General features: G+C 66.5%; 47 protein-coding genes and 1 pseudogene (2 of these 48 cut by a window edge). 32 read left to right on the forward strand and 16 right to left on the reverse strand.

Annotated features, from left to right (window positions below):
* From CVV68_RS12935 to CVV68_RS12945, 3 genes and pseudogenes are all read left to right on the forward strand, one after another.
* A protein-coding gene (locus CVV68_RS12935; protein ID WP_110501427.1) for a maleylpyruvate isomerase N-terminal domain-containing protein crosses the window boundary here: on the forward strand, window positions 1–539 show its 3' portion. Its footprint begins 85 nt before the window's first position; only the last 539 of its 624 coding nucleotides appear in the window; its start codon lies beyond the left edge, outside the window; its stop codon occupies window positions 537–539.
* Window positions 540–718: 179 nt separating this feature from the next.
* Window positions 719–1,620, forward strand: a pseudogene (locus CVV68_RS12940) (NADP-dependent oxidoreductase).
* A 127-nt stretch (window positions 1,621–1,747) separates the two neighbouring features.
* Entirely contained in the window at window positions 1,748–2,638 is an 891-nt protein-coding gene (locus CVV68_RS12945) for a hypothetical protein (RefSeq protein ID WP_110501428.1), read from the forward strand.
* 170 nt (window positions 2,639–2,808) lie between these two features.
* On the opposite strand, the gene CVV68_RS12950 is transcribed toward CVV68_RS12945, so the two are convergent.
* The 3 genes from CVV68_RS12950 to CVV68_RS12960 all read right to left on the reverse strand — a co-directional run bounded on the left by CVV68_RS12950 (window position 2,809) and on the right by CVV68_RS12960 (window position 4,197).
* Window positions 2,809–3,084, reverse strand: coding sequence for a type II toxin-antitoxin system RelE family toxin (locus CVV68_RS12950; RefSeq protein ID WP_110501429.1), 276 nt, complete (start codon window positions 3,082–3,084; stop codon window positions 2,809–2,811).
* Window positions 3,081–3,356: a type II toxin-antitoxin system prevent-host-death family antitoxin gene (locus CVV68_RS12955; RefSeq protein ID WP_110501430.1), complete on the reverse strand. Its 276-nt coding sequence runs from the start codon at window positions 3,354–3,356 to the stop codon at window positions 3,081–3,083. Before CVV68_RS12955 ends, CVV68_RS12950 begins: the two co-directional genes overlap by 4 nt.
* Before the next feature lie 79 nt (window positions 3,357–3,435).
* The gene (locus CVV68_RS12960) at window positions 3,436–4,197 is read right to left on the reverse strand and encodes a class I SAM-dependent methyltransferase (protein WP_211320831.1); all 762 of its coding nucleotides are present in this window, start codon (window positions 4,195–4,197) and stop codon (window positions 3,436–3,438) included.
* A 110-nt stretch (window positions 4,198–4,307) separates the two neighbouring features.
* Between CVV68_RS12960 and CVV68_RS12965 the strand changes: the two genes are divergently transcribed.
* Window positions 4,308–4,898, forward strand: a complete 591-nt coding sequence (locus tag CVV68_RS12965) for a TetR/AcrR family transcriptional regulator (protein WP_110501432.1) — start codon at window positions 4,308–4,310, stop codon at window positions 4,896–4,898.
* 168 nt (window positions 4,899–5,066) lie between these two features.
* Here CVV68_RS12965 and CVV68_RS12970 read toward each other — a convergent pair whose 3' ends face one another.
* Window positions 5,067–5,954 (reverse strand): phosphotransferase family protein, encoded by an 888-nt coding sequence (locus CVV68_RS12970; RefSeq protein ID WP_245933518.1) that lies wholly within the window; start codon window positions 5,952–5,954, stop codon window positions 5,067–5,069.
* Window positions 5,955–6,302: 348 nt separating this feature from the next.
* Between CVV68_RS12970 and ligA the strand changes: the two genes are divergently transcribed.
* From ligA to CVV68_RS12990, 4 genes are all read left to right on the forward strand, one after another.
* On the forward strand, window positions 6,303–8,645 hold the full coding sequence (gene ligA / locus CVV68_RS12975; protein ID WP_438502638.1) for an NAD-dependent DNA ligase LigA: 2,343 nt from the start codon (window positions 6,303–6,305) through the stop codon (window positions 8,643–8,645).
* Window positions 8,642–9,481, forward strand: a complete 840-nt coding sequence (locus tag CVV68_RS12980) for an inositol monophosphatase family protein (protein WP_110501434.1) — start codon at window positions 8,642–8,644, stop codon at window positions 9,479–9,481. Before ligA ends, CVV68_RS12980 begins: the two co-directional genes overlap by 4 nt.
* A 288-nt stretch (window positions 9,482–9,769) precedes the next feature.
* Window positions 9,770–10,198, forward strand: coding sequence for a VOC family protein (locus tag CVV68_RS12985; RefSeq protein ID WP_110501435.1), 429 nt, complete (start codon window positions 9,770–9,772; stop codon window positions 10,196–10,198).
* Complete coding sequence (locus tag CVV68_RS12990) at window positions 10,195–10,662, forward strand: DUF2087 domain-containing protein (RefSeq protein WP_110501436.1); 468 nt, start codon at window positions 10,195–10,197, stop codon at window positions 10,660–10,662. Before CVV68_RS12985 ends, CVV68_RS12990 begins: the two co-directional genes overlap by 4 nt.
* Window positions 10,663–10,665: 3 nt before the next feature.
* On the opposite strand, the gene CVV68_RS12995 is transcribed toward CVV68_RS12990, so the two are convergent.
* Both CVV68_RS12995 and CVV68_RS13000 read right to left on the reverse strand, forming a co-directional pair.
* Window positions 10,666–11,610 (reverse strand): putative endonuclease domain-containing protein, encoded by a 945-nt coding sequence (locus CVV68_RS12995; protein ID WP_211320832.1) that lies wholly within the window; start codon window positions 11,608–11,610, stop codon window positions 10,666–10,668.
* A gap of 257 nt (window positions 11,611–11,867) precedes the next feature.
* The gene (locus CVV68_RS13000; protein ID WP_110501438.1) at window positions 11,868–13,499 is read right to left on the reverse strand and encodes a carboxylesterase/lipase family protein; all 1,632 of its coding nucleotides are present in this window, start codon (window positions 13,497–13,499) and stop codon (window positions 11,868–11,870) included.
* 169 nt (window positions 13,500–13,668) lie between these two features.
* Between CVV68_RS13000 and CVV68_RS13005 the strand changes: the two genes are divergently transcribed.
* From CVV68_RS13005 to CVV68_RS13045, 9 genes are all read left to right on the forward strand, one after another.
* Window positions 13,669–15,132 carry a CoA transferase gene (locus CVV68_RS13005; RefSeq protein WP_110501439.1) on the forward strand — a complete coding sequence of 488 codons (1,464 nt, stop codon included), beginning with the start codon at window positions 13,669–13,671 and terminating at the stop codon, window positions 15,130–15,132.
* 197 nt (window positions 15,133–15,329) lie between these two features.
* On the forward strand, window positions 15,330–15,851 hold the full coding sequence (locus tag CVV68_RS13010; protein ID WP_110501440.1) for a GNAT family N-acetyltransferase: 522 nt from the start codon (window positions 15,330–15,332) through the stop codon (window positions 15,849–15,851).
* Window positions 15,848–17,254 (forward strand): LssY C-terminal domain-containing protein, encoded by a 1,407-nt coding sequence (locus CVV68_RS13015; protein ID WP_110501441.1) that lies wholly within the window; start codon window positions 15,848–15,850, stop codon window positions 17,252–17,254. Before CVV68_RS13010 ends, CVV68_RS13015 begins: the two co-directional genes overlap by 4 nt.
* Window positions 17,235–17,531 carry an Asp-tRNA(Asn)/Glu-tRNA(Gln) amidotransferase subunit GatC gene (gatC, locus tag CVV68_RS13020; protein ID WP_110501442.1) on the forward strand — a complete coding sequence of 99 codons (297 nt, stop codon included), beginning with the start codon at window positions 17,235–17,237 and terminating at the stop codon, window positions 17,529–17,531. Before CVV68_RS13015 ends, gatC begins: the two co-directional genes overlap by 20 nt.
* A gap of 3 nt (window positions 17,532–17,534) precedes the next feature.
* Window positions 17,535–19,085, forward strand: a complete 1,551-nt coding sequence (gatA, locus tag CVV68_RS13025) for an Asp-tRNA(Asn)/Glu-tRNA(Gln) amidotransferase subunit GatA (protein WP_110501443.1) — start codon at window positions 17,535–17,537, stop codon at window positions 19,083–19,085.
* Window positions 19,085–20,593: an Asp-tRNA(Asn)/Glu-tRNA(Gln) amidotransferase subunit GatB gene (gatB, locus tag CVV68_RS13030; RefSeq protein ID WP_110501444.1), complete on the forward strand. Its 1,509-nt coding sequence runs from the start codon at window positions 19,085–19,087 to the stop codon at window positions 20,591–20,593. The genes gatA and gatB overlap by 1 nt, the downstream gene beginning before the upstream one ends.
* A 335-nt stretch (window positions 20,594–20,928) precedes the next feature.
* Window positions 20,929–21,753, forward strand: coding sequence for a hypothetical protein (locus tag CVV68_RS13035; protein ID WP_110501445.1), 825 nt, complete (start codon window positions 20,929–20,931; stop codon window positions 21,751–21,753).
* Window positions 21,750–22,679: a phosphotransferase family protein gene (locus tag CVV68_RS13040; protein WP_110501446.1), complete on the forward strand. Its 930-nt coding sequence runs from the start codon at window positions 21,750–21,752 to the stop codon at window positions 22,677–22,679. Before CVV68_RS13035 ends, CVV68_RS13040 begins: the two co-directional genes overlap by 4 nt.
* A 156-nt stretch (window positions 22,680–22,835) precedes the next feature.
* A complete protein-coding gene (locus CVV68_RS13045; RefSeq protein ID WP_110501447.1) occupies window positions 22,836–25,919 on the forward strand; it encodes a glycoside hydrolase domain-containing protein in 3,084 nt (1,027 codons plus the stop codon).
* A 15-nt stretch (window positions 25,920–25,934) separates the two neighbouring features.
* Here the strand turns inward: CVV68_RS13045 and CVV68_RS13050 are convergent, their stop codons facing one another.
* Entirely contained in the window at window positions 25,935–26,939 is a 1,005-nt protein-coding gene (locus CVV68_RS13050; RefSeq protein ID WP_245933519.1) for a formylglycine-generating enzyme family protein, read from the reverse strand.
* A 321-nt stretch (window positions 26,940–27,260) separates the two neighbouring features.
* Here CVV68_RS13050 and CVV68_RS13055 point away from each other — a divergent pair, with 321 nt between their 5' ends.
* The 5 genes from CVV68_RS13055 to CVV68_RS13075 all read left to right on the forward strand — a co-directional run bounded on the left by CVV68_RS13055 (window position 27,261) and on the right by CVV68_RS13075 (window position 33,435).
* Window positions 27,261–28,316, forward strand: coding sequence for an ABC transporter permease (locus tag CVV68_RS13055; protein ID WP_245933520.1), 1,056 nt, complete (start codon window positions 27,261–27,263; stop codon window positions 28,314–28,316).
* A 40-nt stretch (window positions 28,317–28,356) separates the two neighbouring features.
* Window positions 28,357–29,295 carry a carbohydrate ABC transporter permease gene (locus CVV68_RS13060; RefSeq protein ID WP_110501449.1) on the forward strand — a complete coding sequence of 313 codons (939 nt, stop codon included), beginning with the start codon at window positions 28,357–28,359 and terminating at the stop codon, window positions 29,293–29,295.
* Between the two features lie 70 nt (window positions 29,296–29,365).
* Complete coding sequence (locus CVV68_RS13065) at window positions 29,366–31,045, forward strand: twin-arginine translocation signal domain-containing protein (protein ID WP_110501450.1); 1,680 nt, start codon at window positions 29,366–29,368, stop codon at window positions 31,043–31,045.
* A 138-nt stretch (window positions 31,046–31,183) separates the two neighbouring features.
* On the forward strand, window positions 31,184–32,182 hold the full coding sequence (locus CVV68_RS13070; protein WP_110501451.1) for a LacI family DNA-binding transcriptional regulator: 999 nt from the start codon (window positions 31,184–31,186) through the stop codon (window positions 32,180–32,182).
* Window positions 32,183–32,217: 35 nt separating this feature from the next.
* On the forward strand, window positions 32,218–33,435 hold the full coding sequence (locus CVV68_RS13075) for a Gfo/Idh/MocA family protein (RefSeq protein ID WP_245933521.1): 1,218 nt from the start codon (window positions 32,218–32,220) through the stop codon (window positions 33,433–33,435).
* A gap of 287 nt (window positions 33,436–33,722) precedes the next feature.
* Here CVV68_RS13075 and CVV68_RS13080 read toward each other — a convergent pair whose 3' ends face one another.
* Together CVV68_RS13080 and CVV68_RS13085 are read right to left on the reverse strand one after the other, a co-directional pair.
* Window positions 33,723–35,072 carry a C1 family peptidase gene (locus tag CVV68_RS13080; RefSeq protein ID WP_110501453.1) on the reverse strand — a complete coding sequence of 450 codons (1,350 nt, stop codon included), beginning with the start codon at window positions 35,070–35,072 and terminating at the stop codon, window positions 33,723–33,725.
* 168 nt (window positions 35,073–35,240) lie between these two features.
* Complete coding sequence (locus tag CVV68_RS13085; protein WP_110501454.1) at window positions 35,241–36,230, reverse strand: LysR family transcriptional regulator; 990 nt, start codon at window positions 36,228–36,230, stop codon at window positions 35,241–35,243.
* Window positions 36,231–36,346: 116 nt separating this feature from the next.
* Between CVV68_RS13085 and tdh the strand changes: the two genes are divergently transcribed.
* The 3 genes from tdh to CVV68_RS13100 all read left to right on the forward strand — a co-directional run bounded on the left by tdh (window position 36,347) and on the right by CVV68_RS13100 (window position 40,022).
* Window positions 36,347–37,396 carry an L-threonine 3-dehydrogenase gene (gene tdh / locus CVV68_RS13090; protein ID WP_110501455.1) on the forward strand — a complete coding sequence of 350 codons (1,050 nt, stop codon included), beginning with the start codon at window positions 36,347–36,349 and terminating at the stop codon, window positions 37,394–37,396.
* A gap of 62 nt (window positions 37,397–37,458) precedes the next feature.
* Window positions 37,459–38,661, forward strand: a complete 1,203-nt coding sequence (locus CVV68_RS13095; protein ID WP_110501456.1) for a glycine C-acetyltransferase — start codon at window positions 37,459–37,461, stop codon at window positions 38,659–38,661.
* Between the two features lie 221 nt (window positions 38,662–38,882).
* Window positions 38,883–40,022, forward strand: a complete 1,140-nt coding sequence (locus CVV68_RS13100) for an NAD(P)/FAD-dependent oxidoreductase (RefSeq protein ID WP_110501457.1) — start codon at window positions 38,883–38,885, stop codon at window positions 40,020–40,022.
* 87 nt (window positions 40,023–40,109) lie between these two features.
* On the opposite strand, the gene CVV68_RS13105 is transcribed toward CVV68_RS13100, so the two are convergent.
* Window positions 40,110–40,748 carry a LysE family translocator gene (locus CVV68_RS13105; protein ID WP_110501458.1) on the reverse strand — a complete coding sequence of 213 codons (639 nt, stop codon included), beginning with the start codon at window positions 40,746–40,748 and terminating at the stop codon, window positions 40,110–40,112.
* Window positions 40,749–40,965: 217 nt separating this feature from the next.
* Between CVV68_RS13105 and CVV68_RS23895 the strand changes: the two genes are divergently transcribed.
* Window positions 40,966–41,160, forward strand: coding sequence for a hypothetical protein (locus CVV68_RS23895; protein ID WP_146238887.1), 195 nt, complete (start codon window positions 40,966–40,968; stop codon window positions 41,158–41,160).
* On the opposite strand, the gene CVV68_RS13110 is transcribed toward CVV68_RS23895, so the two are convergent.
* Window positions 41,135–41,782: a LysE family translocator gene (locus CVV68_RS13110; RefSeq protein ID WP_110501459.1), complete on the reverse strand. Its 648-nt coding sequence runs from the start codon at window positions 41,780–41,782 to the stop codon at window positions 41,135–41,137. The two genes, CVV68_RS23895 and CVV68_RS13110, sit on opposite strands and share 26 nt — an antisense overlap.
* Before the next feature lie 135 nt (window positions 41,783–41,917).
* Between CVV68_RS13110 and hutI the strand changes: the two genes are divergently transcribed.
* On the forward strand, window positions 41,918–43,129 hold the full coding sequence (gene hutI, locus CVV68_RS13115; protein WP_110501460.1) for an imidazolonepropionase: 1,212 nt from the start codon (window positions 41,918–41,920) through the stop codon (window positions 43,127–43,129).
* A gap of 61 nt (window positions 43,130–43,190) precedes the next feature.
* Here the strand turns inward: hutI and CVV68_RS13120 are convergent, their stop codons facing one another.
* Window positions 43,191–47,801 carry an endo-alpha-N-acetylgalactosaminidase family protein gene (locus CVV68_RS13120; protein ID WP_211320833.1) on the reverse strand — a complete coding sequence of 1,537 codons (4,611 nt, stop codon included), beginning with the start codon at window positions 47,799–47,801 and terminating at the stop codon, window positions 43,191–43,193.
* A 361-nt stretch (window positions 47,802–48,162) separates the two neighbouring features.
* Between CVV68_RS13120 and CVV68_RS13125 the strand changes: the two genes are divergently transcribed.
* From CVV68_RS13125 to CVV68_RS13145, 5 genes are all read left to right on the forward strand, one after another.
* On the forward strand, window positions 48,163–49,080 hold the full coding sequence (locus CVV68_RS13125) for an SIS domain-containing protein (protein ID WP_438502639.1): 918 nt from the start codon (window positions 48,163–48,165) through the stop codon (window positions 49,078–49,080).
* Between the two features lie 164 nt (window positions 49,081–49,244).
* Window positions 49,245–50,216 carry an ROK family protein gene (locus tag CVV68_RS13130; RefSeq protein WP_110501461.1) on the forward strand — a complete coding sequence of 324 codons (972 nt, stop codon included), beginning with the start codon at window positions 49,245–49,247 and terminating at the stop codon, window positions 50,214–50,216.
* On the forward strand, window positions 50,213–51,172 hold the full coding sequence (locus CVV68_RS13135) for a 1-phosphofructokinase family hexose kinase (protein ID WP_110501462.1): 960 nt from the start codon (window positions 50,213–50,215) through the stop codon (window positions 51,170–51,172). The genes CVV68_RS13130 and CVV68_RS13135 overlap by 4 nt, the downstream gene beginning before the upstream one ends.
* 40 nt (window positions 51,173–51,212) lie before the next feature.
* Window positions 51,213–52,064 (forward strand): class II fructose-bisphosphate aldolase, encoded by an 852-nt coding sequence (locus CVV68_RS13140; protein ID WP_110501463.1) that lies wholly within the window; start codon window positions 51,213–51,215, stop codon window positions 52,062–52,064.
* A gap of 117 nt (window positions 52,065–52,181) precedes the next feature.
* Window positions 52,182–52,973, forward strand: a complete 792-nt coding sequence (locus CVV68_RS13145; RefSeq protein WP_110501464.1) for a DeoR/GlpR family DNA-binding transcription regulator — start codon at window positions 52,182–52,184, stop codon at window positions 52,971–52,973.
* A gap of 16 nt (window positions 52,974–52,989) precedes the next feature.
* Here the strand turns inward: CVV68_RS13145 and efeB are convergent, their stop codons facing one another.
* The 4 genes from efeB to CVV68_RS13165 form a co-directional block, all read right to left on the reverse strand.
* Window positions 52,990–54,309, reverse strand: a complete 1,320-nt coding sequence (efeB, locus tag CVV68_RS13150) for an iron uptake transporter deferrochelatase/peroxidase subunit (protein WP_110501465.1) — start codon at window positions 54,307–54,309, stop codon at window positions 52,990–52,992.
* Window positions 54,310–55,578, reverse strand: coding sequence for an iron uptake system protein EfeO (gene efeO, locus CVV68_RS13155; protein ID WP_110501466.1), 1,269 nt, complete (start codon window positions 55,576–55,578; stop codon window positions 54,310–54,312).
* A gap of 86 nt (window positions 55,579–55,664) precedes the next feature.
* Window positions 55,665–57,209: an iron uptake transporter permease EfeU gene (gene efeU / locus CVV68_RS23900; RefSeq protein ID WP_211320834.1), complete on the reverse strand. Its 1,545-nt coding sequence runs from the start codon at window positions 57,207–57,209 to the stop codon at window positions 55,665–55,667.
* A 119-nt stretch (window positions 57,210–57,328) separates the two neighbouring features.
* Window positions 57,329–57,671: the 3' portion of a phosphoglycerate mutase family protein gene (locus tag CVV68_RS13165; RefSeq protein ID WP_110501467.1), read on the reverse strand. Its footprint extends 329 nt past the window's final position; 343 of the gene's 672 nt are visible here — the last part of the coding sequence; the start codon falls outside the window, past its right edge; it ends in the stop codon at window positions 57,329–57,331.

Below are 57,671 nucleotides of genomic sequence, written 5' to 3' on the forward strand. Positions count from 1 at the left end.
CGGACGACGACGTCAGTTCCCCGAGCCTGCTGCCAGACTGGACTGTTGGGCATGTCTTGACCCATCTTGCCCGCAACGCTGAAGCGCACGCACGCCGGCTCGCTGGTGCGCTGCGCGGTCTGGATGTACCCAAGTATGAGAGCGGTCAGCAACAGCGCCGGAGCGAGATCGAGGCAGGCGCCCACCGGTTGGCTGGCGAGATCATCGCTGATCTTGCGACCAGCCTGTCGCATCTTGAGGAGGTTTTCGCCCTGTGCGCCGCTGCAGGGTGGCCCAATGGCCAGTTCCTCGGGGGAGGGGATTACGGTGTGGCGGGATGCCCGGCGCACCGGCTGCGCGAAGTGGAGATGCACCACGTAGACCTGGGACTCGGCTACACCCCGCTGGACTGGCCGGACGAATATGTGGCCTGGGATCTGCCGGTGTTGCTTGCCTGTGCTTCCGAAAGGATTGGTTCCTCCAGCGAACGACGACGGTTCATGGCCTGGTTGGCCGGCCGGGGGCCGTTGGAAAAGGCTCCGACGCTGGCACCGTGGTGATAAGTTCGCTGCCTGCGAGGGCCGTCTGGCGATGTGCGGTGAGGCTTAGGTGGCCTCAGGCCGGGGCAACCGGTTTTGCCAGTAACGATGGATAATTGTGCTCTGGAATTGGCAGGTACAGAAGGGGCTCTTGCGGTCCACAAGTTTGCGCGGCCTTGGGGCCGGAATCGGAGGGAGAGATGAAGGCAGCCCGCTTCAGCCAATTCGGGGGCCCGGAAGTCCTTGAGATCGTGGAACTTCCCGATCCGCATCCCGGCCCGGCCAGGTCCGGATCGCGGTGCGTGCGGCGGGCATCAACGCGAGCGACTGGAAGAAACGGGAGGGCCTGATGGACAGGGAGCTCCCACAGACATTGGGCTACGAGGCAGCAGGGATCATCGATGAGGTCGGCAGCGGCGTCACGCACGGCATCGTCGGAGATCGAGTCTTTGGACTCTGCATTGAGGGGGCCGCCCAAGCCGAGCTGGCCGTCCTTTCCTACTACGCGCCCATCCCGCCGTCGCTCGATTTCGCAGGTGCTGCCGCCCTGCCGTCCGTGGTCGAGACGGCCACGCGCGGGCTCGACCAGCTCGGCGTCGTCAGCGGAAACACGGTGCTCATCAACGGTGCCTCCGGAAGCGTTGGCAGCGTTGCGGTCCAACTCGCCGTGGCGAGAGGTGCGCGCGTGATCGGCACCGCCAGTCCCGCCAGCCACGACTACCTGCGCTCGTTGGGTTCGGAGGCTGTCGTGTACGGCGAAGGACTTGTTGACCGCGTTCGCATGCTTGCTCCGGGCGGCGTGGAGGGGGCGCTCGACGTTGCCGGGAGCGGTGTCCTTCCCGAACTCATCGATCTCGCCGGTGGCCCGGAGCACGTCGTGACCATCGCGGACTTCGCTGGCGCGCAGGAGCATGGAGTGAGGTTCAGCAGGGGCGACGACGGCCGCGCGGTCCATGCGCTTGGCGAGATCGGCGCGCTAGTTGAATCCGGGCGCTTTTCGCTCCCGGTTGCGCAGACCTTTCCGCTCGCCGAGATCGCGCGGGCGCACCGTGCGGGCGAGGACGGACAGGTGCGGGGGAAGCTGGTGCTGCTGATCGACTGATGAGGCTGTGAGACTCCCGCAGCTGCAAACCATCGGGGAGTCGCGCGCTAAATCGAGAGTCGCGCATTGCAGAAGTGAGCCAGAGGGCCCTGCACTGGTTTGACCGTCCGGCAGCTACGCTGGCCTCATGGAATCCTTGACCAATGCTGATGCTGGCGACTGGCTTAGGCCGCTGCTGGATACCGAGTGGCATGACATGCACGCAGTCGTGCCGCGGGGCTTCCCCGCTTACGCGAGGATTTTCCATCCGGTGGGGCGGGACCGCCCGGCGGACACCGGAACGTGGCACGGCCATGACCGAACTGATGTCTTCCCACTCCAAACTGAAGAGGCGTCGTGGTGCGCCGTCGCGCGGGCGTTCGGGACCGAGATGCACCCGCTGGCTCAGTTCCACCGCGTTCTTGGCCAGGCGTCGAACGGGCAGGAAATTATGGATGCCGAGGGCTGGCGCTATTCGGAACCGTTGACCGGAAACCTTGCGCCGGAAATACTCGCCGCGGCCACCGTCCACCTTTGCGAGCACACGTCCACACCCGAACAGGGCGTGTCCGCCATCTGGGAGGGATGGGGAGGCCTGGCAAGTTCCGCCGGTTATGCCCAGCTCACCTTTTCCGGCGATGGGATCCACGTGGAAAATACTGTCGCTGCTGCGGTCCTGGGGAGCGGACCGGGATCGGGCCTGCTGCCGGCGTCGGTAGTCAATGGAGGCACACCTGACCTGCCCGGGCGCGCCTACTACTTGTTCAATGCTGCGCCACAGTTTTACCTCAATTCTGATTGGGTGAACCATGTGCCTTGGCACCATTCGCCGGAGTGGCCGCAGTCACCGAACATTCTGTGGCCGGCGGACAGAAAGTGGGTCTTGGTGACAGAAATCGACTTCGATTCCACGGTGGTCGCTGGCAGCCCTGAGCTCATATCAGCGCTCGTGCGAGACCCGATCATCGAAGCGCTGCCCCTGCGGGAGGGTGCGGATTTGACCTGGGACGCCGACGCCTTCAACCGGCCTGCGAAGTAGCCAGCCCTGTCACAACCACGGACGCGATTCTGGCATTGCGCCCAGAAGGATCGGAGTCCTCACAATGCCATGATCCCGAAGGGGAACCTGCTATGGGATACTCCCTCGCCACGATCCTGCCTTGGCGGGAACCGTTTACTGGCAGAAGCCAGGTTCGCACTCCGCGACCATCAGAGTCCGCGATAGACGCTGCTGCGGTGGGCTACCCGTAAGGCGAGAACCACGAGTTCAGTGTCTTTGATCGTGTAAACAACGCGATACTCGCCGACGCGGATTCGCCAGAGACCTGGATACCCCACGAGGGGGCGGACACCGCCCGGTCGCGGGTCGGCACTCAACGCGTTGATGGCCTTGATGACACGGCGCGCCACCGGTTTGTCGAGCCTGGACACCTCCTTGAGCGCTTTCGGGTCATATTCGACAGTGAACGGATCAGCTGCACTCACAACCCGAGTGTCCGGGCCGCCTCATCCGCCGAGACAGCCTTGGTGCGGCCGGCGTCGAGATCGGCCAATCGCTCCAACGCGATCCGACCGTCCTCGCTGTCGAGCATCGCCTCGTAGCGGTCAACGAACTCGGCTGGCACGATCGCAGCAGCCCGCTTCTGCCCTCGCCCGCGCGTCACGTAGGTGATCTCGCCACCGAACGCAGCCCGGTTCACGGCGTCGGAAAAGTGGTTCCGCGCTTGGCTGACGGAAAGCTCGGTGTCTCTACTCATATCTCCAGTATGCGCCAGAAACGCCAACTTAGCCACATATTAAATGCCTGAGACAATGCCGTGACGGGAACGCCAAACGCTACAAGGTTTGCCTCTCCGCGATCCCACCCACGGTTGTATATGCGAGAACGAATTCTCCGCCTACCGCGTCGATCGCGACCCCCATACCGGCCAGAAGGGCTTCGAGTCTCTCCTTCGGCAGGCGGTTGATGCCGCCGGAGGTCGAGGCCTGCTCCAACCACGCGTCGCGGCTAATGGTCGTCTCCCAGTCGAAGGCGACTCGCTCGATCGGACGGAAAGCGTTCGTGGCTCGGATCCCGGCCTCGGCCACGTTAATGATCCCGTTGTAGGCACCGCGCCGCAGCGCCGTCGCCCATGGGTTGAACGGCAGCCCGGTATCGAGCGAAGCGAAGACCTTCCCGAACTGCGCGGCGAGTTCGGCCGGCGGCCGGGCCTCGTTCCAGAACAGCACCAAACAGCCGCCGGGCCGGAGCACGTCCGCAGCCCTGGCAGCCCCCGAGACGGGGTCGACCCAATGCCAGGTCTGCCCGGCGATGAGACCGTCGAACATGCGGCCGGCAGCAACCCATTCCTCGAACCGCGCTACCTCGACATCGAATCCCTGGAGGCGGGCGAACTGGGCCATACGCGGGTCAGCTTCAACGCCGAGCACAGTGAACCCGCGATCGCCGAACGGCCGAGACGAAATGCCGGTGCCGATTCCGACGTCAAGGATCGCCCTGCCGGGCATGCGGCGGGCGATCTCGTCAATGAACGCATCCGGGTAGTGCGGTCGGGTCCGATCGAAGCGAACGGCATCGTCTCCGAAGGATTCAGCCATCTCGCGCCGTTGGTGAGATCCACCTCCCGAATCGGGAGGCGATGCCGGTATAGTGACCATGCGCCACTCTAAATGGGCATATGCCCACTAGTCAATGGATCGGAGGCCGGATGCCGACCGGAGTCGCGCTCCACGATGCACGCGCACAGCTACTCACGGCGGCCGAGCACGTCCTGCTCCGCGACGGCCCCTCGGGCCTGACAAGTCGTGCCGTCACCGACGAGGCCTGCGTTGCCAAGGGCGTCCTACACCGACATTTCACGGATTTCGACGACCTGCTCGCCGCCCTCGTCCAAAACCAGATCTCCGCCTTAAATCGCATGGCGGCCGAACTCGTCGACCAGGTCGGCTCCGGAACAGTCGGCGGAAACCTCTCCACCGCGCTCTCCGAGCTGTTTCACCCGCCCGGGCTAGCTCTCATTCGCCTCATTCTGTCTCGGGACGAACTCCGTGCCCGCCTGCGTTCGGACACGAGACAAGGCATCCCGTTCCTCACTGAAGCCGTCACCGGGCTCAGCGCTTACCTGACTGCCGAACAACACGTCGGCCGCATCCTCCCCAACGCGCGGCCGGACACACTCGCGCACGCCTTAGTCGGGACCGGGCATCTACTCTTCGCCGGCGGATTCGGCGGATTACCCGACGAATCCGCAGTACGCGAGATCGTCGAGGCGATCACCGTCGGTGCAGCGACATCCTAGGAGCCTCGACAGGGCGCGTCGTATCCCGGCGAAGTATCAAAAATTTGAACATGAAGCACGACTGCGGTGCCGCCGTCCCGCAAGGGAAACGGTTACCAGTCAACCAGGCCTGGAATGTGGTCGGTTCCACGGTGGTGAAGATGGGAGCCTGGCAATGCCTGTCCAGGTCTAGAAGCGCTGGAGTGATTGGCCCAGCATTTGGTGTCCCTGGGCCTCGAACATTTCGTCCCCTACCAAGTGGGCCCACACGGCTGTGCCGATGGCTTCCCGGAGCAGGTCCATTCGCCAGACAACCTCGGAGCGAGGATCACCGCCGTACCCTGCCAGGAAGGTTGCTTCCAGAGTTGCGTTTTTCCGCCACTGCTGCACCGCCAATCGACAGAGGTCCGTCGCTGCTGGTCGAAAGTCAAACCGACCGAAGTCTATTGCCCTTAGCTCGCCATTTTCGCTGATCCAGTTTCGCGGTTGCCAGTCTCCGTGCGTCGGGACAACCACTATCGGGAGCGGCCGGTACTCTGTGAGGCGCTGTCGGGCCTCTCGCTCCACTTCTGGATCGATCCGATGCTTTCGGTCAAGCCAGGCTAGTGACTTCGCCGTCACACGAAACTCATATTGATCATCAATACGGCTCTCCTGGCCGTGAAGCAATTTCAGTAGTTCACCAGCCTGAGCATGAGCGCTCTCGGCGAGTTCCTCACCTGTGCCCTCTACCAAATCCCCATCGAGGTAATCGAGCACCAAGAGATTCAATTGTCGGCTCGAACGCAGCAACCCGCCGGCCCGGCCGCTGGCGACCAGTGGACTCGTGTAAGACTCATGGGCGGTGATCTCGCGACCGATGTGATGGTTGTCGGGTCCTGCAGCCTTGACGATCACTGTGCGATCGCGAGTACTGACGTGGAGTACCTTCGTGTCCACCTGACCCCACGACAGGTCTGCAATAAGAGAAGGAGTGCCGAGCCACGTTCTGGCGAGCTCAGCCTGCTGCTCAGATAATTGTCCGCCGTCCCATCGCCCCATGAGCAGGAAGCCTATCAGTGGATCGAACCCAACCACCTCGGTTCGCTCACTATTGGGACCGTCCCATATGCCGGTCCCTCGCCGGGCAAACCACCCGCTGAACTGCACTGTCGTCTCGCAGGTCAATTCTCCGTCCGTAAGACGGGCCCGGTGAGCCGTCCGCTGAGCGGGCGGCGGACATTCTTGGCGGGGGGCGATTTGCTGATGTGCTGCTCGAGGATTTCCGCGTAGAGCCATGGCATTGCCGCCCGCGTATGGCCCCTGATGGCCAACGGCAGGGGACACATCCCAACGACAGCCCGCGCTTTCGCATGGCCCCCCAGGGGTGCCACTGTCCTGGAACTTGGGCGAGCGCACCGGGGCGATTTGCGGCAAGATGGAACAGTGACTAGCCAGCCTGAGAACCCCACCCCTGAAGAGTTCGAGCCGCAAGTGCCCGATAAAGCAGTGTCTGATGACGTCGCAGACGCCATCGAGCCCGCACACACACCTTCCGCGGTGGCACGGGAGCGGTACGCAGAACTTGTCGAGCTGATCCAAAAGTACCGGGCGGCCTACTATAACGAAGACGCACCCATCGTCTCGGACGCGGAGTTCGACGTCCTCTATGGCGAACTCGAGCAGCTCGAGGCGCTCAATCCCGAACTGGTCACCAACGACTCCCCAACCCAAGTGGTCGGCGGGGGAGTCTCGGTGGCATTTGCCGCCGTCGACCATCTCTCACGCATGTACTCCCTGGAGGACGTCTTCTCACTCGCCGAGCTGGAGGCCTGGCTGCGCAAGGCAGAGGGCTCCGTGGAGAAGCAGCACGGGCTGGCACCCAAGTGGCTGACCGAGCTGAAGATTGACGGCCTGGCCGTGAACCTGCTCTACCGCGACGGCGTGCTGGTGCGGGCGGCCACACGCGGCGACGGCACCACCGGCGAGGACATCACCCACAATGTGGCCACCATCAAGGACATTCCCCAGCGACTGCACGGTGAAAACTTCCCGTCCGAGGTGGAGATCCGCGGCGAGGTGTTCATCGCCTCCAAGGACTTCATAGCGCTGAACGAGCAAATGGTGGCCGCCGGCAAGGCGCCGTTTGCGAACCCGCGCAACTCCGCTGCGGGCTCGCTGCGGCAGAAGGACCCCGCCGAAACGGCCAAGCGGCCGCTGAGCATGTACGTCCACGGCATCGGGGCCCGGGCGGGGCTCAAGACGGCAAGCCAGTCGGAAACGTATGAGCAGCTCAAGGCCTGGGGCATGCCCACCAGCCCCTACTTCAAGGTGCTGGACACCTTGGAGGAGGTGCTGGACTTCATCGCCCACTACGGCGAGCACCGGCACGACCTCATCCACGAGATCGACGGAATTGTGGTCAAGGTGGACGACTTTGCCACGCAGCGCGCGTTGGGCAACACCTCCCGCGTGCCGCGCTGGTCGGTGGCGTACAAGTATCCGCCGGAGGAGGTCCACACCAAGCTGCTGGACATCCGCGTCAATGTGGGCCGCACCGGCCGCGTCACCCCCTACGGAGTCATGACGCCCGTGAAGGTGGCCGGTTCCACCGTGGAAATGGCCACGCTGCACAACCAGGACGTGGTCAAGGCCAAGGGCGTGATGATCGGGGACGTCGTGGTGCTGCGCAAGGCCGGGGACGTCATCCCCGAAATTGTCGGCCCCGTCATGGCCCTGCGCGAGGGCCGCGAAAGCGAACTGCGCGAATTTGTGATGCCGCTGGTGTGCCCGTCCTGCGGGACCACGTTGGCCCCCGCCAAGGAGGGCGACATTGACATCCGCTGCCCCAATTCCCAATCCTGCCCGGCCCAGCTGACCGAGCGGGTGGCGCACCTGGCCGGCCGCGGAGGCTTCGACATCGAGGCCCTGGGCTACGAGGCCGCGGCGGCGCTGACCACGGGGCCCGGCCCCGACCCGGCAGGGAACGGGGGCGTCATTGCCCCCGCCGGCCCTGGCCCCTTGACGAGCGAGGCGGACGTCTTCGCCATCGCGGAACTTGACCTGTCCGGCGTCGTCGTATGGCGGGAAATTCGCTCCAAGGGCGAAGGGACCGGCCGTTTCCAGCAGGTCCCGTACTTCTACACGAAGGCGACGGCGAAGAAGCCGTCGGTGCCCACCAAGACCACCGAAAAGCTGTTTGAGGAACTTGAAAAGGCCAAGTCGCAGCCGCTGTGGCGCGTGCTCGTGGCGCTCTCCATCAGGCACGTGGGGCCCACGGCGTCGCGGGCCCTGGCCACGGCGTTCGGCTCCATGGACAGCATCCGGGCCGCGTCCGAAGTTGCCCTGGCGGACGTGGACGGCGTCGGGCCCATCATTGCCGAGGCCCTCATCGAGTGGTTTGGCGTGGACTGGCACCGGGACATCGTGGACGCCTGGGCGGCGGCCGGGGTGCGCATGGAGGACGAGGCGGACGAATCCACCCCGCGCACCCTCGAAGGCCTGACGATTGTGGTGACCGGGACGCTGCCGAACTTCAGCCGCGACGAGGCGAAGGAAGCCATCATCACCCGCGGCGGCAAGGCCTCCGGCTCGGTCTCCAAGAACACCTCGTACGTGGTTGCGGGGGAGAACGCCGGCACCAAGCTGGACAAGGCTGAATCGCTGGGGCTGAAGGTGTTGGACGAGGACGGCTTTGTGCTCCTGCTAGCGGAAGGTCCTGCCGAGGGTCCTGCCGTCGAGACCGTAGAGTCGGGGCAGGAAGACGACACGACGGAAGAGGATGCATGAGCAAGGCTGTAAGCGTGGATGAACTGTTGGAAGTGGCTTTGCGGGCGGCGGCTGCCGGGGCGGCCGTGCTTGCCGCCCGGGACCCTGCCGCCTTTGGCGCCACTGAAAAGTCCTCGGACGCGGACTGGGTAACGGCCTTTGATCTGGCCGCCGAACGTGCCGTGCGGGGCGTCATCACCGACGCACGCCCGCACGACGTCATCACCGGCGAGGAGTTGGCCCCCGCACTTCCCGCGGAGCCGTCCGGCTACCGCTGGAGCATCGACCCGCTCGACGGCACCATGAACTTCATCCGCAACATCGCCTACCACGGCACCTCGGTGGCCGTCATGGGGCCCGACGGCCAATGGCTGGCTGGCGTGGTCAACGCCCCTGCCCTGCGGCGCATCTATTTCGCTTCGCTCGGGGGAGGCGCCTGGCTGGATGAGACCAGGGCCGACGGCGCACAGTCCGTGCGGCGGTTGACCGGCCCCACGGACGCCCGGGGCGGGACGCTGTTCTCCATGTCGCTGACGTACAACGCTGCCATCCGGCGCCGGCTCGTGTCCGAGCTGGACGGGCGCATGGATAAGTTTGGCGACTTCCGCCGGCTCGGTGCAGCGTCTCTGGAGCTGTGTGCCGTGGCCGACGGCGGCGTGGACGCCTACCTGGAATACGGCCTGTTCGAGCATGATTTTGCCGCCGGCGCGCTGATCGCCGAGGAGGCGGGCGCGTGGGTGCACCGGCCCGGGCTGAGCCCGGCCGTCAACGGACTGCCTTCCAGGGAGGAAGTCCTTTCCGTGTGGACCGGCGCTTGTGTGCCGGGGCTGGAAGGGGACTTCGCGCCGTCGGACTAATTCGGTGGTTGAGGATATAAGTGCCAGTGCAGTCAGGACGGACGGCCGTGCCGCAATGACCACGGTGTTCATAAGATCGAGATGGATGCAAACCCCATCGCCACCGAATCATGGGAGCCGCCATGTCCAGCCAATGGGCCAGCGCGCGAACCCTCCAACAAACCGCCGTGGTTCCAGGACACGATCGTCCCCGCCGGATTCGGCACAGCAGCGCCACCGGGGCAGGGGCCATGCTTTGACATCGGTGACGGGCCCATCCTAGGCTCACGATCGAAGGAAGTGGTGTGCATGGAAACCGACGGTGTGGTGTTATCCAGGGTGGTCGAGGATGCGGAACGGTCCTTGGCGTTTTACCGCGACGGTCTGGGGATGGCGGAGGCGACGCTCATGTTTGGCATCGTGAGCCTTGAGCTGCCCGGTCTGACCTTGTTCCTGGCCGAACCGGCCGACTTCACCCGCAACACGGGGCTGGAACCGGGTATGGTGGGCAACGGTGCTGGCGCCGCCAAGTTCGACGGCATACTCAGCTGCGCCATTCGGTCAACTGCCGAGGTGGACCGCCTTTTGGGAAGCGCACGTGCGGCCGGAGGCACGGCAACCGGGCCGGAGCTTATTGACCACGTCAGCGGCCGCCGGCAGTACATCGGCGCGGTTACAGACCCCGATGGGTATTTGTGGCAGCTGGTGTGCAACGTGGCGGAAAGCGTGGCGGAGTGACTGGGGACAACGCCATTCCGTGGCAGCCCGTTATGGCAGCGCTGGCGAACGAGCAAGTCCTGCAGGTCTACGCCGCACGGGTATTGGGTGTTGACGGACCTGCGTTCGAAAAGGAACTCCGGCGGCTGGCCTCCGTTGGGCTGTTGACGCCCGGGACGTATGAGCCTGTTGCCGGCGTCTTCGACACCATCTTGGTAGCCAACAGCGCGCCCAAGGCTGAAGGAATCGACAAATTCTTCAGCTCCGGCATGTTGACGCAGCTGCCGATGAACCCCGCGCTTCGCCGCGAGGTGCTTGAGCACTTGGCAACCCGCCTCATCCCGGAAGGTGAAACTTTGGGGGAGACGGACATCAACAGGCTGCTTGCCACCGTCACCACGGACATTCCCACGCTGCGTCGCGCACTGGTGGACCATGGCCTGTTGGAGCGAAACGCCGACGGCTCGGCCTACCGGCGGCGGTAGAAGCTAGGGAGTTTGGCGGGGCTTCCACCCACGCTCGCGGAGGGCCTTGGTGAACATGGCAACAACGTAGGCATCGCCTTGCTGCATGTCCTTGTTGTAAACCTTCACCTGCAGCCAGCCATGGACACGGGTCCTCTGATCACGGTTCCGATCACGCAGTTGCTTTTCCGGGGTCTGGTGGACCTCCCCCTCGTACTCACCGCAAACCCTGAACTCCTCGCAGCCGAGGTCCGGGTAGACCACGTTCTCGCCCGGATCGTTGTCAATGACATGGTTGGCGGTGAATTCCGGGAGCCCGGCCCTGAACAGGATCAGGCGGAGCCTGGTTTCCCGGGGTGAATCCGCACCCACTCTCATCAGCTCAACGGCGGCCCTGGCCTTGTCCAGCCCGGGAACATGGTGCTTGTCCGCGAGGTAGCTGCGCAAAGTTCCTTCCGCGACAATCGGGAACTTCCGGGGCTCAAAGTACCTGTCATGCTCGCAAATAAGGTGATCCGCAGCGGCTACCAAATCATCCAGTCTCAGGATCGCAGCCAGGTCCAGGAAGGTGCGGGCGGGCGTGGTGACCGGGATGTCGCCAAGGAGCATGACTTCGTCGTCGCGCAGGTTTTGGCGGTGGCCGATGACACCCTTGCGCCGCGGTATGGCTGCGCTGGATGGTCTGGAAAGGTGGACTGCTCTGAGTTGCTCGAACTCCCGAGGGAGCGGAATGCCATGGAGCAGGGCTGCGGTGCTGTGTGAAATGTATCGAGACTCGCCCAAGGCTGTGTAGGGGCGCACCCTGTCCAGCAATGTCTGTTCCACGCCGCTCGGCACCCGGATCTGGCGGCTTGGCGTGTGGAGGTCACGTGCCCGCAGACGGCTGACAGTCGCCCCTGCCGAAACAGCCTCAACATAGGTGAACGAACGGGTCGCACATTTTCCGGGAAGCCTTGGGCGCATGACCATGCTGAAATTCTCGGCCAATTCCGCAAATCGCGCTCAAAGTTATCCACACGCGACACCGGCAGGCCGTTGCCATGGGACAGGCGGGAATGAAAAGACAGCAGATGCGGGTGTGGCGGAGGAGAACGAAATTCAAAAGACAGCAGATGCGGGTGTAAGAAGCCCGGACCCGCATCTGCTGTCTTTTCATTCGGGACGGCGGCCGGGGACCCGCATGTGCTGTCTTTTGAATCGGGACGGCGGCCCGGGACCCGTAAAAGTTACTCAAGCAGCGGGCGCACCGAGGCGTAGCCGTCGTCAACCATCGAGGACGGCGAGTCGAACACTTTGGTCCGGAGCCCGCCGGCGTACCCGTCCCAGCCCGGGCCGCCGGAGATGGCGAAGGAGACAGCGGCTCCGTGGACCTCATCGGCGAGGGCCTGCGGGGGAGTCTTGCCAGCCAGGGCGTCAATCCGGTCCGCTCCGAGGCAGTCGAAGAAGAAGGGCACATCCAGGCAGTGCACGGCCCGGCCAAATACCGGCGAGCGCCACGAGAACCGGAACAGCCAGGTGTTTGCGCGGCCGGGAGTGGATTCGGAAGGTGTGCCGGGAGTGGATCCCGAAGCGGTGGCGGCCTGATTGGAGGCGGGAGCATCGACAGGATCGGATGTCGCGGCCCCGCCTTCTGCAGTAGCGGTCCGGTATTCCGCCACCTTGAGCGCGGTGCTGCGGAATACCGCGTCACTGATATACCGGCCCAACACCGCGGCGGATCCTGACCTCACCACCTCCCTGTTGGCGGCCAGGTAGTCGCTGCGGTTGCCCCGGGCAAGCCCAGCCTGTCCCAGGAGCAGCCGGACGGGGACAAATCGCAGCTTGGACTGCATCCCGGCAACGACCATGGCGAATTCGTCGTCGGCGGTGCCAAGGACCAGCGACTTGTCCGAGCCGATGCCAGCATGCAGGGAGTCCAGCGTTGGCGCGGTGATGAGTTCGCCGTCGACCATGGGGCCGAGCGAGAGACCGCCGGAAATGACGCGGCGCAGCATCGAAAACTTCCCGCCACCGGGTTCCCGGGCCTTGGACTGGAGCTCCAACAGGCGTTCTTCGGGCACCGAGGCAAACCCCTCCAGCGTGGGTTCGACGCCGGCCAGCCCCGCCAGGCGTTCGGCGAGCGCCCCCGCCTTGTCCCGGGAAACGTCGCCGAGTGCGCCGGAGAGGCAGTAGGCCTGGGCGAAAAGCGGCTGTGCGCGAGGCATGCCCAGAAGGGTCAGCACCGCGCCGCCACCGGCAGACTGTCCGGCGAGGGTCACGCGGGCCGGGTCGCCGCCGAACGCCGCAATGTTTTGTTGCACCCATTCCAGCGCAAGCAGCCAGTCGAGCACTGCGCGGTTGTCCGGTGCCCCTTCAATCAGGCCAAAGCCGTCAAAGCCAAGCCGGTAGGAAACGCTGACAGTCACTACGCCGTCACGGTTGAAGGCGGCGCCGTCGTACCAGGGACTGGCGGGGGAGCCGGCCGTGAAGCCGCCGCCATGGATGTACACCAGAACGGGGAGCGCTGCAGCCACGGACGGCGCCGGGGTGAAGACATTCACATTCAGCGTGGACTCGCCCGGCACGGAAGGTTCGGGGATGAGCGTGGGCTCCGGCGGTCCTGCGCGGTGTGGTGTGGGCCCCTGCTCCACGGCGTCGCGAATCCCATCCCAGTGTGAATGGGGCACCGGCGCCGCAAAGCGGAGTGGACCGACGGGTGCCGCGGCGAAGGGTATGCCCAGGAATGCCGCCGAATGGCTGAACGCACCCGCCCCGGCAGCCATTGAGGGGCAGGGACGCCACATGCCACGGACCTTCCCCGCCGTGGTGGTGGCAACGGGAGGCGTGGTGGGATCGATTAATGCATGCTGGGCGGCCATGCCTCCATGGTACGGAAAGCGGCGGCTTGGCGCCCGTGCAGCGCTCATGCCGTGGGGCGCTCACGCCGTGGAGCGCTTATGCCGTGCAGCGCGTCGTCCCGGGCAGGCGGCATGGCTTCCAGTGCCAGCACCCATGCCAATGTCGGCACGCGGGGCGTAGCCTGATGCCATGAACTTCACGGTCACCGACGGGAACTTTGCACCCCCGAATCTCGTGCAGCTGACGGGGTGGGGGACACTGCCGTCCGCTTTTGACGTCACGGGGCTCGCTGTCGCCTCCATGGCGGCTGCCGGGAACGCCGTGGCACAGCTCTGCGGCCGGCTCGGTTCAGCCGTCCCGCAAGTGAGCGTGGATCGGGCCCTGGCGTCAGCCTGGTTCGGACTGTCCTTCAGCCCGGATGGCTGGCAGCTGCCCCCTGTGTGGGATTCCGTCGCCGGCGACTATCCCAGCGCCGACGGCTGGATCCGCCTCCACACCAACGCCCCGCACCACCGTGCCGCCGCGCTCGCAGTCCTGGCCCTGTCCCCGGATGCCGGGCGCGAATTGGTGGCGCAGGCGGTGGCTTCCTGGCCGGGGGAGGAGCTGGAGGCCGGCATAGTCGCATCCAATGGGTGCGCCGCCGTGATGCGTACCGGAGCTGAATGGCTGGCCCATCCGCAGGGCGCGGCTGTGGCCGCAGAACCCTTGGTGCACTGGGGCCCCGAGCGCCGCGTGCCGCCTTTTGGCAGGAACGACGCCGGAGCCCGCCGCCGCGTATCCCCCACGAAGGTGCCTGGAGCCACAGTGCCCCTAGCCGCAGTGCCTGGAGCCACAATGCCCCTGACGAGCGCGCCGCTAACCGCAGTGCCCACCGCCGCCCGCCCGCTGGCGGGTGTCCGGGTCCTGGACCTGACACGGGTGATTGCCGGGCCGGTCGCCACCCGGTTTCTGGCCTTGTACGGGGCCGAGGTGCTGCGGATAGACCCGCCGGGCTGGAACGAACCCGGACTGGAACCGGAAATGACGCTCGGCAAGCACTGCGCCCGGCTGGACTTCACGACTCCCGCAGGATTGAACCGGCTGGAAGAGCTGCTGGCCGGGGCGGACATCTTCATCCACGGCTACCGCCCGGACGCACTGGACCGGCTGGGACTCTCCGACGCTGCCCTGGCCGAACGCCACCCCGCCTTGGTCAATGTTGCACTCGACGCGTACGGCTGGAGCGGTCCGTGGGAGCATCGGCGTGGATTCGATTCGCTGGTGCAGATGAGCTGCGGGATCGCCCACACAGGCATGGGCCACTTTGGCCGCGACCGGCCCTTCCCGCTCCCTGTCCAGGCGCTGGATCACGCCACCGGCTACCTAACGGCCGCCGCAGCCCTCGACGCCTGGCGCCAGCGGCTGGACGGTACTGTGCGCAACGCGCGGCTGTCCCTGGCCCGCACTGCCGTTGAGTTGATGCCCACCGGCCCCAGCCGTGACCGTGGCGAGCTGCCGGCACTCGACGCCCATGCCCGTGAACCGGAAAACACCGCCTGGGGCCCCGGTCTGCGCCTGCCGCCTGCTGTGGTGGTCGACGGCGTCCCGGCCTGGACCACTGTGGAGGCCCGCGGCTACGGTTCCGCCGAGGCCGCATGGCTTGGCGACCGTTGACAGGCACTATTTCCCTTTCGGGGGTCGTTGTGGTGATTCGCCCCCCGTGCACCGGGGGCGATCCACCACAACGGCCTCCGAAGATGCTTGGCCGGCCAGCGGCTGATCCGCCCATTTCCCGCGCCGCCCCCCGGTGAGGGAAACTGGCTAAGGCGAGTCCCGCCGTCGAACATCAAGCAAGAGGAACCAGCACGCGCATGAGCCTGACCGTCCGCCCTGCCACACCCGTTGACCATGCCGCCATTGCCCGTATCACCGCGGACGCGTACCTGGGGGCCGGCTACTTTGACAGTGCCGAATACCCATACATGCAAAAGATCCTGCAGGTGGCGGAGCGGGCGGAATCGGCGCCCCTCATCGTCGCCGAGCGCGACGGCGTGGTGGTTGGCTCAGCCACCCTGGCCGTGCACGGTGACGAGTGGGCGGACATCGCGCTGCCGGACGAGCTGGAATTCCGGCTGCTGGTCGTTGACCCGAAGGTCCAGCGCAGCGGGGCGGGTGCGGCCATGGTCCGCTACATCCTGGACCAGGCCCGTGCCACGGACGGCATCCGCGCCGTCAGCCTGACCACCGGCGATGACTGGCACGGTGCCCACGCCCTGTACCGCAAGCTCGGCTTCACCCGGGTCCCTGAGCGCGACTGGCCCATCCCGGAGAACGGCAAGATGCTCCGTGTATACCGCCAAGACGTCCAGGCGATGCCCGGCGGGCGCCCATGAGCACCACGTCAGCCGCCCCCGCAAGGCCGCGCCACCGATACATCGACGCCCTCGCCGACAACTCGGTCTTCGTACTCGGCGCGCTCGCCGCCATCTGGCTGGCCTGGCTGCTGCTCTCCGAAACACTGCACGTGGGCTGGCGCCTGTTACCGATTTTCGTGGCGTTTTGGCTGGTCCTAAGCTACCTGGTGCACCCGCGCATCCATCGCATCCTCACCTCGGTCTACGTTCCCGATTACTTCATCGGCCGCGCCCGCACCAGTGACGGACTGCTTGGCGATCCCGTCAACCTGGCCTTGGAAGGCACCGAGTCCCAGGTCCATGCCGCCATGACGCGGGCCGGCTGGATCAAGGCCGACGACGTCACCCCCGCCTCAAGCTGGAAAATAGTCACCACCACCGTGCTGCGGCGCAGCTACGATGAGGCGCCTGTCAGCCCGCTGCTGCTTTTTGGCCGCCAGCAGGACCTGGCCTACCAGCAGGAGGTTTCCGGCAACCCCTCCAAGCGCCACCACGTGCGCCTGTGGCACAGCCCCGCGGGTTGGATGCTGCCGGGCGGGCACCGTGCCGACTGGCTGGCGGCCGGGACCTTTGACCGTGCCGTGGGTCTTTCCCTCTTCACCCTCCAGGTGACGCACAAGGTCGCGGCGGACACCGACGTGGAGCGCGACCACATTGTGGGCACCCTCACCGCTCTGGGGGAGGACGTCTCGGTGCGCACCATCGAGGACTTCTCCAGCGGTTACCACGCGCGCAACGGCGGCGGGGACACGATCGAGACGGACGGCAACCTGCCGGTGGTTGACGTCGGCAAGGTATCCGATAGTGGCGTGGAGCCGGGTCCCGGCTGGGAGGAACGGATGGCGGCACGCGCCAACAAGCGTCCCGTCTCAATCACCTTTGGCGCGGCGCTCGTCGGCCTGCGCGTGCTGGCCGGGGCCATCGTTGTTGCCTCCGGAGCCTCCGGAGCCTCCGGCGGCAAGGACGGGCCGTCAGGGGTGCTGGCCGTCCTCGTCGGCCTGGACGTGATGCTTGCGGACTGGGCCGTGCCGCTGGTGCTGGGTGCCGGAGTGGTGCTTGGCCTGCTGTATCTGTTCGTCGGGGTACTGACGTTTCGGGGCGTGAACTGGGCACGCAACACAGCCATGGCCTGCAGTGCACTGCTGATCCTGCTGACGGCCTCAGGCTTTTTCCTGGGCCACGGCATTGCCCTCCGGGAGAACATGTTGGGGCTGCCGCTGGACATCCTGGTGTTGCTGGCCCTCTCCGGCGAGGCATCCAGCCGGTGGGCCAGGCGGGTGCGCACCGGGCCCGGTGAATCCGCCCATGCCACGGGAGATAAGGTAGTACGGACACAATATTTACTTTCTGCAGGGGAGATCCATGGCTGCGATCAACCGTGAGCAGGTGGCGCACTTGGCGACACTGGCCCACATCGAGATGAGCGACGACGAACTGGACCGCATGGCCACAGAGCTGGCGGTGATTGTGGATTCGGTTAAGAGCGTCAGCGAGGCTGCCGGGGACGACGTCCCCGCCACATCCCATCCGATTCCGCTGACCAACGTGATGCGTGACGACGTGGTGGGCCATGTGCTCACCGCCGAAGAGGCGCTCTCCGGCGCCCCGGATGCACAGGACGGCCGCTTCAAGGTCCCCGCCATTTTGGAGGAGAGCTGATCCATGAATGCCCATGAATTGATCCGTTCCAGCGCCGCCGTTATGGCCGCCAAGCTGGCGTCCGGCGAAATCACTTCCGTTGAGCTGGTCCAGGCCCACCTTGACCGCATCGCCGCCGTGGACGGCGGCGACCGCGGAGTCAACGCGTTCCTGCACGTCAACACCGAAGAGGCCCTGGCCGTTGCCGCGGACGTCGATGCCCGCCGCGCCAGGGGCGGCTCCGACGCAAGGGAACTCCACGAACTGGCCGGCGTGCCCATCGCCGTCAAGGACCTGATCGTCACGATCGGCCAGCCCACCACTGCCGGCTCGAAGATCCTTGAGGGCTGGATGAGCCCGTACGACGCCACCGTGGTCAAGAAGCTGCGCGCCGCCCGGATGCCGATCCTGGGCAAGACGAACCTTGACGAATTCGCCATGGGCTCCTCCACCGAGCACTCCGCCTACGGGCCAACCCGCAACCCGTGGGACCTGGACAGGATTCCCGGCGGCTCCGGCGGAGGCTCGGCGGCCGCCGTCGCCGCCTTCGAGGCACCCCTGGCCCTGGGCACCGATACCGGCGGCTCCATCCGCCAGCCCGGCGCCGTCACCGGCACGGTGGGCGTGAAGCCCACCTACGGCGCGGTCTCGCGCTATGGCGCCATCGCGATGGCCTCTTCCCTGGACCAGATCGGCCCGGTCTCACGGACCGTGCTGGACTCCGCCCTGCTGCAGGAAGTCATTGGCGGGCACGACCCGCAGGACTCGACATCCCTGACGGATCCCTCAACCGGACTTGCCGACGCCGCACGCTTGGGCAATGTGAAGGGCATGAAGATCGGCATCATCAAGGAGCTGCACGGCGAGGGCTACCAGGCCGGCGTCGAAAACCGCTTCAACGAATCCCTGGAGCTGCTGCGCGGCGCCGGTGCCGAAATCGTCGAGGTCTCCTGCCCGAACTTCGGCTACGCACTCGGTGCCTACTACCTGATCATGCCGTCCGAGGCCTCCTCCAACCTGGCCAAGTTCGACGGCGTCCGCTTCGGCATGCGCAAGCTGCCCGCCGAGGGCCCCCCCACCATTGAGCGCGTCATGGCCGCCACCCGCGCCGCCGGCTTCGGCGACGAGGTCAAGCGCCGCATCATCCTGGGCACCTACGCCCTGAGCGCCGGCTACTACGACGCCTACTACGGCTCGGCCCAGAAGGTGCGCACCTTGATCCAGCGCGACTTCGCGGCCGCGTTTGCCCAGGTCGATGTGCTGATTTCCCCGACGTCGCCCACCACGGCGTTCAAGCTCGGTGAGAAGCTTAACGACCCGCTGGCCATGTATCTGAACGACGTTGCGACCATCCCGGCGAACCTGGCGGGCGTGCCCGGCCTGACCCTGCCCGGCGGCCTGGCGGATGAAGACGGCCTGCCCGTCGGCATCCAGCTGCTGGCCCCCGCCCGCGAGGACGCCCGCCTTTACCGCGTGGGTGCCGTGCTCGAATCCCTGCTCGAGGCACAGTGGGGCGGCCCGATCCTGGACCAGGCGCCCGCATTGGCACAGACAGCAGCCAAGGAGGCTAAATAATGAGCGTTGACACCATTTTGAGCTTCGAAGAAGCCATGGAAAAGTACGATCCCGTCCTGGGCTTTGAGGTCCACGTCGAGTTGAACACCAAGTCCAAGATGTTCTCCTCCGCCCCCAACGTCTTTGGCGACGAGCCGAACACGAACGTCAACGAGGTATGCCTGGGCCTGCCCGGTGTGCTTCCGGTGCTGAACAAGAAGGCAGTGGAGTCCTCGATCCTGATCGGGCTGGCGCTGAACTGCAAGATTGCCGAGCACTGCACCTTTGCCCGCAAGCAGTACTTCTACCCGGACACCCCCAAGAACTTCCAGACGTCCCAGTACGAAGACCCCATCTGCTACGACGGCTGGATCGACATCGAGCTGGCGGACGGCACAGTCTTCCGGGTGGAGATCGAGCGCGCACACATGGAAGAGGACGCCGGAAAGCTGACCCACATGGGCGGTTCCACCGGCCGGATCCAGGGCGCCGATTTCTCCCTGGTGGACTATAACCGCTCCGGCGTGCCGCTGGTGGAAATTGTCACCAAACCCATCGAAGGTGCCGGCTCCCGCGCCCCCGAACTGGCGAAGGCCTACGTCGCTGCCATCCGGGAAATCGTGAAGAACCTGGGCGTTTCCGACGCCAGGATGGAACGCGGAAACGTCCGCTGCGACGCCAACGTCTCCCTGCGCCCGTATGGCCAGGAAAAGTTCGGCACCCGCACCGAGACCAAGAACGTGAACTCCCTCCGCGCCGTCGAAAACGCCGTGAAGTTTGAGATCCAGCGCCACGGCGCGGTCCTGGACTCCGGCGTCAAGATCATCCAGGAAACCCGCCACTGGCACGAGGACACGAAGTCCACCACGTCCGGGCGTCCCAAGTCCGACGCCGACGACTACCGCTACTTCCCGGAACCGGACCTGGTGCCCATCGTGACCACGGCCCTCTGGGTTGAGCAGCTGCGCTCCCGCCTGCCCGAGCCGCCGGCCGCGCGCCGCAAGCGGCTGCAGGCCGACTGGGGCTACACGGACATGGAATTCCGCGACGTCGTCAACGCCGGGCTCATGGACGAGATCGAGGAAACCGTCACCGCCGGCGCCTCGGCCGCCGCTGCCCGCAAGTGGTGGATGGGTGAGATCGCACGCCGCGCCAAGCTGGCCGACGTCGACCCCGCCGCGCTGGGCGTCAGCCCCGCCGTTGTTGTGGAAATTGAAAAACTCATCGCCTCCGGCGCCATCAATGACAAGCTGGCCCGCCAGGTGCTCGACGGCGTCCTTGACGGCGAAGGCACGCCGGCCGAGGTTGTCGAAAAGCGCGGCCTGGCCGTGGTTTCCGACGACGGCGCCCTGCAGTCCGCCATCGACGAGGCACTTGCCGCCCAGCCCGACGTTGCGGACAAAATCCGCGGCGGCAAGGTCCAGGCCGTCGGCGCCATCGTTGGCGGCGTCATGAAGGTCACCCGCGGACAGGCCGACCCCGGCCGCGTGCGCGAGCTGATCCTGGCGACCCTCGGAGTCGAAGGGTAACTTCCGGGACTGGGGTGGCGGACCCCGGCATTCCCTCGGCGGCGGACCGGAGTCTCCTCGGCTGGGCCCACAATCGCGAGGGACCCGCTGCGCGCTTGCGGGCAGTGGGAGCGCTTGGGGACTATCCGACCGACGGCCGCGGGCGGCCTTATGGTCTCCTCTACGCAGCCTACGGAAATACCGGCTCCGCCGCCTCTGCGGTCGAGACACGGACGCTCCCGCAGCCCGGAACTTGAGATCGGCGCCCGTTCGCGCTTTCTGCCACCGGTATCCCGGGCGCCGAAAGCGGGAACGGGCGCCGATTTTGTCTGGGCCCGCTGTGGCAGGATGAGACCATGACTTTCGGCTGGGAGATCCGCGCCCGCGTGCAATTTGAGGGCGACGCCCATGTCCTCGAGGACGCGTGCGGCTTCCAGGGACCCAATGCGTGGGTGATAGACGGCGCCACGCCGCTGCTGGAACAGCTCGGCCTGCCGGCGGCATCGGACCCTCAATGGTTGGCGCAGGCGCTGAACATGATTCTCGCCGGGCCGTACCGGGATCCGGTCCGGACCGGCGTTCGCGCGCGGCTTGCCTCGGCCCTGGCGGCCGTTGATGCCGCCGCCGCGCCGCTGGTCGGTGCCGAGCGGATCCGCTTTCCCAGCGCCGCCATCTCCGTCGTCCAGCTCAACGCCGGCGGCCTGGAGGTCGCCAGCCTGGCCGACTGCACCGTCGTCGTGCGGACGGACGACGGCGCCACCCACGTCGTGCGCGCAGGCGACGCAGACGCCGGCGTGGATGCCGCGATGGCCGGGCACGTCGAGGCGCGGAAGCCGGTGCCGCCTGAAGAACGCGCCCGGCTGCTCAAGCGTGATCGCGAACTGCGCAACACGTTCGGCAACCTTTGGGTGGCCCGGCGCGAACCGGAGGCGGCCGACCACGCGCACGTCGTCCAACTGGCCCGGCCCGAGCTCGTGGTGATGGCAACGGACGGAGCCTGGCGGGCCGTCGACCTCGGCCTGGTCGCCGGGCCGGAAGAATTCCTGGAGCGCAGCGGCACCACGCTGGGCGCCCTGGGCCTGATGCAGGAACTGCGCACGCGGCAGGCTGAGATCGGCGAGGTGTCCGACGACGCCACGGTCCTGGCGCTGGCACCCACAACGCCGGCCCCGCGCCAGTGAACGCACGCATCGCGTGGGCCGGGCTGCCCGCGGAGGTGAGGGCCGGCGTCGGGGCCATCCTTGGGGAGCCGGTGGTGGAGGCGGCGACGCAGCCGGGCGGGTATTCGCCGGGTTCGGCAGACCGGCTCCGGCTGACATCGGGGCGGCGGGTCTTCGTGAAGGCGGTCAGCGGAGAAGTCAACGCCACCTCCGCCGCGCTGCACCGCCGCGAGGCTGCCGTCACCGCAGCCCTTCCGCCCGGGCTGCCCGTGCCCCGGCTTTTGGGTGCGTACGACGACGGCACCTGGGTTGCGCTGGTCCTCACCGACGTGGACGGCCGGCACCCGCACCTCCCGTGGACCGGGCCCGAGCTGGAGCTCGTCCTGGATGCCCTGGCCGAAATCGCCGTCCGCACGGTGCCCGAGGGGTTGGAACTGCCCCGTTCAGGGGATTCCCTGCGGGGTGCATTCATGGGGTGGGAAAAGTTGCGCAGGCGTCCCTTGGACGGGCTCGATCCGTGGGCTGCGGGAAATCTTGACGTGTTGGTGGAGCTGGCAGGGCACGGCACACAAAGCATGGCGGGGGAGGCACTGGTACACGGCGACCTGCGCGCCGACAATGTCCTGCTGGCCGGTGGCAGCGCGGTACTGGTCGACTGGCCCTATGCATCGCGCGGCGCGGCGTGGCTGGATTCGCTGTCCATTCTCATCGACGTCAACACGGATTCGCCACGCGGGCGTGCGGAGGCGGTGCTGGGGACCCGTCGGGTGTTTTTCGGTGTCGCACCGCGGGCCGTGACGGGTGTGCTGGCCGGTTGGGCGGGCTACTTCATGGACATGTCCCGCCGCCCGGATCCGCCCGGCATCCCGACGCTGCGCGTTTTTCAGCGCAGGCAGGCCGACGCGCTGCTCGGCTGGCTGAGGCTGCGGCTCACTCCCGTCACTTGAGGTTGGAGATGACGCGCCACCCCTCCACTTCGATCGGCGGGGGGCTCCAATCCCAACCACGTAATGTGAGTGATTCAGAGTCGTAATGGTGGTTTACAATCACAAAGATTCAAGCAAGCATGGACGTACCACCATCGATGCCTTGGAGCTGAACCCATGCCCACCCCGGAAACCGCAACGCCCGCCGCCCGAACCATCGCACCGCCGGCGCGGCTGCACCCGGAACTCGACTGCGGAACGGGGGAGTGGGACAAGCTCGTCTACGGCAACCACAGGATCGTGGTGATGGCACCCGGCAGCGACGGAGGGCCTGCCGGTCCGCGGGCCACCTCCGTCATCCTGCCCTGGCGCCGGCAGGACCCCGACCCGGCCGCAGTGGATGTGATCGTGGTTTCCGCGGCAACCGGAGCGCGCGTTCGCAATGTGGTGGCCGGGGAACGTTCCGCGGCTGCCGGCCGCTTCACCTTTGAGCCAGTGGACGGCGCGGGCACGTACTACTTTTACTACCTGCCCTATGCCATGGTGGGGTCCGCACACTATCCCCAGGCGCAATACCTTCCCGCCCGCCCGACGGCGGATCCCGCCTGGGTGCGCGATGTCGCCGGCAGCGTGTGGGCCGCCGAATCACGACTTTCCGGCTCCGCGCACCCGGAGGCGATGGCCGTGCGGTACGAGTCCGCAAGTGCCTGGGATTCCCTTGCCCCGATGAACTTCACCGCCACCGGGGCCGAGCTGTCGGCAGTGCACGCCCGATATGCCGGTGCGCCGTTCCTGCTCTTCGCCCAGGACCGCCGCCACGCCATTTCGATGAAGGACGCCATGCCGGCGCACTGGGCCATTGCCGGACCGGCCGCCGTGGCGGGCGGGAACGCTGAAACGCTGTGCCTTTCCGCCCAGCCGGGGGAGGACTACGTGATCCAGCTGGGACTATACGCCCAAGCGGAACTGACCGGAGTTTGCGTGGACGTCACCGCCCAGACGGGCGGCGACGTTGTTGCGGCCCGCTGCATCAACACGGCCGGCATCGACCACCGGGGCCGGCCGTTCAACAAAACGCTGGTCGTGGCGGACGGAGCCGTCCAGGCCCTGTTTGTGGTGATCCCCGTTCCTGCTGCGGCGGCCGGATCCAGCGTGGAGGCCGTCATCACGGTGTCCACCTCGGCCGGGACCGCTGAACTGCCCGTGCGCCTGGACGTGGCTGCCGAAGCGGAGGCCGACATTGCCGCCGGCGGTATTGGCGACCCCCGTGAACTCCGGCGCCTGGCCTGGCTGGACTCCACGCTTGCCCACGACGACGAACTGGTCCGCCCCTTCATACCCGTCACCCTCGACGAAGACACCCGGACACTGGGCATCCTCGGCCGGACCATGGCGCTGGCGGCCACCGGCCTGCCGGCACAGCTGTGCTCCACATTCACGGCCGCGGTCACCGGAACTGACGGACCAGTGCGCACCCTCCTGCGCCAACCCCTGGCGGTGATGGCGGACCTTGTGGACGGCCCCGTCCAGTGGGACCACTCGCCGCTGGCATTCACCGTGCACGGGCCGGCCCGTATTGGCTGGACATGCACCTGGACCAGTCCGCGCACGCCCCTGCAGGTCACGGTTGAGGCGCAGCTGGAGGCCGACGGCGCAGCAGACTGCGCCGTCCGACTGCACGTCCCGGACGGGGCCGCCGCCGTGGAACTGGAAGACGTCCGCCTCGTCATGGCACTCCAAGCCGATGCCGTGCCATATTCCATGGGCCTGGGCACGCCCGGGGGCAGGCGCATCCCCAACCTCGACTGGAGCTGGGACGTGCCCACGCGCAACCAGGAGTCGATCTGGCTCGGAGATGCCAACATCGGGGTGCAGCTGGCCCTGCGTGACGACAACTACGAACGCCCGCTCAACACCAACTTTTACCGCCAAAAGCCGCTCACTGCCCCGGAGTCGTGGGCCAACCCAGGTGCTGAAGTGACGCGAGCCGGCGTCACGCTCAAGGAGGTTGCCGGCGCAAACGGAGGTGACGCCGTCGTGCTTGAGGCGTTCAGCGGCGGGCGCACCATGGCGCCGGGGGAGAGCCTGAACTACGGCTTCCGGCTGCTGCTGACCCCGTTCAAGCCGATCAATCCGGCCCGCCAGCTGGCCAACAGGTACTTTCACGACCAGGGCAGCGTGGCGGAGATTGCCGCCACCGGCGCCACCGTGGTCAACATCCACCATGCCACCGCCCTGGCCCCGTTCATCAACGACCCCCTGTTGAGTTCCGACGCGCTGGCCGGCTATGTGGACGAGGCGCATGCGGCCGGGCTCAAGGTCAAGGTCTATGACACAGTGCGGGAGCTGACGGCGCACAGCCCGGACCTGCTGCCGATGCTGTCGCTGAACGGGGAAATCTTCAGCGACGGACCTGGCAGGGGGCACATTTGGCTGCAGGAACATGCCGGCGCCAACTATGTTTCGGCCTGGCATGCGCCCAATGTGGATGACATTGCGGTGGTCACTGCGGGGGAATCGCGCCTGCAAAACTGGTACATCCGCGGGCTGGACGAGCTGATCCGCCGGACCGGGCTGGACGGCATCTACCTCGACGACATCGCCTATGACCGCCACGCCATGAAACGGGTCCGGAAGGTGCTCCAGCGCCGCTGCGCAGACCCGGAAATCGACATCCACTCGGCCAACCAGTTCAACGGAAAAGACGGTTTTGCTTCAAGCGCCAACATGTACCTGGAGCAGCTGCCGTACACGGACCGGCTGTGGCTCGGTGAGTATTTTGACTACGACAACACCGACCCCGCGTACTGGCTCGTTGAGGTGTCCGGCATCCCGTTCGGGCTGATGGGGGAGATGCTTGAGGGTGGCGGAAACCCCTGGCGCGGGCTGGTGTTTGGCATGACCGGCCGGGCCCCGCGCGTGGACAACCGGCCGCTGTGGGCCTTCTGGGCGGCCCACGGGCTGGCCGCGGCGCCCATGGTGGGGCACTGGGACCCGGCGGTGCCGGTGCGCACCAACCACCCCGGGGTCCTGGCCACCTCCTGGATCACACCCACCGGCGTGGTGGTGGCTCTGGCGAGCTGGGCTCCGGAGCCTGTTGCCGTGACGCTGGAGTTCGCGGACGGGTTCGAGTCTCTGGCCGTTTCAACTATTGCGGCCCCGGCAATTGACGGCTTCCAGCCCGGGAACCGCTACTCGGCCGGTTCGGCCATCACGGTGGAACCTGGGCGCGGGACGCTGCTGGTCATCGACGGCGCGTGAGCGTGGCCGGCCCCGTTAACCTCCCGCGGCAACCGTCCGGAAGCCGCAGTTGCCGCTGGCGGATTCGGGCGAGTTGGAGCTGCGGGCGGCCAACCGGTAGCGGTTGCAGTAGGAATCGTGGCACAGGTAGGAGCCGCCGCGCATTACCCGGCCGCGGCCGATGGTCGGCCCGGCCGGATCCGTCTGGATGCCCTGGGCCAGGGCGGTTTTGTAGTACTTGGGCAGGAACCAGTCGGCGCACCACTCCCAGACGTTTCCGCTGGTCTGGAACAGCCCGTAACCGTTCGGCTCAAAGCTGCGCACTGGCGCGGTGGTGAGGTAGCCGTCGTCGCCCGTGTTTTCCGTGGGGAAGGTGCCCTGCCAGATGTTGCACCTGTGGAGGGTGCCGCCGTCGTCCGAGGTGCCGTGCAGCTCATTGCCCCACGGGAAGCGGGCCTGCGCCAGGCCCCCACGCGCGGCGTACTCCCACTGGGCCTCGGTGGGCAGCGCGCGGTCGGCCCAGGCGCAATAGGCCAGCGCATCCGTGTGTGAGACCTGGACCACGGGGTGGTCGGGGATGTCCCGCCAATCCGAGTTCCGCCCGGCGGGGTGCGCCCAGTCGGCGCCGCGGACGTTCAGCCACCAGGGCGTCCCGGCGGCAGTGCCCAGGATGTCAGCCGGGTCGGCAGCGACGGCCAGGTGAAAAACCGCGGAGGTGCCGTAAAGCTCCGACTCCGTCCGGTACCCCGCCGCGGCGGTGAAGGCAGCGAATTGCGTGTTGGTCACCGCTGTGGCGTCGATCGAGAAGGCTGCGAGCTGCACCTGGTGTACGGGCGTCTCGCCGTCGGCAAGGTAGCCCTCGTCGAAGGGGTCGCCCATGGCAAAGGTGCCGGCCGGGACCGCGACGTCGTCGTGAACGCCCGCGTGGGCAGTGGCGTCGGCACGAGGCCGGACCGCCAACGTGAACGACGCCGGTGTGTCCGGCCCGTGCCGTCCATGGTCCGCTTCCGACCTCCCGGCGGGGCTGCAGCACGATGGCACTTTTTCTCCTTGGCTGGCGGTCCCCGCTGCTGTGGACGCGCAGAGGGGCGAATGACGCAAAAGATTCTTTTCCAGTCTCCAGTGTGCCCCATCGGACCCCGGTGCAGCGCGCAGCCCCCGGGAATTCACGGGTTGCGGCGAATCCGGGGTACTGAGCGCTGATGATTGCTTGTGATGCATATTAAAGAATTTGCACCAACATGTTGCATTGGTGACTCCAGTCACTTATCTTTGTTAAACGGTTAACCACTGAGGCGGTGCCATTGACCATCAGATGGTCCACAGGCCGGAGTCAACCGTTCTACAGAGTCAGGAGTATCGATGAGCCAGATGCAACAGGAGTCGGCGCGGAAGCAGGCTGTTGCCGACGACCGTCCCGGCGCGGGCCCGGAAGTCCATGGGCCGCGGCGGGCGAAGTCGTCCAAAACGGCCCCAACCCACGACGGCATCCCGGTGCGCACAATCTCCTGGAAGACGCGCCTGCGCAGGGACCGGCAGATGATCCTGATGATGGTCCCGGGAGTGTTGTTCCTGGCCCTGTTCTTTTACCTCCCCATCCTTGGCAACGTCATCGCGTTCCAGGACTACCAGCCGTTCCTGGGCATCACCGGCAGCGACTGGGTGGGCCTGCAAAACTTCGTGGACCTGTACTTCAACCCTGACTTCTGGGTGGCCCTGCGCAACACGATCGTCCTTGCGGTGTGGCAGCTGGTGCTGTTCTTCCCCGTTCCGCTTGGCCTGGCGCTGATTGTGGACTCCCTGATCAGCACCAAGATCCGGCGCTGGTTCCAGTCGCTGGTGTACCTGCCCCACTTCCTGTCCTGGGTCCTGGTCATCGCCTTGTTCCAGCAGGTCCTTGGCGGCGCCGGCCTGGTCAACAACACCCTGCGCGACATGGGCCTGGACACCATCCCGTTCATGACCAACCCGGACACGTTCCCGCTGCTGGCCACCATCCAGCTTGTCTGGAAGGACGCCGGTTGGGCCATGATCATCTTCCTGGCATCGCTGGCCGCCATTGACGGTTCGCTGTATGAGGCCGCCGCGGCCGACGGCGCCGGACGCTGGCGCCGCATGTGGCACATCACCCTCCCGGGTCTGCGCTCCATCATCGTCCTGCTGCTGATCCTGCGCATCGGCGACATCCTCAGCGTCGGCTTTGAGCAGTTCCTTCTCCAGCACGACGCCGTTGGTGCGGGCGCCGCGGAGGTCCTGGACACCTTTACCTACTTTGCCGGCGTCGTCGGCGGCGGCTGGAGCATTGGCGCCGCGGCGGGTCTTGCCAAGGGCGTCGTGGGTGCCCTGCTGATCTACGCGGCCAACAAGGTGGCCCACAAGATGGGCGAACCCGGAATCTTTCAGAAGAAGGTCGGCTAGCCCGGGCCCCGGCCAGGACTAGCCGAATGAGGAGACAACCATGACTACAACACTTCATGAGCGGCGCGCAGTCAAGCGCCGGAGCAAGGGATTAACCTTCAACCCGGGCCGGCCCGTCTGGAAGGAACCGGCCTCCCCGTTCTACAACGCAGTCAAGGGCGTGATCATCGGCGGCATCAGCCTGTCCATCCTGATCCCGATCCTGCTGGTCGTGGCCACCTCGCTGGCCGACGACAAGCAGCTCATCGCCGCCGGCGGATATGTGCTGTGGCCCACCCACCCGACCTTTGCCGCCTACCATGAGATCTTCAGCAGCGACTTCATGTTCCGGGCGCTCGGCGTGAGCGCCTTCATCACGGCCGTGGGCACGGCGCTGGCGCTGTTCATCACCATCACCTTGGCCTATGCCACGTCCCGACCCGTCATGTTTGGCCGCCCCGTGCTGCTGCTGGTTTTGTTTACGCTGTTGTTTGCACCGGGCCTGATCCCCATGTTTCTGATGGTCAAGCAGCTGGGACTGCTGAACACGGTGTGGTCGCTGATCCTGCCGGGCACGTTTGCCGCGTTCAACTTTGTGGTGATGCGTTCCTTCTTCATGAACATCCCCACCGAGCTCATCGAGGCCGCCCGGATCGACGGCGCCAGTGACTTCATGATTCTGCGCAGGATCGTCCTGCCGCTGTCCAAGGCCGTGGTCGCCGTCGTCGGACTGTTCTATGCCGTTGGCTTTTGGAACGCGTTCTTCAACGCCATGCTCTACATCAACGACCAAACCCTGTACCCGGTGCAGCTGGTGCTGCGCAACTTTGTGGTCCAGGGCGGCTCCATGGCCGATGCCATCGGGGTGACCTCGGCGCCGCCGCCGCAGTCGCTGCAGATGGCGATTGTTGTCATCGCGCTGCTGCCCATTCTCATCGTGTACCCGTTCCTCCAAAAGCACTTCAACAAGGGCGTCATCACCGGCGCCATCAAGGGCTGAGAAGCACCAGCCCGCACGGGCAGGCAAACACAAGCAAGCACAACAAAAGCATGAAAGAAAGAGGTTTAGCATGAAACGGTCCATCAATGGTGTTGGAGTATCACGGCGCAACTTCCTGGGGCTCGCCGGCATTTCCGTTGCCGCGGTTGCCTTGACCGGCACCTTGTCCAGTTGCAGCGGCGGCGCCAAGGACGGCGGGGCCGCAGCCTCCAAGGCTGTCATGCTCCCCACCTACAAGGAATTCACGGCAGTCACGCCGGATCTTCCCGGTAATGCACAGGGGTTGGAAGCCGGCTTCCTAAGGATGCCCAAGACGATTGCCTCCACCAAGGGCAAGCCGTTGACCGGTCCGGTCAGCGTCCTGTCCGAGACGTTCGAGGTCATGGCCCCGGCCATGCCCGACAACCCCTTCTGGCAGCGCCTGAACACCGCGCTCGGCGGCGAATTCAACATGCAGATCACCGAGGACGTCGGAGACGGCTACCCGGCCAAGTTCGCCACCATCCTGGCCAGCGACACGCTCCCGGACCTCATGTGGATCCCGCCGAACCAGGGCATCCCGAACGTCGGGCCCATGCTCGAAGCCAAGTTCGCGGACCTGACGCCCTACCTCTCCGGTGACGCCGTCCTGAAGTACCCCAACCTGGCCGCACTGAAGCCCGACTCCTGGCGCACCGCCGTCGTCAACGGCAAGATCTGGGGAGCCCCGATCCCCAGCACCCCGTTCGGACAGGTCATGGTCGGCAGCAAGGAAACCTGGTCCAAGGTGGACGGACTGAAGGCCAAGGACGCCAATGAGTTCCTTGACAAGGTCAAGGAGCTGAGCAACCCGGGCAAGAAGCTGTATGCCCTCGAGCCCGCCTACATCAACATCCTCCACATGATCACCGAATGGCTCGGTGCCCCGAACGGCTGGGCCGTAAACGCGGACCGCTCCCTGACCCACCTTTATGAGACCGACGCCTACATGGCCGGCATGGAATATGCGGCCAAACTGTTTGCCGCGGGCGCCTTCTACCCGGACGTCAACGTCACCAACACCAAGGCCAAGATCGTCAACGGTTCCCTCGGCGCCGTTGTCACCTCCGGCCCCCGCGACCTTGGCGGCTTCCGCGACCTGGATCCAACCATCGACATGGAAATCCTGGTGCCCTTCAGCTTCGACGGCAAGATCAAGCCCACCTACGACATGGGGTACGGCACCGTGGGCTTCACGGCGTTCAAGAAGGCCGACGATAAGCGCATCAAGGAACAGCTGGCCCTGATCGACTGGCTGTCGGCACCGTTTGGCACCGACGAGTACCTGCTGAAGAACTACGGTACAGAAGGCAAGGACTTTGACTTTGACAAGGACGGCAACCCGATCCTGAACGAGGACGGCCTGAAGAACCTGCCCGGCGTGGTCAGCGCCCTGAACATCATGTCCGCACCCGAGCGCGTCAACTTCAACCCGGGCGCTCCGGACATCACCAAGTACGTCTACGCAACCGAGAAGCAGCTGCTCGAGTTCGCCGCGCGCAACCCCACCAACGGTTCCTACTCGGACACCAACGCCAAGGTTGGACCAAAAATCACCAAGATCGTCCGCGACAAGACCATCGACATCATCACGGGCCGGGCCAAGATCTCCGATTTCGCCGACGTCCTCAAGCGCTGGAAGTCCGAAGGCGGCGACAAGATCCGCGCGGAGTACCAGGCGGACCTGAACCCGGAAGCACCGGTGTTCAAACTGCAGCCCGTTTCAAAGTAGGCAGCAATGGTGTGATGGGTTGCCGACACGCCGACCGGGTGTGTCGGCAACCCGGGCATTCACGCCGGAATCTGACATAGCTTGGACAAAACAGGAGGAGCCGGAGCAAATGGCACCAGGAACCGAGGGAAGTGCGGCATGATCCGGCCTACCATCAAGACAGTGGCGGCGGAGGCGGGGGTCTCCACGGCAACCGTCTCCTACGTCCTGGCCGGGCGCACGAAGGGCCAGGGATCGGGGATTTCCGAGGCCACGGCCACGCGTGTGCACGCAGCCGCAAACGCCCTGGGCTACCGTCCCAACCAGGCAGCGCGGACCATCCGCACTGGCAAGTCGAATCTGATGATGCTCTCACTGACCATGCTGTCAGACCCGTGGTCGCTGTCCGTGAGCAAGGCCGTCGGGGCCGCCGTCGCCAGCGCCGGCATCACCCCGATGATCCTTGCCGACACGGACTGGCGAACGGCCATCAAGCGCCAGGGGGCCGACGTCATCTTCATTGACGCCGCCGACCGCGAAGGCGACGCCGAGCTCCTGACCGAACTGGCCCGCAGCAACCATCTGGTGGTCTTCAGTGAAACGCTGGAGCCCAACGGCTTCGACGTGATCCGTTCCGTGGCGGGGACAACAATGGCGCAGGCCATGGACCACCTGACGGCCACGCATTCAAAGGTGGCCTGCGTGGCCCCGGGCAACAGCCTGAGGTCCTCGACCACGATCCGGTACGGCGCCTATCTGGACGGGCTCAAGCGGGCGGGCATCGATTTCCGTCCCGACTACGTGGCGGCGTTTGAAGGTGACGAACTCAGTGCCTACCAGGCAGCTGTGGCCCTGCTGCAACAGCCAGACCCGCCCACGGCCATCTTCGCCACGTCCGACTACGCCGCCATTGCCGCTGTCCATGCCGCGCAAGGGCTTCGGCTGGCGGTGCCCGAGGATGTGGCCGTCATCGGCATCGGCAACACCCTGCAGGGCGAGATGATGGCGCCGTCGCTGAGCAGCGTGGGCCCCTCCGACTTCTTTACCCGGTTGGCCGACTTCCTGGTGGACCGTGCCAACGACCATGGGAAGCCTCACCGGGAACTGGAATTCCCCTGGCGGTTGTTCTTGCGCGATTCCGCGCCAGCCGTCAGTTGACATTGATGATTCAAGAACAAGAAAGAAGAGACGTTGTGACTGATTTGGTAGAGGCTGTCCCGGACCGGGAACGTTCCACGCGGGACTTGCGCGTCGGGATTGTCGGGTTCGGTCTGCGGGCCTCCCTGTGGAGGCACGTGCACAAGCCCGGGCAGGGCTCGGAGGTTGTCATGGTGTGTGACACCTCGGAGCGTGGCCGGGCCGATGCCGCGGCGAGAATTCCGACGGCAGCCGTCACCGGCGATCTGGACGAGCTGCTGGGTTCCGGGCTGGACGCCGTGCTGGTGCTGACCCCGGACAACCGCCATGCCGAGGTGGCCGTCCAGACGCTCAGGGCCGGCATTCCCACCTTCTGTGAGAAGCCCCTGGATGTGACGCTTGACGCCGCGGATGCCATCCTGGCGACGGCGTTCGAGACCGGGACCCGCCTGTATGTGGGGCACAACATGCGCCACATGCCGGTGGTGGTGCAGATGCGCGAGCTGATCCAGGCCGGCACCATCGGCGAGGTCAAGGCCGTCTGGTGCCGCCACTTCGTCGGCAACGGCGGGGACTATTACTTCAAGGACTGGCATGCCGAGCGAGCCAACACCACCAGCCTGCTGCTGCAAAAGGGCGCCCATGACATTGACGTGATCCACTGGCTGGCCAGTGGCTACACCAAGCGGGTCTCCGCCATTGGTGACCTTGCCGTCTACGGCGATATCACCAGCCGCCGGGACAACTCGGACCGGCGCATGGGCGACTGGTTCTCCCTGGAGAACTGGCCGCCGACGGAGCAGACTGACCTGAACCCCGTGATCGACGTCGAGGACATCTCCATGATGCAGATGGTGCTCGACAACGGGGCCCTGGCATCCTACCTGCAGTGCCATTTCACGCCCGACTACTGGCGCAACTACACCGTTATCGGCACCAGGGGCCGGATTGAAAACTTTGGTGACAACCCGGGGGACAAGATCCATGTGTGGACCAGCCGTTCGCAGGACGGCTTTGTGGAGCCGGACCAAAAAGTGGAGATCCGCGACGGCGACGGTGGCCACGGCGGCGCCGACCCGCTGCTGATTGCCGAATTCCTGCGCTTTGCCCGTGAGGGCGGCGCCACGGCGACCTCCCCGGTAGCGGCCCGCGCGTCCGTGGCGGCAGGCGTCCTGGCCGCACAGTCGCTGCGCACCGGCGGCGGCGCACTTGAAATCCCGGCCCTCCCGGCAGAACTCGTGGAGTACTTCGACAACGGCCAGCCGGCGCGCTAACCGACGCTGCCTCACATCCGGGGCACTTTCACCCGACGCTCCCTCGGGTAATTTTAGGTCTGCCCGGGTGCGGCAGCAGAAGGCACGGGGATTTGGTCCATTTCTGGGGCCACGCTTAAAGTACGACGGCGGGAGGTCACCCCATGCGGGGAAGACGGGCTCCCGCCGTCGTACCTTTGCAATGGCGCGATTAGACACCAAAGGTGACGGAGGGTTGGTCAGTAACCAACCAAAGGTGATGGAGCGTTGGGCGGATGCGAGCCGGCGCCGCTGTCGGCCAGGGCCGTCTACGCCAGGGCGCCCATGGGGTCCCAGGCCGGCAGCACTGTGGGTTCGGCTTCCAGGGCCCGGCGCAGTTCGGGGGAGAGGCGGGCCTTGTTGACCACGACCTCGAAGACGTACTCGTCGAACCAGTTGTCGGCCATGGTGTAGAAGCCCTGTTCGCCGTTTTCCTCGCCCCAGCTGTTCTCCACCCGCCAGCGCCGCGTTTCGCCGTCGAGCACGTCGACGCCTGTCAGGAGCATGGCGTGCGTCATGGCCGACTCGCCAAAGCGGACCCTGGTTTCCTTGTCCATGGACAGCTCGGCTCCATAAAGGCCCGCGTAGTCGTAGAGGCGGGCATCCCAGATGCCGTCCTTGCGGACCATCTGCGGCCCGACGTCGCAGCCGAACCAGACCGGTTCCCCGTCCACGATGGCCTCCTTGGCCAGGCGCTTGGCCAGGTTGATGTCCACGTTGAGGTAGAGCACCGGCGCGGCGCCGACCACATTGCCCAGGTGCTCGACCGTGAGCGTGCTGCCCTTCGGGTGCTCTGCCCTGGGGTCATCCACGAGGCAGACGTAGTCCTTGAGCGCGATGGTGGTGTATTTGGCCAGGAACTGCTGCGGGGTCAGGACTCCCTCACGGTGGAAGGCCTTTTTGTCATCGGTGTACTCCCACTCGAATTGCGTTGGTGGCGTGCCCAGGTGCACGGTGAGAATCCTGTGCACCTCCTTGATGATCCGTTCCCGGGCATGTTCCTCCCCGGCCGCGTCACCGGTCTCGCGAAGCAGGCGCAACTCCTGTGCGCCGCGGCGCAACAGGAGGCAGAGGACGGAATTCATCCGTCCGGTGTTGGAGGACGATTCGGTTTCGGGCATGGCCGACTTGGGCACGGCCCCGTACTTGGTAAAGATGTTCACGGCCATGTCCCACTGCCCGCCGTCGCCCATCACGGACTGCAGCAGGTAGGACACCAGGCGGTCGTCCTCGGTGCGTTCGGCAGTTTCCAGGATGGACTCAAGGAAATAGTTGGCCCGCTCCAGCTTGTCGAAGTACATGGCGTAGTTCTGGGAGAACTCGAACTCCTTGACGTCCAGCACCTCCTTGGCACCGGCACGCAGCAGGTTCAGCGCCGCGAAAAGCCAGCACCGGCCGGACTTCTTTTGGTTCGTGACCTTCCAATCGTCGATGCGGTTCGAGACGGTGCTGGACAGGGCGGTTGCAAGCTGGTGGTCGATGGCGATGTCGTCCACGCTGACGCGGGCGATGGCGTTTTGGGTGCGCTTGAGAACGGGGTCGGCGGCGAATGACTTGTGCAGCTCCGCAAGCTGCCCCGTGGTCAGGGCAGTGGCGGTCGCGTCTGTGATGGTGGTCATATATTCCGTTCTATCCCGATTCGCGGACAGCCGCAAACACAGACCGGAAAAGCCCGGCGCGGCCGTGGCTGGGCCCACGCCTGCAGGGTTCCCTGGACTGGGCCCACAGCCCCGAGGGCCCCGCTACGAGCTTGCGAGTGGTGGGAGGGGATAGGGAGCAGGTGGGGGTCAGCGGACCATGTCGGCCATGACCTGCGCCAGGGCCTCCGCCACCAGCATGACGGAGGCACGCTTGAGGTTTTCGGGGCGGACCAGCAGGTCGATCCGGCGGCGGGTGCTGATGCCGGTCAGCGGGCGCAGCGTCACCCCGGGGTTCAATGCCGGGCTGGCGGTGTACCGCGGGAGCAGGCCGATGACGTCGCCGGTGGAGACGAGCGCGGCGGCCGTGGAGTAGTCGTTGATGCGGTGCACCACGTTGACGGGGCGGCTGGCCACGGCGCCGATCGCGGTCAGCACGTCCGCGGGGGAGTAGCCGCTGCGGCTGGCCACCCAGGGGAAGTCCACGACGTCCTCCGGCGACAGGGCCGCCTTGCGCGCGAGCGGATGGTCCACCGCCAGGGCAATGTCCAGGGGCTCGTGGGCCAGCGGGATGACCCGCACCCGCGACTGCGGCCATGCGGGGCTGTGGTCCATGCGGTGGGCCAGCACCAGGTCATACCGGGCTGTCAGGGCCGGAAAATCGTGCTGCGCCACGTCCTCGTCGCTCAGCCTGACGCGCGGCACCCCGGCCGAAGCCGCACTTGACGCAGCGGCGAAGCCCGGCTCACCGGCGTCGTGCGCCAACGCCAGCGCGTCCGGGCCTCCCACGCGCAGCGAGGCAAGCCGGCGCACCAGCGGAGCAAAAAGGGCCTGGCCGGCGCTGTGGAAACCGCTGATGGAGACGGTGCCGTTCCGATCGTGCTGGTAGGCGCCGATGGCGGCCTTCGCGGTGGCCATGGCATTGATGACGTCCGCGCCGGCGTCGGCCAGCACCCGCCCGGCCTCGGTCAGGACCAGGTTCCGGCCGTCCTTGCGGGTGAGCGGGGTGTCCACCTGGCGCTGGAGCAGGGAGATTTGCTGGGAGACGGCCGACGGCGTGACCGACATGGTTTCCGCAACGGCCTTGACACTGCCCAGCTCGCCAAGTTCACGCAACATTTGCAGCTGATGAAGTTCCACACCGCCAGACTACCATTTAGCGTTTCCTTAATCGATGATGGAGTAAAATTCGATTGTGCTAAATGGTTTGGCGGGTTGTAATTGATCCAAGGAACAAGCCAACAGGAAAGCCTCCCATGAAAGCACTGTACAAGTCCGGCGCGCACCCGGGATTCGAACTCGTTGACCGCCCGGAACCGGATACCGGCACCCGGGACGTGAAGATCAAGGTCGCCGCCACCGGTCTGTGCGGCACCGATCTGCACATCCAGGCGTGGGACGCCTGGGCCGCCGAGACCATCAACGCCCCGCTGATCGCCGGGCACGAATTTTACGGCGAGGTGGTGGAGGTCGGCGCCGACGTCCACGACGTGAAAATTGGCGACAAGGTTTCCGGCGAGGGCCACGTGGTGTGCGGGATGTGCCGCAACTGCCGCGCCGGGCGCCGCCAGATGTGCATCAACACCGTCTCCGTGGGCGTGCAGCGCGACGGCGCGTTTGCCGAGTACGTGGTCATCCCCGAGTCCAATGTCTGGGTCCACCACGACCCCTCCATCACCCCGGAACTGGGCGCCATCTTCGACCCGCTGGGCAACGCCGTCCACACGGCACTTAGCTTTGGCCTGGTGGGGGAGGACGTGCTGATCACCGGCGCCGGGCCCATTGGCCTGATGGCCGCCGCCGTGGCCCGCCACGCCGGGGCCCGCAAGATCGCGGTTACGGATGTCTCCGCACCGCGGCTGGCCATGGCCGCGTCCATGGGCGCCGACCTCGCCGTCAACGTCGCAACCACCCGCCTGAAGGACGCGCAGCGCGAGCTGGGCATGCGCGAGGGCTTCGACGTCGGCCTGGAAATGTCCGGCCACCCCACGGCACTGCCGGAAATGATCGACAACATGAATCACGGCGGCCGCATCGCCATGCTGGGGCTGCCGAGCGAATCCATCGACATCAACTGGGGCAAGGTGGTCACCCACATGCTCACGCTCAAGGGCATCTACGGGCGCGAAATGTTCGAAACCTGGTACGCCATGTCCGCCATGCTCTCCTCCAATCCGGTGCTGTGCGCCGCCGTCGCCTCCGTGGTCACCGACCGCCTGCCCGCCACCGAATGGGAGCAGGCCTTTGAAATCGCCAAGTCCGGCCGGGGTGGCAAGGTGGTCCTTGACTGGACAGTTTTTTCCTAGCTTTTCCCCGCACGACGCCGGGACCCCGCCGTCCGCCGTTCCCTTCCACCAAGGAGCCTTCGATGTACACCTCCATGAAAGACCAGCTCACCGCCGAGCTCGGTGAGATCCGTTCCGCCGGCCTGTTCAAGACCGAACGCCAGATCACCTCCGCACAGTCCAGCCACGTGCAGGCCGGCCCGCTGGGCGGCGGCACCGCCCCCGTGCTGAACTTCTGCGCAAACAACTACCTGGGCCTGGCCGACCACCCGGAGATCATCGCGGCCGCCAAGACCGCCATGGACGAGCGCGGCTTCGGCATGGCCAGCGTGCGCTTCATCTGCGGCACCCAGGACCTGCACCTCGAGCTTGAGGCCGCAGTGTCCACGTTCCTGGGCACCGAGGACACCATCTTGTTCTCCTCCTGCTTTGACGCGAACGGCGGCGTGTTTGAATCGCTGTTCGGTGCGGACGACGCCATCATTTCCGACGCCCTGAACCACGCCTCCATCATTGACGGCATCCGTTTGTCCAAGGCCGCCCGCTTCCGCTACGCCAACCAGGACATGGCTGATCTGGAAGTGCAGCTGCAGGCCGCGGCGCAGCTAAACGACGGCGCCGGGGCCCGCCGCACCATCGTGGTCACCGACGGGGTGTTCTCCATGGACGGCTTCCTCGCGCCGCTGGGAGCCATCTGCGACCTCGCCGACAAGTACGGTGCACTCGTCATGGTGGACGATTCCCACGCCGTCGGCTTCATGGGCGCCACCGGAGCAGGCACCCCGGAACACGCCGGCGTTTCGGACCGCGTGGACATTTACACGGGCACCTTCGGCAAGGCCCTGGGCGGTGCATCCGGCGGCTACGTTGCCGGCCGGGGCGAGATCGTGGCCATGCTGCGCCAAAAGGCCCGCCCCTACCTGTTCTCCAACTCGCTGGCCCCGGCCATCGTGGCCGCCACGCTGAAGGCACTGGAACTGGTGGCCGGCTCGGCCGAGCTGCGCACCCGGCTCTTCGACAACGCGGCCCTGTTCCGCCGCCGCATGTCCGAGGAGGGCTTCGAGCTGCTCCCCGGCGAGCACGCTATTGTGCCCGTCATGTTCGGCGACGCCGTGGAGGCCGCCCGCATGGCCGATTCCATGTTGGACCACGGCGTCTACGTCACCGCGTTCAGCTTCCCCGTGGTGCCGCGCGGCGCCGCCCGCATCCGGGTCCAGCTTTCCGCCGCCCACAGTGCGGACGACGTCGAAGCGTGCGTAGCCGCGTTTGTCGCGGCCCGCGGGTAGCCCCGACGCTGCCTCAGGTTCGGGGCATTTCCACCCGACGCTGCTGAGGTGCGCACAGCCGGCCGTGGATCAAGGATCGAGTACGCAGAAGATGGATCAATAAACGCCATTTTGATTCTTTTCGGTCCATCTTCTGCGTTCTCGATCCGGCTAGGGGGTGCAAAGGACAGGCCCACAGCATTTTTGCGGCGGACGCTCCCGCAGTGTGCCACGATTGCGGTATGGATTGTGACGTACTGATAGTTGGCGGCGGAATAGCAGGGCTCTCACTGGCATGGCGGCTGGCGCCGAACCGGGCGGTGGTGCTGGTGGAGGCGGAAGCGTCCCTGGCCTTCCACACGTCCTCGCGGTCGGCCCGGCAAATGCAGCCCAGTTACGGGCCCGGGGCAATCCAGGAATTGACCCATCGCAGCATTGCCATGGTGGAGCGCATCTCGGCGCGGCTGCCTTCCCCCATCCTCATGCCGCGGCCGCTGCTGACACTCGGCACGGCTGAAGAGGTGGCGCAGCTGGTGGCGGAGAACGCGAACCTGGTGCCGCTGAACCACACCGAAACCATGGAGCGCAGCCCGGACCTTCGCCCGGAAAAGTTTGAGGCCTCGGCCCTGGACGGCACAGCCATGGAGGTGGACGTCCCGGCACTGCTGGAGTTTTACCGCAGCCAGGCCGTCGGCGCGGGGGCCATGGTGCTGACCGGCTCGCCCGTCTCAGCCGTGGAGGTTGTTGGCGCGGAACCGCCCGCAGCTGGCAACGGCGCGGAACCCTCCCCGAACCCGGCCGGGCGCTTCCGGGTCACCGCCGGCCGGCACTCCATCACCGCCACCACCGTGGTGGACGCCGCCGGCGCCTGGGCCGATTCCGTGGCCGGAACGTTTGGCGCCCGCCCCCGCGGCCTCGCACCGCACCGGCGCAGCGTGGCCATCGTGTCCACGGAAAAGCCGGTAAATCCCAGCGGACCCATGGTGGAGCCCGCCAACGAATCGTTTTACTACCGCCCGGACGGCACCCACCTGCTGATTTCACCGTGCGAATCCGTCCCCGCGGAACCCGGCGACGCGCAGGTGGTGGAGGCCGACATCACCGAACTCATCCAGCGCATTGACGCGGTCACGGACTTGGGGATCACCGGCGTCGTGCGGTCCTGGACCGGCTTGCGCACCCAGCCTGCGGATGGGTTGCCCGTGGTGGGCTTCGACGACGGCGTGCCCAACTTCTTCTGGCTCGCGGGGCAGGGCGGTTACGGCGTCCAGACCTCCGCGGCATTGGCCACCCTGGCGGCCGGGCTCATCGCGGGGAATCTGCCGGACGGGGACGCGGGGCTGGCCGCGACGTTGAGCCCGCAGCGAGCGGGGCTCGCCTAGCCGGATTGCCCTGCGGCGGTGTCAGGACGAGCGCTGCGCATGACACTGTTGTGCACCGGCGCCGGTGCGGGCGAAGCGGTGAAAAAGTCAGTTGACGGCGCCGGAGGCCAGTACGCCGAAGCCCAGGACGGTGATGATGCCGCTGCTGGCGCGCTCCACGGTGGCGTTGACCTTGGGCCGGCGCAACCACTTCATGGCCTTGAAGGCAATCACGGCCACACTGGCCAGGTAGCAGAAGGCGATGACGGCCTCGATGGATCCGAGGATCATGGCCGTGCCCAGGGTGTTGCCGCCGTGTGGGATGAACTGGGGCACCACGGCCAGGTAAAACAAGCCGACCTTGGGGTTCAGCAGCGTGGAAACGGCGCCTGCGCCGAACCCGGCCCAGCGGCTGTAGGGGAGCGGCGCGTCAGCACCGTCAGCCATGCCCTCCTTTGCCGCCTTGCGCGCCTTCAGGAAAGAAGACACGCCCAGGTACACGAGGTAGATTCCGCCGGCGATCTTCACCCAGCGGAACACTTCCGCCGACTGCTCCAGGATTGCGGCCAGGCCCACGCCCACCAATCCGGCCCACACAATGGCGGCCGACGCCGATCCCGCCGCCGCAGCCACGCCGGCGCTGGCCCGGTTCAAGGCAATGCGCAGCACCAGGAATGTGTCGGGCCCGGGCGTGAGCGACAGCAACAGGCACAAGCCGGCGAAGGCCAGGAGCGAAAGCAGGGTCATTCCGTCAATTGTCCGGCAACCGGGCCTCCGCGTGCAATGGGCGCCGAACCGGCACACTGTTGCCGCGCATGCCGGGGCCGGCTGCCCGTAACTTATGCGCGGGGCCGGCTGCCCGCCGTCGCGCATGCCGGAAGCCGCCCGTAACTTATGCGCAAGGCCAGCCCCCTCCGCCTGCGCATCTTGCTCGCTGGCGCAGCCCCAGAGGCCGGCGTTGCGCATGGCGGAAGTTGCCGAGCTTTATGCGCCAAGCTGGCCCGCGGCCTTGCGCATGGCAAAAGTTGCCGAGCTTTATGCGCCAAGCTGGGCTCCGGCGTTGCGCATGGCGGAAGTTGCCGTGAGTTATGCCCAGGCCGAGCGGCTGAAGGCGCGCATGCTGAAATCCTGCGTCAGCTCGTGGCGCCGGAGGCCATGACGCCGACGCCCAGTACGGCCAGGATGCCGCTGCTGGCCCGCTCAATGATCGTGTTGACCTTGGGCCTGCGCAGCCACTGCATGGCCTTGTAGGCCACAAAGGCAATGACCGCCAGATAGAGGAAGCCGATGACAGCCAGTGTCAGCCCCAGGATCATGGCCATGGTCATGGTCCTGGTGGGGCTGCCGCCGTGCGGGATGAACTGGGGCACCACGGCCAGATAAAACAAGCCGACCTTGGGGTTGAGCAGTGTCGAGAGAAGTCCGGAACCGTAGGCTGCACGTTTGCTGTAGCGCAGCGGTTGCTGGCCCTCAACGGCCGCGCCCTCCCTGGCCGCCCTGCGCGCCTTCAGGAAGGATGAGATGCCCAGGTAAAGGAGGTAGACGCCGCCGGCAATCTTGACCCAGCGGAACACCTCGGCCGACTGCTCCAAAACCGCAGCCAGGCCGATTCCCACAAGCGCAGCCCACAGGAGCGCTCCGGTGCCGGAGCCCGCCGCCGCGGCAATGCCGGCGCGGGCGCGGGACATGGAAATCCGCAGCACCAAAAACGTGTCGGGCCCCGGGATGAGGGCAAGCATCAGGCACAGTCCGGCAAAGCCAATCAGGGAAACGAAGGTCATAAAACCAATTGTCCGGCACAACGCCCGCAGCGAAAGACGAAAGGGGCCGGGAGGAAGCAACTGGCTGTCTGCCATCCCAGACGAATCCGCCGCGGTCCCACCCAGGCCGGCGGTCCGGCGTCGTACGCTGGGGGCATGAGCGAACTGATCACCAACATCGGGGAATTGATGACCCAGGACCGCGGGCACGGCACGCGGCGCAATGCGGCAGTGGTGCTGGAGGGGGAGCGGATCGCCTGGATTGGCGACGCCGTCCACGCCCCCGCCGCCGACACCGTCACCGATGCCCAGGGCAGGGCGGTGCTGCCGGGCTGGGTGGATTCGCACTCGCACCTCATTTTTGCTGGCGACAGGACGGCCGAATTTGAGGCCCGCATGGCCGGGGAAAGCTACAGCGCCGGCGGCATCGCGGTGTCCGTGAATGCCACCCGCGCCGCGGGGGACTACGAGCTCACCCGCCTGGCGCTGGGGCGTGTCGCGGAGGCGGTCTCGCAGGGCACCACGTACCTGGAGACCAAGACCGGCTACGGCCTGGACGTGGAGCATGAGGCCCGCAGCGCCCGCATTGCCGCCGGCGTGGCCGACGAGGTTACGTACCTCGGCGCGCACCTGGTGCCCGCCGGCTCTGACCCCGATGAGTACACGGAGATGGTCTGTGGCACGATGCTGGAGGCGGTGCGCCCCTATGTGAAGTGGGCCGACGTGTTTTGCGAGACGGGCGCGTTCACCCCTGAGCAGTCGCGCCGCGTGCTCACGGCCTGCCGCGACGCCGGGCTGGGGCTGCGTGTGCACGGCAACCAGCTGGGCCCGGGCGCCGGGGTGGAGCTCGCCGTGGAGTTCGGTGCGGCCAGCGTGGACCACGTGAACTTCCTGACGGACAGCGACGTGGATCTCCTCGCGCGGTCGTGGTCAGGCTGGGATGCCGGGCGGGGCACGGGGGAGCGGGGCACCGTGGCCACGGTGCTGCCGGCGTGTGATTTGTCCACCCGGCAGCCGCTGGCGCCCGCCCGAAAGTTGCTGGACGCCGGCGTACAGCTGGCTATTGCGTCCAATTGCAACCCGGGCACCTCGTACACGTCGTCGGTGGCGTTTTGCGTCACCACCGCCGTACTGCAGATGCAGCTCTCGGTGCACGAGGCCGTGCGGGCCGCCACCTGGGGTGGGGCGCTGGCGCTGTACCGGGAAAGCGGCGTCGATGAGGACGGGCGGCGGGCGGTGGGCTCCATCGCCGTCGGGCACCGTGCCGACCTGCACATGCTCAAGGCGCCCTCGGCCACGCATCTGGCCTACCGGCCCGGCATTCCGCTGACCCATGCGGTGTGGCGGGCCGGTGTCCGGGCCGTTTAAGACGCCACAACGCAACTGACCCGCAGCCGGCAGGCGGCTGCGGGTCAGTTGCGTTCTCAGGCTACGGCGTGCAGGCCGAGTCCGCCGGGCGCGCTGCCGGGTCAAAGCCGGCCAGCGCGGTCCCGCCGGTTCCGAACACCCGCATCTCCGCGGCCGCGGCGAACTGCAACCCGTTGATGGCGCTGTCCGCCTGGAACTTCACGAACTTGGCCGCAACCGGGGCGAAGCTGATGTTCTGCATCGCCGTCGCATCGGCCAGGTTGCCCGTGGCCACCTGGTTCCAGGTGGTGCCGTCCATGGAGGTGAAGACCGTGTAGCCCTTCACCTTGCCGTTCTGGCCACCGGACTGCCGGCCCTGGTAGCCGAAGCCGCTGACCGAGTACTCACCATTGAGGTTCAACTGCACCCAGTGCGGGTAGTTGGTGACCGTCGGGTCGTACTGGGTGTGCCAGATGCTGCCCAAGTCACCGTCCAGGACGTTGGCCACAGGCCCTTCACCGGGACCGGAATCCAGGTTTTGCGAGTCCGCCGTTGCCGTCATGGACGACGTCGGCACCATGGCCTGGGTGGCGACGGCCAGGTTTGAATCCGAATCCACGGTCTTGGTGGTGCAGTTGTTGAAGTACGTCGCGGACGGGTGGATCACCGCGGCGGTCCCGGAAGCCGAAGCCTGCGTGGTGATGAGCCATGTCGTGGTAGCCGTGGCGCCCGGCTTCACGGTGCCCGCCAGGTTGCCGTCCTTCGCGGCAACCTGGGCGGACCAGCCGGCGGGCATGGTGCCCAGCGACATCGCCACGTTGGTGGCGTCCGTGGCCTCGTTGTTGGTGAACGTGGTGACGTAGCTGTTCGTGGTGCCCGGGTTCAGATCCGCATTGGCGGGCCCTGCCACTGCGGCGCAGGAGGCTCCGCCGGTGACGGCGCCAAGATCGGTCACGGTGAAGTCATCGATCACGAAGTCCGCGCCGTTGGCCGCACCGGTCTTGCGCAAGCCCACCCAGTTGTCGCCGCAGCCGGCCGTGAACGTCCGTGAGTAGTTCGCGGTGTCCAACGCCGGTGCCATGGTTTCATCCTTGATGTCCTTCGAGGTGACGGTGCCGCCGGCTGTTCCTCCCGAAAGAGTGTCGGATCCGGTCACCCACTGCCACTGCCCGGCAACGTTCGTCTGGTACTTGAACGAGACCTTGTATGAGTGGCCCGCCGTGAACGGGACCGTCGCCGGCACCGTCCGGTACACCAGGCCGGTGTTTTCCTCGTGCGACTTGAGCGAATTGTTCCCGTTCAGCACGTCGTCCACGGCCTGGCCGTTGAGCGTGCCTGCGTTGTACGGGCTGGCCGTGTTCTTCCATGCCTTCTGCGAGTACGGGGCGTGGAGGTCGCTGATGCTGGTGCGGGGGTCGGTGGATCCGCCGGCGTCGCCCTTCACAAACGGGCCCCAGCCGGGCTGGTTGCCCTCGAAGTTGGCACTGGCCACCAGCTTCCCGGGGCTGTTCGCCGGAACTGCCACCGGCGTCGTCGTGTCTTCCATGATGCGCACGTCATCCAGTGTCACCGCCGCGGCGCCCGCTACGGCGCTGATGGACACGTCGACCTTCTGGTTGACCGGGGCGGTGAACTGCACCGAGGCCCGCTGCGAGTATGTGCCCTGCTTGGCGTCGGCGGCCACCTGGTTCTTGGCCGGGGTGATGTCGAAGGTGTTGGCCGCCTTCACATCCTTGCCGGTGACGCCGAGGGTGACGGCGCGGCGGCTGCCGGCAGCGATCTCGACGTTGGCGCTGAGCGTGTACTTCTTGCCCTTGACCAGTTTCTTCACATTCTGGGAGATGGACGACGCCGTGTTCCCCAGCACTGCGACATTGTCCCCTGTTGCCGTGCGCGAGATCGTGGCGCCGCCCTTCGCGTTCCAGTCCTTGAGGGTGCCGGCGTTGAAGCCGGGGTCCACCAGCATGGAGCCGTCACCATAGTTGGCGCTCTTGTTCACGGGCTGGTTGCCATTGGGCGCCAGCACGTAGGGGACGCCCTTGTCGCCGGTCAGTGTGACCTGGCCGTTGGCGGCCTTGACGTCCGTGACCTTCACCCGGCCCTGGTCGGTGAGCTTGTACAGGGTGAAGTTGCGCTTGTTGGCGAACTGGCTGGTCAGCGTGAACGTCGTGGTGCCTCCGGCTGCCGAGTAGAAGTACATCTTGTCGGCGTCGGTGGGGGAGGTGGTCTTGGAGTTGTTCTTCGCGTCCTGCCACGGCAGCAGGTAGGCGCCGCCGTCCAGGACCACGGCGTTGCCCATGCTGATCTGGCGCTGGCCGTCCACCATCTTGATGGACACTCCGCCGGTCAGTGTTGCCGACTTGCCAAAGTCCCAGTTGGTCACGTCAAAGTGCTGGATGAACTTGGTGGGCAGGTTGTTGACCCAGATGTTGTTGTAGAACGCGTTGAAGTCGTCCTGGCCGGTCCAGCCCTCGAAGTCCTTGAGCTGGGCGCCGCCCAGCAGCGGGTCGGTGTTCCAGACGTCGCGCTGGGAGTTGGAGATGAAGCGGACGATGTTGGAGTTGATGCCCTTGTTCGTGGCGCCTCCGTAGTTCTTGTCATTGGCCCAGTGCGACCAGATCGAGTTGCCCTCGAACTTATACGCCCATTCGCTGGCCACCTCGAAGCCCATCTTGCGCAGCCGGGTGGCGAGCTGGTCGGCCAGCCATCCGCTGGAGTAGTAGGCGTCGATGTAGACGGTCTTGATGCCGGGGGCTTCCTTGCGGAGCTGGGCGAAGCGGTCCAGGATGGCGCCGGTGCCCAGGTCCTTGCGCTGGTCGATGTGGTAGGACTGGTTCAGCCAGTCCCAGCCGTTGACTTGGCCGGAGATCATGCCGTCGCTGAAGCTCTTGGCCTGCGGGTAGGCCTCGGTGACGTTGACGTGGACGGCGACGTCCGCGTTGAATTTTGCGCCGTCCTTGGTCAGCGTGTTCAAGTCCGCCAGGCCGCCGGCGCGGGTGTTGTAGTCTCCGCCGTAATCGGGGTGGCCGGAGTCGTGTCCTTCATTGGCGTATCCCTTTTCCAGGACCCACTGGCCGAGGTCGTCCGTGGATTGGGAGATCCGCTTGACGTTGTCGAGGGTCTTCAGGAACGGGTTGGTGGCCTGGGAGGCGAAGTTGAACGGGATGTGCTGGACCACGCGCTCGGGCACGCGGTCGGCGCCGAGCGGTTGCGTCATGGCGGAGCGGAACGCCGTGGCGCCGTCCTCCCAGGTGACCTTTCCGTCGGCATTGGCGTCGGCGGAGAGGACCACGGTGGTCTTGGGCAGGGTGTAGAACTGCACGCGGGGATCCGTGGCCCCGGCGGCCGCGTAGGTGTAGTTGCCCACGGACAATTCGGCGCGCTTGGCCCCGTTGCCGGCGTCGACAATTCTGGACTGGAGCCGGGTGTTCCAGTTGTTGTTGTTATCCTGGGCGGAGTCGTCCGTGGCGTTCGTCATGAGTCCGGCGGAGAGCTGGGAGTTGCTGACAAAGCCGTAGGGGGTGCCGACGTCGGCCGCATCAACCTTGCTGCTGCCGGTGACGGAGACGAACTGGTCCGCCGTGGTGGTGGAGTCGGTGGAGATTTTGGTCCGGGCCAGCTGGGCCGCGGGGTCGCTGGAGTCCACGGACACGAGGGACTGATTCGGAATGGCCAGCTGGTCAAGGGTGGCGGCGGCGCTGCCGGAAATCTTCGTGACCGCGAACTCCACCGTGTTTTTGGCGGTGGCCGTCAACGAGGATTCGATGGTGAGGTTCGGGAAGTCCGCGAACGTGGACGTGTAGCGGGCCGAATCCCGGGCCGCCTTCACGGTGGTGGTGGCCGCGTGGTTCTTGCCGTTGAGTGTGAAGGTTGAGAGCTTGTCCGCCTGGCCGGCGAGCGTCTTGCCGCCGAGCGCGTAGGAGATGACCTGCGGGAACTCCTTGCCGACGCTCACGGTCAGGCCCTTGCCGCTGCTGATGGTGACCGGCGTTGCCGGATCCGCCGGGGGCGCCGGCGGAACGGGAACCGGGGTGGTGTCGCCGGTGGCACGCACGCGCAATTCGGAGGCTGAGACGTTGTTGCTGCCGTTGAGGGTGCTGTCGGCCTCAAACTTCACGTAGCGGCCCTTGACCGGGCTGTCGAAGAGGATGGTCTGAACCTGCGTGTTCGACGTCGGCTGGGCCAGGCTCCCCGATGCCACGGGTGCGCCCCAGTCGCCGGCCGGGTCGCTTGCCACGGTGCGGTTGTCCGTGACGAAGACCTTGTAGTTCTTGACGGGACCGTTGGCCTGGTTCTTGACGGAGTAGTCCAGCCCGGTCAGGGTGAAGGAGCCGCCCACGTCCCAGGAGACCCAGTGCGGCAGGGGATCGGCCACGCCGACGCCGTCCACCACCTTGTAGGCGACGGTCCACTGTGAGGTGTAGTCGTTGTCGAACGCGCCGGCGGCCGTGCCGTCAAGTGCGGGAGGCGCCGGGTAGGCCGGCGACTGGGAGTCGGCCCCAATCAGCGTGTACTGGGACGGGGTGATCGGGGTCCCGGAGGTGTCCGGCGCCGCCTGTGCGGCGGCTCCAATGCCGGTGCTGAGGGTGGCGGTGAGTGCGACCGTGGCCGCGAAGGCCATGGTGCGCCTGAGCGTCAGGCGCAGGTGCGGCGGCGCAGACGTGGCCGTGGGGCAGCTGGGGGAGGGGTTCACGAGAGTTTCCTATGCGAGAGTCGAATGCGGTGCCCCGCGCGGAATGGGTCTCCCGCACCGGGCCTCACGGGGGCGGGTGGGGCCGGCTTGGTCCGCCACCGCCTTCGGGGGCGCCATCCACTGCGTTTGTTATGGATAACAAGTAGAAATACTGCACCATCGTGATGTGGATTACAAGACCTGCGTCGGAAAACGGTGGGAAAAGCTGCCACGCCCCTATGGAGAACTCAGACTTAACTTGATTTTTGTATGCAAGTTTCAGTCATAAACAATCAGTTTGTGCTAGGCTGGGTCCATATGTAAGGACCTTTGCGGCACCTCCCGTGCCGTCCGGGCCTGCACCACAAGGAGAACGCAGAACATGACTGAAATTGCCGACACCGGACTTGGCCACTTCATGGATGCCGAGCTGACCAGCCAGCCCGAGGTATGGGCCCGTGCCATCGCCCAGGCCAAGGCTGAGCGCCTGCTGCCGGCCGACGGGCTTCGCGTGGCCGTGATCGGCTGCGGCACCTCCTGGTTCATGGCGCAGAGCTACGCCGCCGCCCGTGAAACCGCGGGCAAGGGCGTCACCGACGCCTTCGCCGCCTCGGAGGCCTTCCTGGGCGGGGACCGCGGATACGACGCCGTCATTGCCATCACCCGTTCGGGCACCACCACGGAGGTGCTGGAGATCCTGACGGAAATCAAGGGCACCGTCCCGACCGTTGCCCTGGTGGGTGACGTGTCCTCGCCGATCGTCACGCTGGCCGACGCCGTCGTCGAACTTCCCTACGCGGACGAGAAGTCCGTGGTGCAGACCCGCTTCGCCACGACGGCCCTGGCCTACCTGCTGACCAGCATTGGCGTGGACCTTTCGGCCGCCGTCGAAGATGCCAAGACAGCTGTCACCGCGCCCGTGGAGCAGGAACTCATCGACGCAGAGCAGTTCACCTTCCTCGGAACCAATTGGACTGTGGGCCTGGCACACGAAGCGGGCCTGAAGATGCGCGAGGCCGTGCAGGGCTGGACCGAGTCCTACCCTGCGAAGGAATATCGCCACGGACCCATCTCCATCGCCGCCCCGAACCGCGTCACCTGGATGTTCGGCGAGCAGCCCGAGGGTCTGGATGCGGACATGGAAAAGACCGGTGCGCTCTACATCAACCGTGACGTGCACCCGCTGGCCGAGCTGGCCCGCGTGCACCGCGTCACCCTGGAACGTGCCCGCGCCCGCGGCATGAACCCGGACCTGCCCCGCAACCTGACCCGTTCCGTCATCCTGGCCGGCCAGGCCTAGTCGCCCCGGCCGGCCCCGCGGCCAGGCCTGACCCACGGCAGCCTGCGCCCATTGGCTAAAATGTCAGGCATCACACAAGCTGTTGGTGGGGGGCCGGTGACATGTCAGGGCACGCGCCTCGCCGGCCAGTCAGTGGGCGCCACCTTCGCGAAAGTTGTTGATTCATGAATACCTCGACAATTGGTCCCGGCACGCCACCGGGACCTGCCACGCCACTTGGCGCCGTGCTGGCCTTCGATATTGGCGGCACGGACATGAAGGTGGGGATCGTCCTCGGCGAGCCCACCTCCGGCGTCCAACAGCTGACTGACTTGCAGCGCCATCCCACGCCGCTCGACGGCGAACGCTCGGGGGATACCGTGTGCGCGCGGGTTGTGGAACTGACCGGCAGCTACCGGGCAGCACACCCGGAACTGGACATAGGCGCCGTCGGCGTGACGGTGCCCGGGATCGTGGACGAGGTGAACGGGGTCGGAATCTACTCGGCCAACCTCGGCTGGCGCGACTATCCCTTTAAGTCCACGCTGACGGCAGCCTTGGGACTGCCCGTCGCCTTCGGCCATGACGTTTCCATGGCAGGCGAGGCGGAGTTCCGGATCGGCGCGGCCGTCGGCAAAGCCAATGTGCTGGTCCTGGTGATTGGCACGGGCATTGCCGGAGCGGTGCTGTGTGACGGCAAGCGCGTTGTCGGTGACGGATACGCCGGGGAGATCGGCCACGCCATGGTCCCCGCACCCGAGGGAGGCCTGGCCATCTTGGAATCGCTCGGCTCCGCCGGTGCCATCGCGCGCCGCTACGCCTCAGCAACTGGCGCGGACGTTGACGGTGCCCGCGCGGTCCTGGCCCTCGCCGGGTCCGGTGACTCCGCGGCGGCCCGGGTGTGGAGTGACGCCGTCAACGCCTTGGCGTTCAGCGTGGCCCAGTGCGTGTCCATCCTTGGCACGGAGACAGTGGTTCTGGGCGGCGGGCTGTCCATGGCCGGACCAGCATTGTTCGAACCCTTGGCCGCCCGCGTCGATGAGCTGCTGACATTCCACCGCCGCCCGAACTTTGTTCACGCAGTCCTGGGCGAAAACGCCGGGCTGATTGGCTCCGCCCTGAAGGCACGCTCACTGCTGGCCGGAGGGGCACAATGAGCGCCGGAAATTTGGTCCTGACCGTCACGCCCAATCCCGCAGTGGATGTGACTTATACGGTCGACGGCGTGGAGCTGGGAACCTCCCACCGCGTCCCCACGCCGCTCTACCGGGCTGGCGGCAAGGGCCTGAACGTCTCCCGCGTGGCCCACCAGCTGGGTTTTCCCACCCTGGCCCTTGCGACGGCGGGCGGGGCCTCGGGCCGCCAGCTCGCCGAAGATCTCGCAGCCTCGGGCATCGCGCACTGTTTGGTCCCCGTGGCTGCCGCCACCCGGCGCACCATAACGCTGGTGGACACGGTCTCCGGGCAGACAAGCATCTTCAATGAAGCCGGGCCCGCGCTCAGTACCGCGGAATGGCAGGCTCTGACTGCCGCCGTCGTCGACTGCCTGGAAACGGGGCCCGCAGGGGAGCCGTCGCGCCCAGGCGTCGTGGTGGGGTCCGGTTCCCTGCCGGATGGGGCTCCTGCCGACTTTTACCCCCGGCTGGTGGCGTTGGCGCACGAGGCCGGTGTCCCGGCCGTCATCGACACCTCCGGTACCGGAATCCTGGCTGCGGCCAAGGCGGGCGCGGACCTGCTCAAGCCCAACAACCACGAGCTCATGGAAGCAGTGGGGGAGACGGACCTGGTTGCCGCCGCGCGCAAACTCATGGCATTGGGGGCGCGGCGCGTGCTGGTCAGCGTGGGCGAGGAGGGCATGCTGGCCTTTGAAGCGGGCCGGCCCGGCTACCTCCAAGCGAAGCTGCCCGCGCCGCTGGCAGGAAACCCGACGGGCGCGGGGGACGCGGCGGTGAGTGCCGCCGCCGTCGCACTCGCCAATGGGACCACCGGGTTGCTGGAGATCCTGCGCTTGGCCACGTCCTGGAGCGCCGCGGCCGTGCTTATGCCGGGGGCCGGGGAAATTTCCGGGAGCCACGCAGTCCTGGCCGAACAGCTTCTTATTTCAAACCACTAGCCCCAGCCATTCGGTTGCGGACCACAGAAGGATTCGATTCATGGCATTGACCTACACTGGCACCATCATGGAACTGGCAGCGAAAGCAGGAACAGGCCAGGGCGCTTTCAACGTCATCCACCTTGAGACGCTGGAGGGTCTGATCGGCGGCGCCGAAGCAGCCGGACTGCCGGTGATCTTGCAGATTTCAGAGAATTGCGCCAAATTCCATGGCGGCCTGGAGCCGGTGGCCGTGGCATCGCTGGCTGCCGCACGCAAGGCGTCTGTACCGGTGGCCGTGCATCTTGACCATGCTGAGGACGAGAACTTGGCATACCAGGCAGTTGATCTGGGCTTTGGCTCCATCATGTACGACGGCGCCCACTTCGACTATGACAAGAACGTGGAAGTGACGGCCCGGGTGGCCGCCTACGCCCATGAACGCGGTGTCTACGTCGAGGCGGAGCTGGGCAGGGTGGGCGGCAAGGACGGCGCGCATGCCCCCGGCGTGCTGACCGATCCGGCCGAGGCCGCCGCGTTCGTGGCCGCCACCGGCGTGGATGCACTGGCCGTGGCCGTGGGCTCCTCCCATGCCATGACAGAACGCTCCGCGGCGCTCAATCTTGCCCGCATCGCCGAGCTCAAAGCCGCACTGGATGTGCCGCTGGTGCTGCACGGCTCCTCCGGCGTGTCCGATGCGAACATTGTGGCAGCCATCGCCGCCGGCATGACAAAGATCAACGTCTCCACTCACCTCAACGGCTTCTTCACGCGTGCCGTCCGCGAGTTCCTGGAGGCCAATCCTGCCGTCGTGGATTCGCGCAGGTACCTGGGCGCCGGGCGCGCCGCGCTGGTTCCCGAGGTTGCCCGGCTGCTAGCTTTGTTTACAGGTGCAGGGGCAGCATCACAATAGTCCCTGTCCGGTAGTCCTGTCCGGCCGCGGCCGGTGTTACGGGTGCCGGTGCCGTCAGCGCCGGTGGACCTTGTGCCGGCGCCATTTTCGCAATTTCATTCACGTGGGGGAGTTTCCATGAACCGGACCGAACGGCTGGGCGCCATCCTTGACCTCCTTGCTGCCGACGGACAGGTGGAGGTGGAAGGGATCGTGGAAAGACTCGGAGTGTCCCCGGCGACTGCACGGCGCGACCTGGACTCGCTGGCCAACGAACGCCTGCTGACCCGAACGCGCGGAGGGGCAACCTCCGGCTCCGTCTCCTATGACCTCCCCGGCCGTTACAACCGGGACGACCACGCCCGGCAAAAGCACCAGATTGCGCTGGCCGCCAGTGCGCTGATTCCCAAGGGCGCCGTGATCGGCCTCTGCGGCGGCACCACCAGCACCGCCCTGGCGCAGGTCCTCTCCACGCGCGAGGACCTGATGGTGCAGTCCAACCGGCCCACGCTGACCGTGGTCACCAATGCCATCAACATCGCCGCCCAGCTGGCCATCCGGCCCAACTTGAAGATCATGGTCACCGGCGGCATCGTGAATCCGCGGTCCTATGAACTGGTGGGTCCGTATGCGGATTCCATCCTGCAAAAGGTGGCCCTGGACTTCGCCTTCATCGGCGTCAACGGCATTGAGCCCGGCGCCGGGCCCACCATCAACGACGAGGGCGAGGCCTCCGTGAACTCCCGGATGGCACGCCGCGCCTCGGAGGCCTACCTGCTGGCCGACTCCTCCAAAATCGGCAAGCGCGCCTTCGCCACCATGGATGACCACCGCTTCGACAGGCTCATCACTGACGGCGGCATCACGGCCGAGCAGCTGGCCGCCTTCGGCGACGCCGGCACGGAAGTCATCGTCGCCCCCGATATCTAGCTGGATAGACGGAGGCTCAGGCGAAGAATTCCCTGCCGTAGTAGTGGCCCGCCTCCGGCAGCCCTGCGGGGACGGCGAAGACGGCCGAGCCCACGTGCCGGATGTACTCATTGAGCCGGTCGGAGCTGCCCAGCTTGCGCTGCAGGGCAATGAACTGTTCCGGGTCCTTTTGGAAGCTCAGGAACATCAGCCCCGCGTCCAGGCGGCCCACGGAGTCCAGGCCGTCGGTGAAGTTGTAGCCGCGGCGCAGGATCTTGGTGCCGCCGTTGTTCTCATGTGCGGCCAGGGCAATGTGGGAATGCGCGCCAATCACCGGCGCGCCGGCCAGGGACGCGTGGAAGTCGGGCACGTCGTGCTCGGCGTTGCCGGTCAGCGGCGCGCCCTCCTGCTTGGTCCGGCCAAAAATGGCCTGCTGGTCCCCGATGGTGTCTTCGTCCCACGTTTCGATCAGCATGTGGATCTTGCGGGCCACCAGGAACGTTCCGCCGTCCATCCACGGCTGCCCGGCCTCCCGCCCGGCCCAGACGTGTTCGGCATAGTCGGCCGGTGTGCTGATGTTGCGGGTGCCGTCCTTGAATCCCAGGAGGTTCCGCGGCGTCTTCTGTGCTGGCCCCGCCGACGCGCGGCCAAAGCCCAGCACCGTCCATTTGGTGGTGACCTGGCTGCGGGCCATGCGGGCCAGGTTCCGCACCGCGTGGTAGGCCACTTGGGGATCGTTGGCGCAGGCCTGGATGCACAGGTCCCCGCCGGTGTAGGCCGGATCCAGTGCCTCGCCGGCCATGGCGGGAAGGTCTGCGAAGTCCGTGGGCTTGAACTTCTCCAGGCCAAAACGTCCGTCAAACAGCGACGGCCCAAAGCCGAGCGTCAGGGTGAGCCCCTGTGGCCCCATGTCGAACGCCTCGCCGGTGTCCACCGGAACGCCCTGTTCACGGGAGGGCTCCACCTTGCCCACGGGGCGCCCGGCTGTCAGCTCCGCCATCGCGGCCGACCACTTCGCCAGCACCAGCTGCAGCTCCACCGGGCTGGTGGCGCTCACGTCAAAGGCAGTAAACACCAGATGGTCCTGCGGAGGAGTGTCCACGCCGCCCTGGTGCGCCCCGTAAAAGGGGTGGCTGGACCCGGCGGCGTCTGCTGCCAGGCGTTCGACGTCGGACACGTCGCCGTGCGCTGCCCCGGCACCCGCCGCAACAGCCACGGCCGCAGCGCCGCCCGCGCCCAGCACCAGCCCGCCCGCGCCGGCAGCCGCGGCGGTGCCGGCCCCGCCCAGGAAGCGGCGGCGGCTGACGCCCGGGGCGGCGTCCGGTGAAGCCGGCCCTGCCGGCTGTTCGCTTGTCATTTAGACCGTTGCAACCTTTTCAGCGATCCTGGCCAGCGGTGCCTGCAGCGACTGGACCAGCTGGGTCAGCTTGGCGGCGTCGGACTTCTTCAACGCATCGGTGTAGGCCTTGTAGCCGCCGAGCCCCGCCGGGTCCTTGTAGCCCTCCATCGCCTTGCCGACGGCGGCGAACTGGGTGGCGATCTGCGTGGTCAGGTCGGGGTCGATCCCGGTCAGCGCGGGCTTGAGGTATTCAAAGGCCTGCTCTGACCCTTCAATGTTGGCCACAAAGTCCACCAGGTCCAGCTTCGAGTAGGCCTCTTCCTCGCCGGTGATCTTGGAGGATTGGACTTCCTCGAGCAGCCCGCTGGCGCCGTTGGCCAGTTCCTCGGGCTTGTAGTCGCCCTTCTTTTCCAGCTCCGCGGTCAGGGTCTTCAGGGTGCCGACATTCTTCACGATCCCGGCCGCCAGTGCCTTGGTGGCCGGCGTGATGGCCTTGGCCTCGAACAGGTCCTTCTCCAAGGGGTGGAATCCCGTCCAGGGGGTGCCGGGCTCGACGTCGGCCACCCGAAGGTCGAGCGCCGGGTCAAGGTCAGGGAAGCTTTCAGCCACGGGCTCGATCCGCTCGTAGAACGGGCGAGCTGCGGCGTAGGCCTTTTGGCTGGCCGCAACGTCGCCGGAGTCAACGGCCATCTTAAGGGCGGCGACGGCCGGGACCAGGCTGTCCACCTGACCGGAAACGTACTTGGCGTAGCCGTCCGTGCCTTCCTTGAGGAGGGCCGCGGCGCCGCCGGCTGCCGCGGCGGTGCTGCCGCCTCCGGTGACCGTGAACGCAAGGTTTTCCGTCGCCGCGCCGGGGCAGTAGAGCTGGTATTGTCCGCCCGCGAGGGTGACGGTGAAGCTGACCGGCTTGAGGCCGGGAATCACGTTTTCACGCTCGCCCAGGATGCGCTTGTCGCTGAGTAGCTCAACTTCACTGACGCCCGAGGCGTCCTTGTTGGCGATGGTGAACGTGACGGGGCCGGCCGCGGCGGCACTGAAGTCGGGCACGCACTGGTCTTCGCCGTTGACCTTCTGGACGTTGACCTTGACCTGCGCGGCGCCGTTGCTGACGGGGGCCGTGCCTGCCTTGGCGGAACCGTTGGAGCCGGCTCCTTCAACGTCCGTGGAGCCTGCTCCGCCGCACGCTGTGAGAGCCAGGGCAAGGATGGCTGCCCCGGCGAGAAGCGACGGTGCCAGAGTGCGCCAGCGCGACGGTGCCGGTGCTGCGGGGGGTGTGCTGGTGGGCATGGGGATCCTTTAGGTGAAGGCGTTGATGACAGGGCAGGTGGTGGGGATTGCCCGCGCGGCGGCCAGCCGGTGCGGCGGGGCGTTGCCTACGGCGGGGGCGCTGTGGCCAGCAGCTGCCGGCGGTTGCGCCGGCCTGCGAGGGCCAGCAGCAGGGCCGCGATGGCAAAGGCGACGGGCAGGTAAAGGGACCACAGCACTATTTCGGCGGCGGCGGATTCGTGCGCCGTGAGTTCCGCCGCTGCGGCGCTGACGTGGGCGCCGGGCACCTGCCATTGGCCGCCGCCGGCCACCACGATGGTGCGGGTGGTGGAGAGCCCGCCGCCGCTCAGTGTCAGCGTGGCACCGGCACTGTTGACGGCGTCGAGCAGGGCGCCGTTGACCAGCCAGACGGTGATGTTGCGCTTGTGCTTCCAGGCGGCCTGGAACGGGCCTGGGCTTTCCTGCGAGCTGATGCCCACCGGCATGCGGCCGCCGTTAAGGCCGGCCAGCTCGGTGGCGGAGACCTTGGCCGGGTCCGCCGCCGGCGCCGCTGCGGGTTCGGCCGTGTAGACGCCGGCCGTCCGGCCGGCGTGGGATTCGGTGCCTTGGCTGGTGAGCGGGTAGGTGGTTTTGGTCCCGTCGCCGGCCGTCACGGCCAGCGCGGGTGTGGCGCCGCCCAAGGTGACCCGGACGGTTCCGGAGGGCTGCCCGCCGGCGGTGACAAGCGGCGTCGTTCCTGCTGGTGAAGGGGGAGCCGGGACGGTCATCGGTGCCACGACGGCGAGGGCCAGCGCCGCCACGGCAAGTGTGCCGGCGGCGGCGAACTGTACGCGGGGGAGCCGTGCCGCGGACGGGCGCCAGCTGCGCGGCCACAGCACAAAGGCGAGCATGGGGACCAGGTAGAGCGCCCAGCCGGCGACTTCGATCAGGCGGGGGTCGTTGGGGATGCCGAGGACGCCGGTGAGGATGGAGGCCCGGGCACTGCCGTTTGGCGCCAGCCAGGCGAGGCTGACGGTGGCGTCCTGGCCGATATTCAGCCAGCCGGCCTCGTGCGCGGTGCGCAGCGACTTCATGACCAGCCCGGCCGCCACGAACACCAGAAATGCGCCGGTGGCGGTAAAAAACCTGGCCAGGTTGACCTTGATGGCGCCGCGGAAGAGGACAACGCCAATTCCGGAGGCGATGGCCAGGCCCAGGACGGCACCGCTGCCGGCGGCAAGGGGACTGAGGGACGATTGGAACGCGGCCACCATGAACACGGCCGTTTCCACGCCCTCGCGCAGCACGGCCAGGAACGCCATGCCGGCCAGGGCGGCCACCGAGCCGCCCTTGAGCGCGGATCCTGCGTGCTGTTCGAGCGTGGATTTCATGGTCCGGGAGTTCTTGCTCATCCACAGGATCATGAACGTCACGATCACCACGGCGGCCGCGCCAATGACCGTCTCCATGGCCTCCTGCTGGGCCTGCGGCAGTGAGGCGGAGACTATTTCCAGGGTGATTCCCACGAGCGCGCTGAGCACTGCGGCTGCGGCGACGCCGAGCCACATGGGCTTGAGGGACACGGCATTGCGGCGCAGGAAGGCGGCGATCATGCCGACGATGAGCGCAGCCTCAAGGCCTTCCCGCAGGCCAATGACGAGTGTAGCTAGCACCTGGTTGCTCCGGGATCCGTTAGGCTGAACGCCGGGGTCTGCCGCGGCTCAGCCAAGGCTACCCTTAGTCGAAATGGATTTCCTAATTAGGCCAGTAAATCATTTCGTAATGAAAACTCTCACCGCAGCGGGGCGTCCATGACCGTGGTGCCGGGCTCGGCCGCCGTCCATTGTTCAAACGGGACGTCGAGGGTGTAGCCGCCGTTGCCGGACACCAGGGAGCGCACCTCCGCGTTCCCTGGATTGTTCAGTGACTCGAAATATTCCACGGACCAGTGGAACCAGCGCATGCAAAACAGCCGCATGGTCAGCCCGTGCGTCACCAGCAAGGTGTTGGGCGCATAGTCCGGCGTGGACCAGTGGCGGTGCAGGGTCTCCAGGAAGGATGACACGCGGTCATAGACGTCAGAGCCGGATTCGCCTTCCCGGAAGCGGTAGAAAAAATGCCCGTACGCGTTGCGC

Origin of the sequence: Arthrobacter livingstonensis, from assembly GCF_003219815.1 — a bacterium.
In the GTDB taxonomy this organism is placed as follows: Bacteria; Actinomycetota; Actinomycetes; order Actinomycetales; family Micrococcaceae; genus Specibacter; species Specibacter livingstonensis.

Excerpts from the sequence above, each read along its gene's own strand:
- CVV68_RS12945 (WP_110501428.1), top strand. The coding sequence starts at position 1,748 with ATGGAATCCTTGACCAATGCTGATGCTGGCGACTGGCTTAGGCCGCTG.
- CVV68_RS12955 (WP_110501430.1), bottom strand. The coding sequence starts at position 3,356 with ATGAGTAGAGACACCGAGCTTTCCGTCAGCCAAGCGCGGAACCACTTT.
- CVV68_RS12960 (WP_211320831.1), bottom strand. The coding sequence starts at position 4,197 with ATGGCTGAATCCTTCGGAGACGATGCCGTTCGCTTCGATCGGACCCGA.
- CVV68_RS12965 (WP_110501432.1), top strand. The coding sequence starts at position 4,308 with ATGCCGACCGGAGTCGCGCTCCACGATGCACGCGCACAGCTACTCACG.
- CVV68_RS12980 (WP_110501434.1), top strand. The coding sequence starts at position 8,642 with ATGAGCAAGGCTGTAAGCGTGGATGAACTGTTGGAAGTGGCTTTGCGG.
- CVV68_RS12985 (WP_110501435.1), top strand. The coding sequence starts at position 9,770 with ATGGAAACCGACGGTGTGGTGTTATCCAGGGTGGTCGAGGATGCGGAA.
- CVV68_RS12995 (WP_211320832.1), bottom strand. The coding sequence starts at position 11,610 with ATGGTCATGCGCCCAAGGCTTCCCGGAAAATGTGCGACCCGTTCGTTC.
- CVV68_RS13000 (WP_110501438.1), bottom strand. The coding sequence starts at position 13,499 with ATGGCCGCCCAGCATGCATTAATCGATCCCACCACGCCTCCCGTTGCC.
- CVV68_RS13005 (WP_110501439.1), top strand. The coding sequence starts at position 13,669 with ATGAACTTCACGGTCACCGACGGGAACTTTGCACCCCCGAATCTCGTG.
- CVV68_RS13010 (WP_110501440.1), top strand. The coding sequence starts at position 15,330 with ATGAGCCTGACCGTCCGCCCTGCCACACCCGTTGACCATGCCGCCATT.
- CVV68_RS13015 (WP_110501441.1), top strand. The coding sequence starts at position 15,848 with ATGAGCACCACGTCAGCCGCCCCCGCAAGGCCGCGCCACCGATACATC.
- gatC (WP_110501442.1), top strand. The coding sequence starts at position 17,235 with ATGGCTGCGATCAACCGTGAGCAGGTGGCGCACTTGGCGACACTGGCC.
- gatA (WP_110501443.1), top strand. The coding sequence starts at position 17,535 with ATGAATGCCCATGAATTGATCCGTTCCAGCGCCGCCGTTATGGCCGCC.
- gatB (WP_110501444.1), top strand. The coding sequence starts at position 19,085 with ATGAGCGTTGACACCATTTTGAGCTTCGAAGAAGCCATGGAAAAGTAC.
- CVV68_RS13035 (WP_110501445.1), top strand. The coding sequence starts at position 20,929 with ATGACTTTCGGCTGGGAGATCCGCGCCCGCGTGCAATTTGAGGGCGAC.
- CVV68_RS13045 (WP_110501447.1), top strand. The coding sequence starts at position 22,836 with ATGCCCACCCCGGAAACCGCAACGCCCGCCGCCCGAACCATCGCACCG.
- CVV68_RS13055 (WP_245933520.1), top strand. The coding sequence starts at position 27,261 with ATGAGCCAGATGCAACAGGAGTCGGCGCGGAAGCAGGCTGTTGCCGAC.
- CVV68_RS13060 (WP_110501449.1), top strand. The coding sequence starts at position 28,357 with ATGACTACAACACTTCATGAGCGGCGCGCAGTCAAGCGCCGGAGCAAG.
- CVV68_RS13065 (WP_110501450.1), top strand. The coding sequence starts at position 29,366 with ATGAAACGGTCCATCAATGGTGTTGGAGTATCACGGCGCAACTTCCTG.
- CVV68_RS13070 (WP_110501451.1), top strand. The coding sequence starts at position 31,184 with ATGATCCGGCCTACCATCAAGACAGTGGCGGCGGAGGCGGGGGTCTCC.
- CVV68_RS13080 (WP_110501453.1), bottom strand. The coding sequence starts at position 35,072 with ATGACCACCATCACAGACGCGACCGCCACTGCCCTGACCACGGGGCAG.
- tdh (WP_110501455.1), top strand. The coding sequence starts at position 36,347 with ATGAAAGCACTGTACAAGTCCGGCGCGCACCCGGGATTCGAACTCGTT.
- CVV68_RS13095 (WP_110501456.1), top strand. The coding sequence starts at position 37,459 with ATGTACACCTCCATGAAAGACCAGCTCACCGCCGAGCTCGGTGAGATC.
- CVV68_RS13100 (WP_110501457.1), top strand. The coding sequence starts at position 38,883 with ATGGATTGTGACGTACTGATAGTTGGCGGCGGAATAGCAGGGCTCTCA.
- CVV68_RS13105 (WP_110501458.1), bottom strand. The coding sequence starts at position 40,748 with ATGACCCTGCTTTCGCTCCTGGCCTTCGCCGGCTTGTGCCTGTTGCTG.
- CVV68_RS23895 (WP_146238887.1), top strand. The coding sequence starts at position 40,966 with ATGGCGGAAGTTGCCGAGCTTTATGCGCCAAGCTGGCCCGCGGCCTTG.
- CVV68_RS13110 (WP_110501459.1), bottom strand. The coding sequence starts at position 41,782 with ATGACCTTCGTTTCCCTGATTGGCTTTGCCGGACTGTGCCTGATGCTT.
- hutI (WP_110501460.1), top strand. The coding sequence starts at position 41,918 with ATGAGCGAACTGATCACCAACATCGGGGAATTGATGACCCAGGACCGC.
- CVV68_RS13125 (WP_438502639.1), top strand. The coding sequence starts at position 48,163 with ATGACTGAAATTGCCGACACCGGACTTGGCCACTTCATGGATGCCGAG.
- CVV68_RS13130 (WP_110501461.1), top strand. The coding sequence starts at position 49,245 with ATGAATACCTCGACAATTGGTCCCGGCACGCCACCGGGACCTGCCACG.
- CVV68_RS13135 (WP_110501462.1), top strand. The coding sequence starts at position 50,213 with ATGAGCGCCGGAAATTTGGTCCTGACCGTCACGCCCAATCCCGCAGTG.
- CVV68_RS13140 (WP_110501463.1), top strand. The coding sequence starts at position 51,213 with ATGGCATTGACCTACACTGGCACCATCATGGAACTGGCAGCGAAAGCA.
- CVV68_RS13145 (WP_110501464.1), top strand. The coding sequence starts at position 52,182 with ATGAACCGGACCGAACGGCTGGGCGCCATCCTTGACCTCCTTGCTGCC.
- efeB (WP_110501465.1), bottom strand. The coding sequence starts at position 54,309 with ATGACAAGCGAACAGCCGGCAGGGCCGGCTTCACCGGACGCCGCCCCG.
- efeO (WP_110501466.1), bottom strand. The coding sequence starts at position 55,578 with ATGCCCACCAGCACACCCCCCGCAGCACCGGCACCGTCGCGCTGGCGC.